Here is a 55,901-nt window from a genome sequence, read left to right on the forward strand (position 1 = left end):
AGGAACTGATCGGCGACGACCGGACGAACGCCGTCGCCGGCTGGGCGATCGTGGTCGCCCTCGCGGGAATCGGGATTGGCGGGCTGGCCACCCGTGAACTCCTGTGGGCGACGTTCGCGCTGGTCCTGGTCGGGCTCGCCATCCTTCCGCCGATCGCCTTCCGATCACCGCTGGTCATGCTCCCCTGGGAGGTGCTGTTGCTCGCCGCGACTCCGGCACTCGGCATCGTGCTGGGGGCCGACCTCCTGACGGGCCACGTCGCCTCCTACCTCTCGGTGGCCGCGGTCGCGCTCGTGCTCACGGTCGAACTCCAGACGTTCACCGCTGTACGGATGACCGCCTCCTTCGCCGTCGTCTTCGTCGTCGTCACGACGATGGCCGCCGCCGCCCTCTGGACGGTGTTCCGCTGGGGCGTCGCCACCGTCTTCGGTATCCCGTTCGAGGCCGACCACGACGCCGTCATGTGGGAGTTCGTCTTCTCCGCGCTCGCCGGACTTGGCGCGGGGGTCGTCTTCGAACTGTACTTCAGGCGCCTCGGCCGCATCGACCCGCTCCCCGAGCTCGAGGACCTCTTGCCGGGGGTGGACGATGATTGATCTCGCCGCGTTCACACTCTCGACCGAGCGCCAGCGACAGCTCTCGTACCTGATGGAACTGTCGCTCGTCGGCATGCTCTTCGTGGGCGTCGACCGCGGCAACGGCGGCATCGTCATCAACACCGCAGTGGCCCTCGCCGTGACCCAGCTCCCACCGATCCTGGAGCGCGACTACGGCATTCCGATGGACCCGCGGCTCACCCTCTGGATTACGACCGCCGTCTTCCTCCACGCCTTCGGCACTGTCGGCCTGCCAGGTGCCACGAGCACGCTCTACAGTCAGGTCTGGTGGTGGGACCACATGACCCACGCGCTCTCGGCGTCGGTTGTCGCCGCCGCGGGCTACGCCACCGTCCGTGCCCTCGACGAACACGCCGAGGGCATCCACTTCCCCGGCCGGTTCATCGCGCTGTTCATCCTGCTGTTCGTCCTCGCGTTCGGCGTCCTCTGGGAGATCCTCGAGTTCGCCATCGCTCTCACCGCCGAGGCCCTGGGGCTGCCACGCGTGCTCACCCAGTACGGCCTCGAGGATACGATGCTCGACTTCGTCTTCAACTCGATCGGGGCGTTGATCGTCGCCATCTGGGGTGGGGCCTACCTCGGGGACGTGAGCGGGGCGATTCGCGAGCGACTCGAGGCCCGGAACGCCGGGGGACTGGAGCACCTCGAGCGAGGGGAAACGGAAGAACAGAAGAAGTGAGCGATGTCGACTCGAGTCGATCAGTCGATTAGTCGCTCTGAATCCGCGGCGCCAGCATGTACGTGACCTGGCCCTGTCCCTCCGCAAACCCGAAGTAACACTTGATGGGGAACTCCTCGCCCAGGTCCAGCGTGACCTCGGTGTCGCTCGGGATCGCCTTGTTCATGTCTTTGAGGTAATCCAGCGAGAACAGCGAGTGCGCCGGCCCGACCTGGAGGTCGATGAGGTCGTCCTGGGTCAACTCGAGGTGGACGTCGTCGGTGTCGCCCTCGGCGTTGACGTAGAAGAACTCCTCGGCGTCGTCGACGCCCAGCGCGATGTGATCGGAGACCATGTCCGCCGCCTTGACCGACCGGTTGACGTCCTTGCCCTCGAGGACGACGCGGGCGGGCAGGTCCAGATCCGGAATGTCCGGCTCCTGGCGGATCGAGTCTGGGTCGATCAGCGCGAGGGTGTACTCCAGGCCGTCGATCTGGATGTGGAGTTTGCGAGTCTCTTCGTCGAGTTCGAGCTGGATCAGCTGGCCGGATTCGGCCATGCCGGCGATGTCCTCGAGTCGGGAGAGGTCGACGCCGATCAGGCCGCCGTCGGCCTCGTACGATTCGAACGCGGCCGCCTCGAGCGAGAGGTCGACCATGCCGACGTTGGCGGGGTCGACGGCCCGGATTGAGAGCCCCTCCTCCTCGAGGTGGATCTTGCACTCGTCGACCAGCACGCTCACCGAGTCGAGCGCGCTGGTGAGCGTTTCCGCGCTCACGATGGCCTTGAACATATGGATCGGGCTACGGACGGTCGGTACAAAAAGGCACCCTTTGGCGCTGACCCCGTTCGCGTCCACCGCCTGGCGTCCATTGCTCGTGGCCGTCGACGGTGTTCCGATAGGCAGCACTTCGAGTCGCACGGCGGATCCCGAGTCGCACGTCGATCGCGTCTCTACGAGTTCGCGTCCTCGAGAAACGAGTCGGTGAACTCTGCGAATCGAGGAGACTCGAGGGGTTGGGGGGGGGGCGATCCCCTGAACTGTCGTCGAACGCCCGGTCGTGATGCACCGTATAGACGGGAAAGTCGTGACGCCTCGTCGAGACGGCAACGGTGAACGTTTATCTGATAGAACTCTCAATACCGAACGCATGGGTGAGCGTGGGTTGACAGCTGAAACTTCCTTTCTCGACTCTACAGACGTCGACACGTCACTGCGACGGTATCGAACGATCCTGGACGCAATCGACGACGGACTGTTTCACCTCGACGCCGAGGGCCACGTCGTCGGCGGCGACGACGACTTCCTCGAGACGATCGGTTGCGACCGTGCCGACATCCGCGACGAGCACGTCTCGACGCTCTTCGACGAGGGCGCGTCGACGCTCGAACGAGAGATCGAACGGCTTCGGACAGCGCCGCCGTCTGGCCCACGGAACGACCTTCTCGAGTGTACCGTCGAGACCGATTCCGGAAACCGGCTGTTGTGTGAAGTGCGAGTCAACCCGATCGTCGAGGACGACACCGTAGAGGGCATCGTCGGAATCGTTCGTGACGTGACCGAACAGCGAGAACGTGAGCGCTTCCTCGACGACGCGAAATCGCAACTCGAGGCCGCGACCGAGGCCGGGGCCGTCGGCACGTGGGAGTGGAACATCCCCGAAGACGAGTTCACCACGAGTTCCTGGTTCGCTGAGAAGTTTGGCGCCGACCCCGACGCCGTCCAGGAGGGAGTCTCCCTCGACGACATCGTTGCAGGGATCCACGAGGACGACCGCGAGCGAGTCGAGAACGCGATCGAAGCGGCCATCGAGGCCCGTGGCGAGTACGAAGAAGAGTACCGCGTCTGGAACGCCGACGGTGAACTCCGGTGGGTCGTCGCTCGCGGACACGTCGATTCCGACGAGGAGGGCAATCCCACGACATTCCCTGGTGCTCTCATCGACATCACCGAGCGTCGAGCGGCCCAGCGTGAACTCCGCGAGAGCGAGGCGAAACTCAGAGTCCTCGCGGAGAACGTCGACGAGGTCGTCTGGATGGCCAGCGCGGACGGCTCCGAGTTCGTCTACATCAACCCAGCCTACGAGGACGTGTGGGGGCGCGATCGGGAGTCGCTGTACAACGACCCGCTGTCGTTCCTCGAGGCAATTCATCCCGACGACCGCGAGCGCGTCCGCGAGGCGTTCGCGGCCCTCCCGGGGGAAGCGTACGACGAGGAGTACCGGGTCGTACAGCCGGACGGCGAGGTGCGATGGGTTCACGCACAGGGCGGCAGCGTCCGCACCGCCGACGACGACCTGAACAGGATCGTCGGCACCGCCAAAGACGTCACCGCCCTCAAAGAACGCGAACGAAAGCTCGAGGAGACGATCGAAAAGCTCGAGCAATCTAACGACCGACTCGAGAGTCTGGCCAGTATGATCGCTCACGAACTTCGAAATCCGGTCGCGATCGGTCAGATATACGCGAACCAGTTGCCGGCCGAGGCGGACTCGGACGCGGTCGAGTACGTAGACGAGGCGTTCGACCGAATCGAAACCATGATCGACGTTCTGCTGGTCTTGACCCACGGACGAACGTCGGTCGGCGACCGGGAGCCGGTCCCGCTCGCGACCGCCGCACGAGACGCCTGGGGCGAGGTGGACGCTCCCGACGCGACGACCCACATCTCACTCGAAGGCGAGATCAGGGGCGACGAGACGTACATCCAACACCTGTTCAGAAACCTCTTCGAAAACGCCGTCCTTCACGGTGGCCCGGACGTCACCGTCCGGGTCGAGCGAACGCCGGAGGGCTTTTTCGTCGCCGACGACGGACCAGGGTTTTCGGTGGACGATCCGGAGACTGCGTTCGAGGCCGGCTTTACGACCGCCGAGGAACACGGCGGAACCGGACTGGGCCTGGCGTTCGTTCGGGAACTGGCCGAGGTGTACGGGTGGACGTGTGCGATCGGCGAGAGCGACGAAGGCGGCGCGCGGATCGACTTTCTGGACGTCGACTTCTCGAGTTCTGAACCTGACCCGTAATTCTGCGTTTCGTGTTCGGATGCCGATTAGCGAGCACTCGTCCGTCGCGCTTCAGACCATCGGCGTCTACGTCGCCGTCGTCGGGGTCTTCGTCCACGTCTCCACTGTAATCCGTCCGCTGGCCTCGATGAGTTGCTCACTACGCAGGGCTGGACCGGCTGGAGACACCGACACCGACACTTTTGTCGATAACCGATCCACATTCGGATAGATGACCGCCGGTACGCACTCGAGCGGTGCCTCGGGCAACGTTTCGGATCCGGACATCGAGGATCTGCTGGACAAACTGGACGAGTTGAAAGACGCCGCTGACGATCCTGGAGAACGTCGGCGAGTCGAGGAGACGATCAGGCTCGTCAATCGAATGCTCGAGAAGCGAGGCGTTTACGAAGCGGATCACGAAGTACACGACGAAGGACATCGCGCAGGCGTTCGTGGGCTCCGTCATCTTCGCGCTCCCACTCCTCGTCGGGGACGGCGTTTTCACCATCGCGTAGTGGTTCCTGACGGCTACCCTCGGCGGCGTTCCCGTGTTCTTCGTCGCCAATCTCGGCTTTCTCCTGGCGATGACCGCGGGATTGCTCTACTACGCTGACTTCAGGCAGGTCGAGGTTCGAAAGCCAATCCTCGGCGTGATCCCGCGACGGTACGCGGGAGTCCTCCTCGTTTCGTTTCTGGCGTCCACTGGGATGCTGTTCATGTGGGGGCAACTCTCCGCGGGGAATCCGACGACGATGGAGCAGGTGAGTCGCGTGACGGTAATCTGGACGGTCGCCGCGTTCGGCGCCGCACTGGGTGACATCCTTCCGGGAGAATCGACGGACGAGGACATCAACGACCGTCTTTGACCGGCAACGATCGCGCGTCACCTCGATCCACCCATCGCTCGCGCAAAAATCTCCACCAAAAAGCCGCGACTCGCTTCGCTCGCCGCAGTACAACAGGGACGATGGCTACGACGGGACGACCGTAATCGGCCGCTTGCGATCGATCGCGTCCTCGAGATCGTCCGCGATCGCACTCCCTCTCGAAACCTGGATTTCGCCCCCGCGGCTCACCGTCGCCGTGAAGAGGTACTCGCCACCGGCTTGCACCTCGACCGTTTCGCCGTGGTTGCCGTCGACGGGGACGATGACGTGTCTCGAGGTGATCTCGGGGGTCACGATCTGGCCGGCTGGCTGTGCGTTGCCGCTGTTTCTGCCCGCGCTGCCGTGGCCACCTCGGCCATTACCTCCACCGCCCGAGCCCGACCCGTGGGGATTCTCGTCGTGCGTTCGTACGTCGATATCGATCCCAAGCCGGTTCTCGACGTCGGTAATTCGCCCGCCACCCTTGCCAATTACCGTCGAGATGTCATCTTCCTCGACGTAGACGACGGCGCGGTTCTGGCTCTTCAACTGGACGTCGACGTAGCCACGGGCGATCGACCGGATCTCGCGTTCGATCTCGGACTTGGCGATGCGGTCGACGCCACTCTCTGCAGTTTCGCCGCCGTCCTCGAGTGGGACCGTGACGACCTGGCGGTTAAAGGTATAAATCTCGTAGGCGGGTTTGCCCGTCTGGAAGTCCGTTACCTGGATCACGGGGCGAGCGAGGTCCTCCTCGGTGAGCCCCGCGGGGACCTTCACCTCCGTCTTGACGTCATAGACGGTCGAGACCTCCCCGGCGTCGATGTAGACGACGGTGTCGACGACCTGCGGGATCATCCCCAGTTCCACCCGACCAACCAGTCGCTGGAGGGCGTCGATCGGACGGGTCGCGTGGACGACCCCGATCATGCCGACGCCGGCGAGGCGCATGTCCGCGAAGACCTCGAAGTCGTCGGTCTTGCGGACCTCGTCGTAGATCGTGTAGTCGGGCCGGACCATCAACAGGGCGTCCGCGGTCTTGTCCATCCGCCCGCCGAGTTCGGTGTACTGGGTAATCTCGGGGCCGACCTGGAGGTCGCGGGGCTTCTCCATCGTCTTGACCGCGTAGTCGTGGTCGTTCAGGTAGCGGGCGATCGACTGGGCGAACGTCGACTTCCCGGCTCCGGGCGATCCGGAGATGAGGACGCCGCGCTGGTGCTCGAGCAGACGCTCCTTCAGTTCGTCGGCGTGTTCGTAGTCCTCGATGTCGGTCTGGACGATCGGTCTGACGGCGGTGATCTCGATACCGTCGGCGAACGGCGGCCGAGCGATGGCGATCCGGTAGTCCCGGAACTGGACGATCTTCATCCCCGGTTCCGAGAGTTCGATGAAGCCGCCGGTAGCCTCGCGGGCGCCGTCGACGACCTCGCGGGCGTATTCGTCCATCGTGTCCTCGTCGAGGGGCTCGTCGGCGATTTCCTGGTAGTGCATGTCGCCGATCTCCCCGCGTTTGGCCTTCGGCCGCGTGTCCGTCTTGAGGTGGACGCTCATCGTCTGGTCGTCGAAGTACTCCTCGATGGCTAGAGTCCCGACTCGCCGCACTTCGGGGGAGAGATAATCCACCTCGAGGCCCTTCGCCTGGGCCACCTCGGCCTGAACGATGTCGCTCGTGACGAAGGTGGCCTCGAGGTCCTCGGCCAGGTCGCGGATGACGGCGTCGATCTCGCCCTCGGCGGCGTGGCCGCGCTCGATGGCGGAGGGCCGCTCGCCGACGTACTCGAGGTCGATGCGGCCCTCGTCGGCGAACTCGGCCAGCCGTTTGAGTTCGCCCAGGCCGTCCCAGCCGCTGTCGAGGCCGTCGTTGGCCTGCGCCTCGAGTTCGGCGACGACGGCTTCCGGTACCGAGACCGTCGCTCCCTCGAACTGCCCGTCTTCGATCGCAGCGGAGACGCGGCCGTCAATGGCCACGCTCGTGTCCGGCACGACGTGCATAACGGTAACTGCTCGACGGAGGCGTATAAGCGTGTCCACCGGCGATACCAGGTGTGCGGCTGCCGGACGCGTGCTGGTTGCCGGACGGGCGAGTACGCGGAAATCGTCCAGTCGCGAACAGTCAGCGAGACAGAACGCGTCTGGAGGGTGGTCGCTCGACCTGTACCTGGCAGATTGTCGATTGGAACAGCTATTTATCACTCGTTGTGATTGCCACGACTGTGGCTACGATCGACCAGCAACCGGCGTCGCCGCTCGTCTTCGACCGGAGCGACGGCTGGCTCACGACCGGCGCGACCGGCCTCCTGTTCGCGTGCTACCTGGGACTGGTCGTCGTCGCAAACGCGACCGACTCGGTACATGCGTGGCACCTCGCCGCCGTCGCGGTCGTCCCCGGGGCAGTCCTCGGCTGTCGACTCGCCGTGGCCTCATCTCGAGCGGCCGTCCGCCGTGGACTCGGTCTCGTCGTCATTCTCGCCGCGGCCGCGGCCGTCCTCGCCGTCGTCTATCGCAGCCGCTCGCCGGGATTCGGATTCGGGTCGATCCGACCGCTCTCGGTCGTCGTCGTCTTCGTCGCCATCGTCTCGTTCTTCCTCCTCGTCACCGACGCGAGGCAGTACTCGGTCGGCGAGTGGGTCGCGGTGGGTTGTTTCGCGGCACTCGCCGCCGTCTCGCTCGCACACACGCTGGCGTTCGTCCCCTCGAGTTCGCAGTCGCGCTGGCCCGTGTGGGCCCTGGTCGTGATGGGGAGCAGCCTCGCCGTGATTCCACGCCTCGTTCCCGAACGGGTGTTCCTCTGGATCCTCGCTCGCCTGGCCGCGGCCGTCGTCCTGCTGGGCCTGTTCACGTACCTCGTCGGCGACTACTCGCTGTGGATCTTCGAGGTTCGCCAGTGGTCCGGCTCCCCGTCGCTCCCGGGAATCGAGACCGACGTCACGATCATGCGATCGATCTTTGTGAACCCGAACTCCCTCGGCGTGGTCACCTTCGCCGGGTTCGTCGCCGCCGCGGTAGAGTTTCATTGGGCGGTCGCCACCAGGCGCCCCCTCGGTGGGGCCGTCACCGCCGCCCTCGCCGGAATCTGCGGCCTCGGGTTGTTTCTGTCGAACGCCCGGGCGTCGATGCTCGCCGCGGCGACCGCCGTCGTGATCTACGCCGGGTACGTCGTCTTCGGTCGACGCGCCGTTCCAGCGGTACTCGTCGCGACCGCCCTCACGATTACCGGATTTCTCCTCGGAATGTACGTCGACGTCATCGGCATCTCCGACTCGAACCGCTTCGACCTCTGGGCCGGGAGCCTGGCGGCGATCCGGGACGGGCCGTTCCTGTTCGGCTACGGCGCTCCGGCGAGCCACGTCATTGAGCCCTACCTCGACGGCGGACTGTCCGCGTCGCCGCACAACTCGTACCTCTCGGTGTTCGTCCGGTTCGGACTGGTCGGCGGCCTCGCGTACCTCGGTCTCGTCGTCGGCAGCGTCGTCGCCGGGGCGATCGAGTACCGCGAGGTCGACGTCGCGATGCTCGCGTTCGCCGCCGGCTGGGCCGTCCACCAGCTATTCGAGTCCTACACTCTGTTCTGGTGGTCGCCCGGTGCGGTGATCGGGTCGCTCGTCATCGGGTACCTCCTGTTCGGGGACTGAGCGCTCGAGCCGGCGGCGGTCAGACCCACGTTCGATCCGGAGGTGATCGGTTCCACGCTCGATCTGGGTGTGGTCAGATCCACGCTCGAGAGCCGAACCCGGTGGACCCAACACCTCCGCCGTCGTACCCGTCGCCATGCACGTTCGCGAATTGACTCGCGACCTCGTCTCGATTCCCAGCCACGAGGACGAGACGGCCGCGGGCGACTACGTCGAGGACTGGCTGCGACGCGAAACCGATGCCGACGTCACGCGAGACGAGGTGGGGAACGTGATCGCCCGACGAGGGGCGGGCGGAGCGTCGTTGGCACTCGTCGGTCACCACGACGTCGTCGACCCGGCCCCCTCACAGCTCGAGGACAACGGCGGGTACGTCGTCGACGAACGAGCGGGGCGCCTCTACGGTCGCGGCGCGGCCGACATGAAGGGGGCCGTCGCGGCGGCGATGATCGCGTTTCGAGACGCCGAGCCTCCCGGAGAACTCGTCTTTTCGAGCTTCGTCGGCGAGGAAGTCGGCGGCGTCGGCGCCCGCCACGCCATCGAACACGGCTTCGTCCCCGACTACGCGGTCGTCGGGGAGGGGTCGACGAACTACTCCGGCCCAGGCGTGACCGACGTTGCCGTGGCCCACCGGGGTCGCCGCGGGAGCACGATCACCGCCCGCGGAACGGCGGCCCACGCCAGCGAACCCGACGCGGGCGAGAACGCCATCTACCGCGCGGCCGACGCCGTCGAGGCGATTCGCGACCTCGAGGCCCCGACGGTCGAAGTCGCGGGCGAACCGCTCGAGGGGCAGGCCACCGTCACCGAAATCAACGGCGGGTCGGGGATCAACGTCGTTCCCGAGTCGTGTACGCTGACGGTCGACGAACGAACCGTCCCGGGCGAGCGGGTCGACCTCGAGTCCGTCGCGGACCTGCCAGGGATCGAGTGGGCGGTCGACCAGGACCTGCCGCCGATGCGCTGTGGGGACGACGGATTCGCCGAACGGGTGCTCGAGGTGGCTCGAGCAGTCCAGTCGGACGCGTCGAACCCGCCGGAACTCGTGACGAAACCCCACGCCACCGACGCCGGCTGGCTCGCCCAGGCCGGCACCGAGTGCGTCGTCTACGGCCCGTCCGAACCCGGCGAGGCGCACACGGCAACCGAGAGCGTCTCAATCCGGGCGCTCGAGCGCTGCCGCGAGACGTACCGACGGCTCGCGTCTACGGGCTGGAAGCGGGACGGGTAAATCGCTGGCCGACGCGACTCCTGATCGGAGAAAAGGTCTCGAGAGCGCCCGCCTACCCGAGGAAGTACCGCGTCCACGGATAGCGCTCGACGAGCGGCTGGCCGCCGACCTCGTACTGCTCAATGTAGGCGTCGAGCCCGAGGATGCGGCCGGCGCCGAAGGCGGCGACCGACAGGAAGACGAGCATGTACGCGAAGTCGCCGTTGATGTAGCCGTGGGAGATGTCCCAGTTGCCCAGGTAGAACATGAGCATCATGAACGCGCCCCAGAAGGCCGCCAGGCGCGTCAGGACGCCGAAGATGAGCCCGAGGCCGATGAAGACCTCGCCCCACGGGACGGCGATGTTCACGAAGTCGACGAACCAGCCGGTTTCGGCCATCGAGACGAACAGGTCCGCGGCGGGCCCCGCCTCTCGACTGCCGAGGTAGCCGCCGGCACTGAAGTCTCCGAGGACCTTGTCGAATCCGCTCTGAAAGAAGGCGAGTCCCATCATCAGTCGCAGCGCGAGGATGAACCAGACGCTGAGGGTGTGAAGCTTTCCGGTCGCCGTGTATCCTGCAACTGTGCTTTGCAGTCGTACTTCTTCTGTTGTCATGGTTGAACAGTCGTCTGCTGAACCATTAAACAGGGGGAGCAATTCCCAGCATGTGGTATTCGTCTCGCAACTCGTTTCGCTCCGTTCGAGGCGTTGCCAGCACCATCTCGAGGCGTTCACCGAAACCACGAGGTTGATAGCCCGCCGCAAGTATTGCAGTGACATGGCGACAGTCTCGGAGACGGAAACGGACGCGTACGACGAACTTCTCACGCGCATCGAGCGCATTTCGAACGTCGGCAACGCCGCCGGAATCCTCCGGTGGGACCAGGAGGTCGTGATGCCCGAGGGCGGTACGCCCGCGCGGGCGAAACAGCTCTCGACGCTCTCGGCGCTCGGCCACGAACTGCTGACCGACGAGCGAACCGGCGAGTTGCTCGAGGCACTCGAGGATACCGAACTCGACGGGGAAGAAGAAGCCGTCGTCCGCGAAATCCGACGGCGGTACGACCGGGCGACGAGCGTTCCCCAGGACCTCGTCGAAGAGATCTCGGAGACGACCGCGAACGCCCACCCGACGTGGGTCGAGGCCAAAGAAGAAGACGACTTCTCGATTTTCGAACCGACGCTCGAGAAACTGGTCGACCTGCAAAAGGAGTACGCGAACCACATCGATCCGGACGCCGATCCTTACGAGGTCCTCTTTGCCGACTACGAACCCTACCTCGACCTCGAAACCGCCGAGCGAGTCCTCGAGCGCTTGCGCGACGAACTCGTGCCGCTGCTTGAGGCCATCGACGACTCCGAGGCCGACGTCGAAACCGACGCGTTCGCGGGGACGTTCGACGACGACGATCAGGAGGCGCTGGCGCGCGACGTCCTGGACTCGCTAGGCTACGACTGGGACCGCGGTCGCCTCGACACCGCGCCGCACCCGTTCTCGACGGGCACTCAGTTCGACGCGCGCGTGACGACTCGCTTCGACGAGAACGACCTGCTGGGCTCGATCACGTCGACCATCCACGAGTTCGGCCACGCCAACTACACCCTCGGGCTCCCCGACGAGGGATACGGCACCCCGCTCGGTGAAGCGCGAGACCTGACCGTCCACGAGTCCCAGTCCCGCCTCTGGGAGAATCACGTCGGTCGTTCCCGTCCATTCTGGGAGCACTTCCTGCCGATCGCCCGCGAGCGCTTCCCCGAACTCGAGGACGTCTCCCCGGAGGCGGCCTACCAGGCGGCCAACCAGGTCTACGACGACAACCTGATCCGGGTCGAGGCGGACGAACTCACCTACCACCTCCACATCGTCGTTCGCTTCGAGATCGAACGCGACCTAATCTCGGGCGACCTCGAGGTGTCGGACGTGCCCGAAGCCTGGAACGACAAGTACGAGGAGTACCTCGGCGTCCGCCCCGAAACCGACGCCGAGGGCTGTCTCCAGGACATCCACTGGAGCCACGGCTCGTTCGGGTACTTCCCGACGTACTCGTTGGGATCGGTGCTCGCCGCGCAACTGTACGCCGCCGCCGAGGACGGCCTCGGAGAGCTCGACGACCGCGTCCACGAGGGCGACTTCGCGGACCTCAACGGCTGGCTTCGCGAGGAGATTCACGCCCACGGCAAGCGCTACACCACGCCGGACCTGGTCGAGGAAGCCACCGGCGAGGCCTACACGGCCGATTACTTCCTCGAGTACGCGAAGCACAAGTACGGCGACCTGTACGATCTCGAGAGCTACTGAGGCTGAGCCACTCTCGAGGCCGGCCGAACGGGCGCCAGTAATCCCGTATTGTGCCCGACGCAAGGCGATTTTTCGTCCCCGTAAGCCGGGGCTACTATACCCCTTTTCCAATAGAAGCGCTTTAGGGGACGTAACTCCTTGTACGTCTGTATGTCCCAGCGACAGGGCGCAGACCTCTCCTACGAGGACGGGGCGCGTGCAGTCGAACTCGCACGCGAATCCGTCGAATCCTACGTACGGCACGGCCAACGAGAACACCCGGGAAGCATGCGCGAGACCTTTTACGAGCGCACCGGCGCGTTCGTCCGGCTTGAATCGACCCGCGGTCGGGGCAGCCTCCGGGGCTGTGCCGGCGGCTATCGCTCGGGTGAACAGCTCGGTCACGTCATCGTCGACGCGGCGATCGAAGCCGCGAGCGGCGATTCCTGTGGCTCGGAGGTGACGCCCTCGGAACTCTCGAACCTGACCGTCTCGGTCTGTACGGTTCGGAACATCCTGCTCACCGACGACCCGCTCGAGGACCTCGAACTCGGAACCCACGGCGTCGCCATCGACGGCGGCGGCAACGCGGGGTGGCTCTACCCGACGATTCCGGTCGAGAACGGCTGGAGCGCCCGCGAGTACCTCGACCGAACGTGTCGCAAGGCCGGACTCCCCCCGACGGCCTGGCAGGACGACGACGTCGTCGTCACCCTCTTCGAGGGACAGGTCTTCCGCGAGCGCTCGAGCGACGGGAGCATCGAGGAACTGTAACGTCTCCCGTCGCGTCGGTCCTGGCTCGATGTGGCCCGCGCTCGGTGCCCAATCGCCGGACAGACGCACGTCGGAGGTGGCGCCTTCGGGAGGCGTCCACCAGGGGAGGGGGACACTACACTTTTTATAGCGAGCGGCGCATCGACGAACAGCATTTGACGCGTCGCCTGGCGCCTCAAGTCGGCAGTGAGTAGGGACGGCTGGCGGGTGAGGTGAGGTGAATTTCGACTGGTGCGAACTCGAGGTAAGGGGGACGGCTCCGCTCGACCCGGACAGCAACTCGACGTTCACGGATGCAAACGAGTCGGACCGGGGACTGCTTGACGGGCAGAAAGACCTCGACCGCTATGGGCTGGTATCGTACGAAGAGTACTGGATCGGCACCGATCCCCTGGACCCGGATACGAGCGGTGACGGGCTCGAGGACGGCTGGCAGGTCTACGTGTCGGGAACCGACCCGCTGGTGAACGACTCGTTCGACGACGGCGTTCTCAACCGCGACCGGGACCTCAGCGGCGACGGGTTAACGCTGCTCGAGGAGCAAGCCCACGGAACGAATCCGCACGTTCCGGATACCGACCGTGACGGATTGACGGATTACGCGGAGATACACGTCCACGGAACCGATCCACTGGTCCGAGACACGAGCGGCGACGGACTCACGGACGGCGAAAAGATTCGCCTCGAGCTCGATCCGCTGGCGAACGACACGGCCCCGGACGGGACGCCCGCGAGCGAGCGGACGTTCACGACGGAGACGACCGACGAGGACAGCGGGGTGACCGTTGCAGCGACTGGTAAGGGTGTCGTTGCCGACGGAATTCGAGTGACGAACGTCAGTGACGGATTGGACGCGGCCGATCCAGTCGCGGGGCCGATGGTTCGGATTACGAACGATACCGCCTTTGAAAGTGCGACGGTCGAACTCCCGATCGAGGAATCGATCGCCGACGCTGAAAATATCACGGTCATCAAGTGGGATCCGTCGACTGACGAGGGATGGAGGCCCGTCGACACGACGGTCGACGAAACGAATCGAACCGCGACAGCAACCGTTGGCTCGTTCTCGTACATAGTGCCAATTTACGGGGGCGGCACCGGGATTGGTAGTTGGCGGGTCACCGAATCGCCGGGCTGGCCGGTCCTCGAAGATTTCCAGACACTCGAGGGGTGGACGGCCGACGGCGACGTCGATCAGGTTAACGGTGTCGCCAAGGTGGGAAGCGGGTACGAGGTCCACGATAGTGACCACAGTTCATCGGAAAACGTCGGTATCCTGTAAATCCCGACGTGTGATAAGTACCCCAACATGGAGAATTGTGTGCCGACCGGTGGGGACGATGACGACGACAGCGACGGTGATAGTGGTGGCAACGATGATGACAGCGACGACGGTGATAGTAGTGGCGACGACGGTGATAGCAGTGGCGATGATAGTGGAAATGGCAGTGATGACGACGACCACGAGCCTGTTCCGACAATTTCGACCCTCGAGCGAACGGTATCGCTGTCCGAGGCGGAAACGATCCACTTCGACACGCGGTTGCGCGGAACCGGAGACGCCGAACTCAGGCTGATCAGTGACGACCGGACGAGAACGGTCTCTGCTCATACGGACTGGCACAACACATCGCTCATCGTCTCTGATTTCGCCGGCCAGGAGGTGACCGTCCAGCTCCGGGCCGAGAACGACGACGAACTCGAGGTCGACTACGTGAGTTTCCTCGAGGATACTGCGGACACCGGTATCCCCGACGAAGTCCAGACGATGCCCCTCAGGATGCGTCATGGTTCACCGGGCGTTTTCTGGTCCCCTCTCGACCTGGATCCGACGGTTGCGGACATGAGCGGCGACGGGCTGACCGACGCCGAGGTCATCGACCTCGAGTGGGATTTCGTCAGGTCCGATCGAGGCGACGGTGCCTGGGACCTCAAAGCCGTGGTCAACGGTGCTACTGCCCATCCCGCTCGTATCGATTCGACCGGCGACGGATTGACCGACCGCCAGCAACTCGAGGGCTGGAAGATCCACGTCGTCGACGAGCACAGCGACGCCGAAGCGATGATGGAGGCGCTCGTCGATCCGGACGGCGACCGCGACTTGGGGCAGTTTTTCACCGAACGGAGGGTGTACTCGAACCCGCTGATCGACGACACCGACGGCGACGGATTGAGCGACGCCGAGGAGTTCGAGCTGGGAACCGATCCCGAGCTTCGGGATACGACCGGTGACGGGATTTCGGATCGAGACGCTCTCGAACTCGACAGGGAGGATCCGACGATGTTCACGGTGACGCCGCCAGCGGTGAGCCTGTCGTCGATCAACGAGGGGATAAATAATGAAAAGTTCGAATTGCCGAAATACTGGGTGACCTATGGGTATGAACTCAGTGATTCCGCTGGCGTGGCGAGTGCTGAACTCAGGCGTGATGGTGCGAGATTTGACAAGAACACGTATCCTGGGAAGAAATCAGAATTCGACACCTCGACGTTCGAGTCGACCCTCGAGATCGCTCTCACTCCGTGGCGAGGCTCGCTGACGACGATCACCGTCGAAGACGTCCACGAGAACATAGGGACCGAGACGCTGTACTACAAACACCCTTACGCGGTCAAATTAGCGACCGAACTCAACTCGCCCGAGGAAGCAGGGGTTCTGACCGGTGTTACGATGGGTGCGGCCGAGTTGCCGGATTTCATCCGCCTGGTTCGGGAGGAGCCGCGAGAGATGGCGACGGCGATGACCGAGTTCATCGAGGAGATGGGACGTGCCTCTGTGGATCCGATGCGGAATCCCTGGGTCGAGATTGCGAAGGATCTGCCACCGAGCATCTATCACGATCAACAGCAGGCGAATCCGTATCCAGCTCCCTCGAGCGATCCACTCGAGTCGTTCTCGACGTGTCTGGGAACGCTCGGCTACTCTGACGGCGACCACCTGGGGCTCAGCGACGAGGAGTTTACCCACTGCCAGTTCGCCAACGGCTGGTATTCGGGGTACAGCGCGTTTCTCGTCATCGAGACGCTCGTCGGCGACAAAGGGTTCTCGAAAGGGGCGACGAGTGCGAGCGACGTGGCCACCCAGCTGCGGCGGGCCTCGGACGACCTCGAGAGCGTGTTGCCGGCGGTCCGGTCGGGGCAGTCGACGCGGACGACCCAGATCAGTCACCGGCTCGTTCCTGACGGAGGGAACCCGCACATCGATACGCCGGCGGTCAGGACCGGATTACAGGAGCGGGGCTTCTCGCCCTACAAACAAAAGACGGGAGTCTCACGACTCGATGAAATCTCCGGACCGCATCTGCAGCAGCTCTCGACGAGCGAGCAGACTGCACTGGCAGCCCGGCTGGCGAACAGTGCCGACGGAGACGCCGCGGTCCGGTTCGTCAACGACCTCGAGCGCGCGAGCGACGTGCGGTATTTCCTCGACGAGGAACTGGCAACGACGAACCGGCTGGTCGACCTCCACGCGAACAAATATCGCACGACGGGTCAGACTCGAGGCGCCGCACTCGAAGTCGTATCAGTAGTCATGGGAACGTCGTGTTTCTCGTCGATTGCCAGGCATCTAGTGCCACCACTCCAACGCCCGGGGACTCCGATCTCGGTCTGTTCGATAGGGAACTCAAAATGGCTGGAACGCATTTTCAGCAAGTATAACGTCGATCTTCCTCAGTTAGCGATAGTTCAATCACGTCGATCCGGACCGCCGAGTGGCTGTAAGCCTTCGCCGCTGAAGAACTCGCTTCTCTACATACGATGGTCGGATCGACCCGAGGATTTACTATCACCCACTCGAACCTTTCGAGACGAAATATGGCAACTGTTGACGAGACTGCCATCGACCCGTCGGACGCCTACGATCGGCTTCTCGAGCGATCCGAGAAGCTGACGAACGTCCGGATGGCGTCGATGGCGCTGGGGTGGGATCAACGGGTGATGATGCCCGAAGGGGGAACGCCGGCGCGAGCGGGGCAACTGTCGACGCTCTCGTCGCTCGCACACGAACTGCTGACCGCTGACGAGGTGGCGACGTGGCTCGAGGCGCTCGAGTCCGATGGGGTGACGCGGGATACGGGTAACGCCGATTCTGCGGACGGCCTCACCGACGAGCAGGCGGCGGTCGTCCGCGAACTCCGCCGGGAGCACGACCGGGCGGTCGACGTCCCGGCCGACCTGATCGAGCGGCTGACGGCCCACCAGGCCGAGACTCAGCAGGTCTGGCAGGAGGCGAAAGCGGCCGACGACTTCGAGCGGTTCGCACCGGCGCTCGAGGAACTGATCGCCCTCCATCGCGAGCGCGCCGCGGCGATCGACCCCGCGGAAAACCCCTATCGAGTGCTCTACGAGGATAGTTTGCCGTACCTGCCGCTCGAGACGGTCGAGCGCATCTTCGACGAGTTGCGCGAGCATCTCGTTCCGCTGATCGACGAGATTCAAGAGCGGGGCCGCGAGTTGCCGACGCCGTTCGCGGGCCACACTTACGACGAGGAGACCCAGATGGCGCTCTCGGAGGCCGTCCTAGACGTGCTGGGCTACGACCGAACCCACGGCCGTCTCGACACGGCTCCTCACCCGTTCATGTCCGGCAACCAGTTCGACGCCCGGATCACGACTCGCTTTCGGGAGGACGACCCGCTCGACGCGCTGACGGCGACGATTCACGAGTTCGGCCACGCGACCTACCAGCTCGGCCTCCCAAAAGACCAGTACGGAACCCCGCTCGGCTCCTCGCTCTCCTCGGGCGTCCACGAGTCCCAGTCTCGCTTCTGGGAGAACCACGTGGGCCGGACGAGAGCGTTCTGGGAGTTGATTCTCCCCACCGTAAAAGAGCACTTCCCCCACCTGGAGGACGTGACCGTCGACGAGGCGTACGCGGCGGTCAACCGGATCTACCCCGACAACCTGATCCGGGTCGAGGCGGACGAACTCACCTACCACCTGCACGTCATCCTCCGGTGTGAGATCGACCGGGCGTTCGTCGAGGGGGACCTCGAGGTCGTCGACGTCCCGCAGGTCTGGAACGACAAGATGGACGACTACCTCGGCGTCCGACCGGAGACCGACGCCGAGGGCTGTCTCCAGGACACCCACTGGTCGTACGGCTTCGCCGGCTTCCAGGGGTACACCATCGGGAGCGTGCTCGCAGCCCAGCTCGACGCCGCGATGCGCGAGGACCTCGAGGTAGACGCGCTCGTCCGGGAGGGGGAGTTCGACCCCCTGCGCGAGTGGATGACCGAGCACGTCCACCGCCACGGCCAGCGCTACCCGACCGAGGAGTTGATCGAGGTGGCGACAGGCGAACCGCTCACCGCCGAGTACTTCCTCGAGTACGTCGACGAGAAGTTCCGGGCGCTGTACGGACTGTAGCGCTGGATCGGCCCGGTTTCGAGCGGGCGCCGCGAGCGACCCTGTGTATGCCGGGCGAGTGCTTCTTTCTCCTGGTACCCTGGCTCGAGTATGCGCCTCTCGATACCGGGGATGCCGGGCATCTACTACGACACCGACGCCGAATCGACCGCGGTCACTCTCGCGCTCACTGCGGCGGGCCGCCGAGCGCCGAAACCGCACGGGTACGCCGTACAGGCGCTCCCGTACCTCTGGGGCTTCGACGTCGACCTCAACGACGTGCCGCCGGACCACCCGCTACAGTATCTCCACCCGGACGGCGCCCGGAGCATCCAGGAGTTCGCGCCAGACGAGAACCTCGAGCGGCTGGCGGGCGACGCCGATCGACTCGGGCGAGTGCTGTGGGCGATCAACGAGGAGACGGAGCGGGGCATCGAGCAGTTGATCGGCAAACGGCGCGAGGAGGAGACTCGAGGGACGACGATCGAGATCGAGTCCGGTGAGTCCGGGGGCCGCGATCGAGACCAGAATCGAGGTCGAGGTCAAGACCAGGGCCAGGATCAGCGTGCGAAACGACCTCGCGCCGACGAGTTCGGAGACGACGTCATCGAACCCGGACCCGACACCGACGCCGACGCTGACGCCGACGTCGATCCCGACACCAGCCACGACCCGGACTCCGACCCTCGAGCGTAGTCACTGTTCGTAGCCACTGCTCGTAATCACTGTTCGGATGACTTCGCCAGAGAGAATCCACGAGTATCGGCTGCCGTCGAACGTTCTGACGAGAAAATCGTCTACACCTACAGCCGCGGCAAGAACGCGTACAACAGCAACCCGAACGCGAGGTGCTGGAGCATCGTTTGCTCGACGGTCGCTCGGACGTAGTCCTCGTCGGCGATGGCGTACTCCTTCGTACGGACCTTCGCGTGCATCGAGAGCACACCCTCGTCCTCCAGCGCGTGGAGGCTCGGATAGACCGTCCCGGGACTGAGTTGGGCACCGAAGAGGTGCGTCAGGTCCGAGAGGAGCTCCTTGCCGTGGGTTTCGCCGTGGAGCGAGATGAGCATGAGGAGAATCTCGTCGAGGTTCTCCTTGATGATGGCGTCGTCGAACTGGACGTCGTCGGTCGGAAGCGCACTCGTGACCTCCGCCATGAGTTCGTCGAGTTCGCGCTCAACGGCACGACTGTCTTCTTTGGTCGTCCCGATCGTGATATCGTACTGTGCTGACTGCCCTGCCGCAGTCGCCGCGCTCGAGAACTGTTCGAGGACGGACTTCGTATTGGGGGGTTGCTCACGCATTTTCGAACACCTGGGGGGTTCACGACCGAACGCACCACCCTTCCCCACGCACGGGAGAACGGTTGGATTGATTCCATTTCCGATCGTGAATTACTCAAGAGGATGAACTACCACGTAATAAAGAACGTGGCCGATTCTTGCCGGTATGAAAACCGATTGTCCGAGATTGAAAGTTGCGTTTTCAGCACTCAGGCTCCGACTGAGGGGGTTTACGGGAGAATCTCAAACTCATATACGAAATAATACATGTCGTCCATCTCGACGGCCGAATCTGGATGGTCGGCGTCGTCGAGAAGATGGTGGTTCGCCGTCAGGAGAGGCTCGTCGCCTCGTCCCGGATGATGCTCACCATCTCACTCGGCTGACTCGAGTCCTTCTCCTCCTCGTCGTCCAGTCGACGCTCGACGCGACGTTCGGCCATCCGCGCGATCATCACGTGTTCCTCGAGGTCGTCGCCGCTGATCTTCGAGATGTACTCGAGGCTCTGAGCGTGGGCGCCAAAGAGCGTCCCCGACAGCGACTCGAGGGGGTACTCGAGGCTTGCGGGTTCGTCGTAGCGACGGTTGTGGATCTCGCCGAGCGAAAGGCCGCGGAGGTAGGAGGTCATCTGCTTGCGGACCAACGGGCTGATCCACCCGAGGGTTTCGTAGTACCGCAGGCAGTTGAGCGCGCCGGTGGTGCCGAAAGTCTCACCGAGGTAGCGAGCCCACTTGATCGTCGCGTCGGCGTGGGCCGAGGACTGTTCGAGCGATTCGAGGTACGGGGTGGGGGTGGGGGATGACATGATGGGGGTGTGGGGTGCCTGGCCGTCTGGCTGCGTGTCTGTTGGGTTCTTCGCCGGAGCAGGCATGAACATTCCCGTCATTTCGAGCGGTGAGTCGAGCGATGAGTCGCGGACAGCGGTGCTCGTTTTCGCGTCTTTGTGAGGGCCTCACACACAGGCCCAACATCTGCAGGGTTCGGAAGGGTTTACCCGTTGCACGCGATTGACTCGCGCATGAAGATTCTGGTCACGGACCCCATCGACGACGCGGGTCTGGACGTACTCCGCGACGCTGGCCACGAGGTCGAGACGGCCTACGAACTCGAGGGCGAGGCGCTCCTCGAGGCGGTTTCGACGGCACACGGGCTGATCGTACGCTCGGGAACGGAGGTCACGCGCGGGGTCCTTGAAGCGGGCGAGAACCTCGTGATCGTCGGGCGGGCGGGTATCGGGGTCGACAACATCGACATCGAGGCGGCCACCGACGAGGGGGTCATCGTCGCCAACGCGCCGGAGGGGAACGTCCGCGCGGCCGCCGAGCACACGGTCGCAATGACGTTCGCCGCCGCTCGCTCGATCCCGCAGGCACACGCCCGCCTGAAGGACGGTGAGTGGGCCAAGAGCGAGTTCCTGGGGACCGAACTCAACGGCAAGACCCTCGGCATCGTCGGCCTCGGTCGGGTCGGCCAGGAGGTCGCGAAGAAACTCGACGCGCTCGGGATGGACCTCGTCGCCTACGACCCGTACATCTCCGAGGAGCGCGCCGACCGCCTCGGCGCCGAACTCGTCGACCTCGAGACCTGCCTCGAGCGCGGCGACTTCCTGACGATACACACCCCGCTGACCCCGGAGACGGAAGGGTTGATCGGCGACGCCGAACTCGAGCGTTTCGGTCACGGCTACCTCGTGAACGTCGGTCGCGGGGGCATCGTCGACGAGGACGCACTCGCGGCGAAGGTCGAGCAGGGAGTGGTGGCGGGTGCGGCGCTCGACGTCTTCCGCGAGGAACCGCTCCCCGCGGACTCGCCGCTGCTGTTCGTCGAGGACGTCATCGTCACGCCCCACCTCGGGGCCTCGACCGAGGCCGCCCAGGAGAACGTCGCGACCTCGACGGCCGAACAGGTCGTCGCCGCCCTCGCGGAGGAGCCAGTCGCGAACGCGCTCAACGCGCCGTCGATCGACGAGAGCGCGTTCCCGCGCCTCGAGCCCTACATCAACATCGCCGAGACGGCAGGCAAGATCGCGGCCCAGGTGCTCGATGCCCGCATCGAGTCCATCGAGGTGCGCTACGAGGGCGACATCGCTGAGGAGGACGTCGAGTTCGTCACCGCCTCGGCGCTGAAGGGCGTTTTCGAACCGCTCGAGTGGCAGGTCAACGCCGTCAACGCCCCCCAGATCGCCGAGGACCGGGGCGTCGACGTGACCGAGTCGAAGAGTCGCCAGAGCGAGGACTTCCAGAGCCTGATCTCGGTGACGGTCTCGAGCGGCGACGACGCGATCACGGTCGACGGTACCCTGTTCGCGGGCAACGACCCGCGGATCGTCCGCATCGACGACTACCGCGTCGACGCCATCCCCCACGGGAAGATGGTCGTCACCCGGAACACGGACGAACCCGGCGTCATCGGCCTCATCGGGACCGTGATGGGTGCCCACGGCGTCAACATTGCGGGGATGTTCAACGCCCGGGAGGCCCACGGCGGGGAGGCGCTGACCGTCTACAACGTCGACGGCGAGGTACCCGACGAGGCGAGGGAGGAACTCGAGGCCGACGAACGGATCATCGGTGTTCGGTACCTCACGCTGAACGGGTAGTCGTTCGCCGGCGATTTCGCTCGTCTTCGGTCATCGTCGCTCGAGCTGTCAGAAATACTCATTTATGCCGCGCTTGGTGGTGTATACAGTGCAACACCAGTCGAGCCATGCCGTGCTCGTCGGCGACCCCGTGATCGGTACCGACGCGCACGATCGACTCCTGGTCGACGCCATCGTCGCGACAGCGGCGGTCTCGGAGTCGATAGCGATCCGTCTCGAGCGGCCGCACTTCGAAGACGACTACGACGACGTGATTTCCCTGCTCGAGGATCGATTCGGCGCACGGTCTGACGGTGACGAGATCGTCTACGAGGGAGCCACCGACCGCGAGATTGGCGACGAACTGACAGCACTGCTCACGATCGACTCCTGGCAGCGAGTGCACGCGCTCAGGTCGATTCGGCTCTCTCGCGACGGTCGGTGCTGTCTCGAGTACGTTCCGGAACACACGTCGCTCACCCTCGACGAGGACGCGAACCCCGCTGTGATTTCGGTCGTTCGCGCGGCACTCGAGCCTCATCCGGCGGGCGTGTTCTCGACGGAATCGCTCGTCGAGTGGGAGCACGGCGAGACGTCGTACCGCATCGCGCCGCCGTCGCTCTGTATCGGGAATACGTACTTCGGCGTGCGAATGCTGGCCAGAATCGAACCCGATCGGGATCAGCGCGTGATCGCGCTCTCCTGGCACGAGCCGTCAGCGGGTGTTCCCGGGCGCGTCCTCGAGAAAACGATCGGTCTCATCGGGGAGCCCCGCCCCCACGAACTCCGGTTCTCGTCGCTGGAGTCGTTCGAGTCGGCGCGGGACGTCCTCGAGCGTATTACCGATATTACGGCTATCGATGGTTCTTCCCGCTAGCTCGTCGGGTTTCCTGGACCGTGTCTTCGGCCACCGCCACAATTATTGCATCCGATAGCTAATTAATTGCATGGACTACAAGGATTTGGTCGTGACCGCGTCCGCCTTTTTGGGCGGCGTTCTCGGGGGCACGGTCGGTGGAATTCTCGGACTCGGTGCGGGTATCGTCGTCGGTGCGGGGGTGAGTGCAGTGTGGGCGTACGAGACCGACCGACGAAATGTACGAGAAACGTAGCAAGAGAGTAGCACTCTATCAATCATGCTCTGGATACCTCCCGAAGAGTCATGGTTTTTGCATACGACACGTCTTCAATGAACCGAAGGCGCGTACTCGCTCTCGTCGGAGCGAGCGCCAGTGTTTCGGGCGGATACGTCGCGTGGAACTGGTATCAAGCGCCGTCCCTGCCGGACGGAATGGACGTCGAAACGCTGTACGTTAGCGGAGACGTGTTCGGCGAGCCAGCACCGCCTGATCGCGATCTCGGCTGGAGAGAAGAGCGATACAGGATTATCCGAGATGAGGATATGGGAACGGACGAGATTTCCTTCGACGATTCTGCGATCGCATTTGCCGAAGAAACCGACTTCGACGCCTCGTCTCTCATACTCGTCCAGACGGGAATGCAAACAGAGCCCGATCTCGCACTCGAGGCGATCTCCCGCACCGACGGCGGACTTCACCTCGACGTAACCGTCAAACACCCGTGGTGGCGGGGCGTGAACGACGATTTGGGAATCCACTCGCTGCTCGTCAGGGTCACTGACGAACGAGACGACGCCCTCGAGTCGGTTTCGGTGGCTATCGAGGGATACATCTAGACCTCTATGGAGATTACGACGTCGGCGACGGGTAGCACACCTACGCGAACTTCTGCACGGTGACCTCGAGCGTATCGAGATCCACGATGGGCGCGTAGCCGGAGTCGGGGTCGATGTTGACGCTCTTCTGGAAATCCGTCTGGGCCTGCCAGCACCCGGAGTTGATCGCGAGCACGTTGTGGTACTTTCCGAACCCGAGTTTGTGGACGTGGCCGGTGTGGAAGATGTCGGGTACCTCGTCGATGATCAGGTGGTCCTTCTCCTCTGGGGCGAGGCGGGTGTGGCCCCCGAACTGAGGCGCGACGTGGCGTTTTTTCAGGAGGTGGTACATCGCCTTGTGTGGGTCGTCGTAGCTCGCTTTCTCCGCAGGAAGCTCGGCGATGACCTCGTCCAGACTGACGCCGTGGTACATCAGGACGGAGACGCCCTCGACGGTGACCATCGCGGGGTTGCTCACGATCTGTGCGTCGTGGGCGGTCATGATCTCGCGCAGGTTCTCGTCGAAGCCGGGCTGGGGCTCGGCCAGGCGAACCGCGTCGTGGTTGCCCGGGATCATCACGATCTCGAGGTCGCCCGGGACCTGCTTGAGGTACTCGCTGAAGCGCTCGTACTGGTCGTAGATGTCGATGATGTCGAGTTCCTCGTCCTGGTTCGGGTAGATCCCGACGCCCTCGACCATGTCGCCGGCGATGAGCAGGTACTCGACGTGCTGGGCGTCTTCGGTGTGGAGCCAGTCGGTAAAGCGGTTCCAGGCGTCGTGCATGAACTCCTGGCTGCCGACGTGGACGTCGCTGATGAGCGCCGCCTGGACGTGGCGGTCGGCCGTCGAGGGCTGGTGGGTGCGGGGGACGTCCGGGAAGTACATCGAGTCGACGAAGGCGATACCCGCGTCGTCCGAGAGCGTTCCCTCCATCGCGAGCACCTCGTCACAGAGCAACTCGTCGACCAGGTCGGCGTAGTCGCGGTCTTTCATCACCAGCCACGGGAAGGTCCCGGTGGCGTCCTCGAGTTCGATCAGCCAGTGGCCGCTGGCCGTCGAGCGAATGTCGTTGACCAGCCCGACCATCCCGACCTCGCCGCCGCCGGGCATCGACTGGATGGCGGTCGCTGGACGGTGGTTGACCCGACCCTGGAGTTTGCCGCCGAGGCGCTCGAGGCGGTCGCGAAAGACTGCCACGAAGTCCTCGTACTCGCCGGTGCCGGTACTTTGGCCGGTCATGTCGTTGGCGACGTCGATCGACTGCCGACTCGGGTCGAGCGGTGTTCTCGGAGCGGAATCCCCCTTCGTTTCGACTGGAGCGCTACCCTCGCCCTGTGGCGATACGTCGGCGGTGGTTCCAGTCGAAATAGGGGGGTCCTGGCGAGCGGACGTCGCCTCGCTCGAGGCAGGCTGGTCGATTGCGCCGTCGAGCACCGTCCTGACGTCCTCGGTCCGAAGGACGAGCGCGTTCTCGGGGGCGGCGTCGATAGCGCGTTCGAGGACGCCGGCGGGATCGTCCGCGGTGGCGATGAGCGTCACCGCCTCGCGGTCGGCGTTGTAGCCGCGGCTGGTGAGTTCGCTGACGATCCGGGCCGGCCCCTCGAGTGGCACGTCCTGCGTATTCGCGAGTGACGATAAAAGGATGGCGGATACGACCGTCCGTTCGAGCGACGACCTGTCGGCGTGGGAACGCGACTCACCCTCGAACAGAAAATTGATTGCCGCGTCCCCCAAACCGGGAGTCGATGAGCGGTGACGGCGGCGACGACGAACGCGAGAACTCGAGTGAGCGCGCCGACCGCACCGGGCCGGAACGCCCGAACGACCGGGCGGACGGCGATCAGTCGAGGGACGATGGTACCGAACGGGCCGACTCGGGTCGACTACCTGCAGAAGACGACTCGAGTGCGGGCCGAGGCGAATCTCCGTCGCCGGGGCAGGCGTCCGGCGATGGTGGCGATAGAGACGGTGTCCATAGCGGTGGTGACAACGTTGGTAGCGGCGGTAGCGGTGGCGGTGCCGATGGCGGCGGCGGTAGCGGCTACGGCGACATTGGTAGCGGTAGTGGTGACGACGACGTCGGTAACGCAGGCGGTGACAGCGATGGCGGTGTCGACGTGTCCGAAGGCCAGTCGACGCTCGCCAGCCAGACGACCCGGGAGCGCGACCGGACACCGCCACCGCCACAACGGGCGCGGCCGGACGACGACCGGGTGACGATCGAAGACGACGGCCCGATCCGCTGGTTCCTCCGGACCAACAACGGCACCGTCGTCGCCGTCCGCGACGTGCTGAGCAGCGTCGCGCTCGTGGCCGTCATCGGCCTGGTGCTCTTTGGCATCAGCGGCATCTGGCCGCCGCTGGTCGCCGTCGAGAGCGGGAGCATGGAACCCAACATGGAACGCGGGGACATGATCTTCGTCGTCGCCGAGGATCGGTTCGCCGGCGACGATCCGGTCGACGGAACTGGAATCGTCACCCGCGAGGCTGGTCTCGAGAACGGCCACGAGAAGTTCGGTGGGGCCGGCGACGTGATCATCTTCCGGCCGAACGGCAACGCACGCGAGACGCCGGTGATCCACCGCGCCCACTTCTGGGTCGAGGCCGACGAGAACTGGGTCGACGGGCAAGCGAATCCGGAGTTCGTCAACGGCGCCAGTTGCGAGCGTGTTCGGGCCTGCCCGGCCCCCCACGACGGGTTCGTCACGAAGGGCGACGCCAACAGCGGCTACGACCAGACGGCGAACGTCGGCGCCGATACGTCGGTCGTCAAGCCCGAGTGGACCACCGGCAAGGGCATGTTCCGTATCCCGTGGCTCGGGCACGTTCGGCTGAGCTTCGAGAAACTCTTCCCGTTCGCGGTGATTCCGGACGTCTCGAGCAGCCTCTCCCTCCTTTCACCGACGCTTCTCGGAATGATCGGCGCAATTGGATTCGCGTATCCGCCTCGTTCGAGGCGGCGCTGACCGTCTCGACGCAGATCGTCCCGACGCTGACCGGCCGATTCGTGCGCCGCCTCGATTCGTGTTTCGTATTGTGTATCACCTTCAGACTCAAACTCGCCCGAACGTCTCGTTCGAGATACGCACCGGCGACGGTGTCGGCCCCGAGAGCGTGAGGTCGGATTCGGTCCGGACGCGGAGCCGTCTCCCGGTTCGCCGCTGTCGGCGTTCGGTTCGGCCCTCGCTTCGGTCCGACTCGCGGCCGAAGGCCGCCTGCCAGGACGACGGCAGCTCGCGAACGCGCTTTTCGACGGTCGTTTCTCCAACGCCGTCGGCTTCCTCGTAGCCCAGTTGCGTTCGTTCGGTCGTGCGTTCCGCCGTGAGTTCCGTCGTGAGCGACCCCTCGGGTTCGCGTTCGACCGTATCGGTCGCCTCGAGTTCGCGGGCGACGCGCCCGAGTTCGTCGAAGAGTTCGCTCGCGATGGTGTCGTCGGCGTCGATGGCGTCGTCGGTCGTGGGGTCGTGAGCACCGTCACCGATGGCGGCGTCGGCGAGCAGGTCGTCTGGCGAGTCGACGTCGAAGGCGTCGAGTACAGCGTCCGGATCGGGCGTGACGTCGTCGAAGACGTCCGAGGCGTCAGAGGCGTCCGGCTCGTCCCTGGGGTAGTCGCTCATAGCTACTCGAGCGCTCTACCCCGCCCCTATTGGTTAGTCTCCTGTTAACCACTGTTTCGACGCGACTGCGGGCGCTCTCCGTTTCGTTTGCCAGTGCCTAACGTGGTGGCGCCCAGGCCGATTTCTCCCCGTCGATTACTCGAGTCCGTCGCCGTCCAGCCGAAACACGGCCCGCGTCTTCTCGTCGGTCCGATCGGTCTCGACCCGGGTTACCGTCGCGTCAACCTCGAACTCGCGGGCCAGTCCCTCGAGGATGCCGTGGGCCATCGCCGGGTGATCGCGGTGTGAGCGGTACGTGACCTGGAGACCCGATTCGGTCGACTCGCATGACACCGTCGGCGGTCGGTTCTCGGCCGACTTCGCTGCGAGTGCGGCGCCAATCTCTTCGAGCGCCTCGAGGAGGTCGACGAGCGACCAGTCGTCTCGCCAGTGCGCGCGGAAGTTCTGGAGCAACGCGGGAGCAAGCGTTCGGCCGAAGTCGCGCTCGACGGCGGCCACCTCGTGACCCGACAACTCGGCGACGGTCTCGAGAATCGTCGCGATCTCCTCGTCGGGGTAGTGCGAGACCGGCAGGTAGAGCCGGGGATCGATCCCCGAGCGCTCGAGGACGACCGCCCAGCTCGCTTCGTCGGTCTTCTCGACGACGTAGGTCTTCAGCGTCTGGTGGACGAGTCCGTGCATCTGAGACGAGTGTGTGTCGCGTAGTCGATGATTCGTCGGTACCCCCGGCGTGTCTCTGGTGAATCTCCAGTGAGTCTCTGGTGAACCTCCGCCGAATCTCCCGTTCGAATCGATGATTCGACCCAACCGTAATATGTCGTTCGACTCATGGGTCTTCGACCGTCCGTTCGCGGCAATTTTCCCGGTGATCCGAGATCAGTCGAGGTAGCCCGCGCTCTCGAGCGCCTCGGCGACGACTGGCGCGACGGAGACGGCACTCGCCGGTCGCTCGAGGGTGTCGGTGCCGTAGACGGCCTCGACCCCGGCGTTCGAGAGCCGCGTGTAGGCGTTCCGGACGAGTAGCGGGTGGACGCAGGTGACGAAGACGCGCCCGACGCCGCGCTCGCCGAGGACGGCGACGGCTTCGCTCATCGTGCCCCCGGTGGCGATGATGTCGTCGACGACGACGACATCTCGATTCGCGACGTCGACGTCGCTCGGGGAGATCTCGACGTCGGTGCCGGAGCGGCGGGTCTTCTCGAAGTAGTCAGTCTCCCCGCGACCGTAGGCATCGCAGACGGTTTCGGCCAGCTCGATCGCCCCAGAGTCGGGGGAGAGAAAGACCGGCTCCTCGAGATCGGCCGGAAGCGGGTCGGCGAGGACGCTCGCGGCGTCGACGGGCGTCGCCGTCGGTTCGAAGAATCCACAGACGGATTTCTCGTGCGGGGTGACGACGAACGTCGCGTCGGCGCCGGTCGAAATCGACCGGGCGACGGCGCGCGCCGAGATCGGCTGGCCGGGCTCGAACGCCCTGTCCTGGCGGCCGTAGCCCATGTACGGGACGACGGTGACGACCTCGGACGCGCCGGCCTCCCGGGCGGCGTCTTGGAGACAGAGCAGTTCGACGTGGGCGTCGCTCGAGGCTGTCGCGGCGACGACGACGACGCGCTCACCCGCCAGGTCCGTCGACTCGCCCTCGAGGCTGACGAACAGTTCGCCGTCGGGGAAGCGGTCGTAGGCGACGCTGGCGAGCGTCGCGTCGCGTTCGCGGGCCAGGGCAGCCGCGAGCGCCTGGGAACTCGAGGCGCTGACGATGGTGGTCATACGCGTGGAAAGCGCGCCCGTGGTAAAACCCGTTTTCGTTCGTCGCTCCCGTCGTCCTCGTCTTCGCTTCTTCCCGCGGTCGTCGACTCGAGTTCCTACTCGTCGCTCTCGTTCCCTTTCTCGGCGTCTTGGGCGGCCTCGATGTCCACGTCGCCCGATCCGCAGGGGCCGCCTTCAGTGACGCCGGCGATGCGAACCGTGCCGTCCCGGCGGACCAGGACGATGAGGTTGAGGCAGTCGGGCTCGCTCCAGTTCGCCGGCGTCACCTGCGTGAAGTCTCCGCCGTCGATGCGGGCGGTCACCCGGAAGTCGCCCCGTTCGTCGGGCCAGTCGGCCTCTAGCGTGGCGCCGCCGGTTTCGTCGTCGAACTCGTGGGTCGACCAGTGGGAGATTTCGCCGTCGTACTCGACGAGGACGTCGACTGTGTGGTCTACGTCGTCGAGGTTCTCGACGGTGATTTCGCCGAGGCGCGTTCCGGTCGGTGCCGGTTCCTCGCCGTCGTCCGGTTCGTCCCCGTTTCCGTTCCCGTCACCTTCGTCGGCCGATCCCAGACAGCCAGCGGTCGCCATTGCACCGGCGATCCCTGATGCCGCGAGCACCCGTCTGCGTGTCAATCCGGTCATATTCGAGCGAATGGGGTGCCCTACTGATAACTCCCCGTCAGACGCTCGTCTGACGCCGTCCGCGGCCACTCAGGCTCGCTCGAGCGGAACGACCATCGCGGCGATGCCGCGGACGCCGATCGCGTGAGGCCGCCAGCGGGACTCGGTTTCAGGTCCCCGACCAGGGTCGGCCACCAGAACGGTTCCGTCCTCGGTAACCGCGTAGACGCCCTCGCCGTAGGCGACGTCTACGAGGTCGGGGTCCGGCGCTTCGAGGCGCTGCCAGCCGTTCTCGCTCTCCGTTTCGGGGTCCGCCCCGCCCGTGCCGTGTTCGTACACTGCGTCGCCCAGCGCGTGGGCGCGAGCGAGCGATCCGGGGTCGCTCAGCGGATCCGCCGCGACCCGATCGAACGGTCCCTCGAGATCGCGCATCCAGCCGTTACCGAGGCGGTAGAGGCCGTCTGCGGTCGCCGCCAGGGGGACGCCGGCGGCGGAGACGTCGCGGACCGCCGAGAGTCCGGCGTGTGCGAGCCGGGTTCCCGAGTGCCGGTAAACGCCTGCGTCCGTCGCGAGGAGGTCGCCGTCTGCGGCCCGGACAGTCGGTTCCTCGGGCGCCTTTGCGTCGGCAAACGCGAGGTCGCGCCAGTCGCCCGCCGCGAAGACCTCGAGGTCCAGACTGCCCGCCCGGCCGTACGCTTCCGCGGCCAGCAGCGTCTCGTCGCGTATTCCGACGGCGTCGGCGGGACCGAAGTCGGTTCGAGCGAACGCGGGCTCCTCGGACTCGCTCGACAGGTCGCAGACAAGGACGTCCTCGTCGGTCGCGACGGCCAGCCAGCCGACGCCCGCCGCGAGGTCGCGGGCGGTACTGCGCTCGAGCAGCGAGAACTCGCCGACGGCGTCCCCTGAAATCAGCACGCGGACGACGCCCATCTCGGCCGCGACGTAGGCCGCCGTCGTTCCCTCGCGAGCGCCGTAGACGCGTTTTTCGTCGATCGAGACCATACCTCGAGTCGGGCGGCGTGGGCCGAAAGGCTTGCTGTCTACTGTCATTCTCCAAGGCTGTCCGAATACTATAAAAATCATAGTGAGGAAGGGGGAGGGGTGGATAGCCGGCGGACTGGGGACAGCCCGTGAACGTGCGGCCGTCTGGAGCACTCGAGCGTGCTCGAAGCCGACCAGACCGCTTCGGAACCACTTTGACCTCGCCCGCTAGAGTTCCCGGCAATGAAGGTATTCGGATCGAGCGGGACCCGCGGCGTCGCCAACGAGGAACTGACGCCGGCGTTCGTGCTCCGGGTCGCCAAAGCGGCGGGGACCGCCTGGGGGGTCGACCGGGTCGCAGTCGCTCGAGACACCCGGTACACGGGCCGGATGATGGCCGACGCGGCCACGAGCGGACTGGCGAGCACGGGGACGGACGTCGACCGCCTCGGAATCGTCCCCACGCCCGGTGCGCAGTTCTACGCCGAGCGCGAGGGAGTGCCGACCATCGTCATCACGGCCTCGCACAACCCGCCCCAGTACAACGGCGTCAAACTCGTGGGGAGCGACGGGGTCGAACTCGCGGTAGCCGACCTCGAGGAGATCGAACAGACCCTGCTCGGGGAGACGTTTTCGGTCGCGTCGTGGGACGAGACGGGCCGCGTCCGTGAGGTCGACGGCGTGCGTGAGGACTACGTCGACGAGTTGCTGGCGAACGTCGACCGCGAGAAGATCGCCGACGCCGGATTGACGGTCGCGCTCGATCCCGGTCACGGCGCCGGCTCGCTCACGAGCCCCGGCTTCTTCCGGGCGCTCGGCTGTCGCGTCGTCACGGTTAACGCCCAGGCCGACGGCCACTTCCCCGGCCGGGACCCGGAGCCGGTCAGCCAGAACCTCACCGATCTCGGTCGACTCGTCCGCGCGACCGACGCGGATCTCGGGATCGCCCACGACGGAGACGCCGACCGCGCCATCTTCTTCGACGAGACCGGCACCTACGTCGAGGGCGACGCCACCCTGGCCGCCCTCGCCGCCGCGGAACTCGAGCCAGACGACGTCACCGTCTCCGCGGTCAACGTCTCCCAGCGGCTGGTCGACGTGGCCAACGACGTCGGCGCCGATCTCGAGTTGACGCCGATCGGCTCGACGAACATCATCACCCGGATCGAGGAACTCGAGTTGAACGACCGCCACGTCCCGATCGCGGGCGAGGGCAACGGCGGGATCTTCTTCCCCGACTTCCGGCTGGCCAGGGACGGCGGCTACACCGCCGCGCGGTTCCTCGAACTCGTCGCCGACCGCCCGGTGAGCGGGATCGTGGCGCCCTACGACGGCTACGCGAACGTTCGCCGGAACGTCGCCTACGAGTCGACCGCCGAGCGCGACGCGATGCTCGACGCGGCGGCCAACCAGGCCCAGTCGTCCGACGCCGAGCTCAACACGCGCGACGGCTACCGGCTGGATTACGGCGACGCCTGGGTGCTCGCCCGGCCCTCGGGGACCGAACCGCTCGTCCGGATCTACGCCGAGGCACGCGAGCGAGAGCGGGCCGAGGCGCTCGTCACCGAGATGCACGAGGCGCTGGTCGAGGCGAAAGAGCGCGCCTGATCGGAATTTTTCCTTCGGACGCTCGAGGTGACGCATTCGTGCACGTTCGAGAACGACGCATTCGTGTACGCTCGAGCCCGAACGAAGCGTATGCGCGAGTTACTCGAGGCCGTAGCCGCGGGGAAGTGTTCGCCCGCCGAGGCCGAGGCCCAGCTCAGCGGATACGTCACGGGCGAAGCGGGCCGCTTCGATGCCGCCAGAGACACCCGTCGAGGGATTCCCGAGGCGATCCTCGCGGAGGGAAAGACACCGGAACAGGTCGCGAGCCTGGCAACGACCGCCCTCGAGACGACGGGCCGGGCGCTCGTGACCCGGCTCGAGGACGCCCACGTCGACGCACTCGAGGAACGCCTGGAGGAAACCGTCCCGGATGCCGCGGTCGACCGCCGGGGAACGACCCTCCTCGCGACCGCGGCGGATCACGACCGACCGGCGCTGGAGGCGACCGTGGCCATCGTCACCGCGGGCACGGTCGACGGGCCGGTCGCCGACGAAGCCGCCCTGGTCTGTGTCGACGCCGGCCTCGCGGTCGACCGGGTCGACGACGTGGGCGTCGCCGCGCTCACGCGACTGATCGACCAGGTCGACCGAGTGCGCGCGGCCGACGTGGCGATCGTCGCGGCCGGCCGCGAGGGGGCGCTCCCGACGGTCGTCGCGGGTCTCGTCGATACCCCCGTGATCGGCGTGCCGGTCTCGAGCGGCTACGGCCACGGCGGCGACGGCGAGGCCGCCCTGGCGGGAATGCTCCAGTCGTGTACCGTCCTCTCGGTCGTGAACGTCGACGCCGGCTTCATCGCCGGCGCGCAGGCGACGCTGATCGCTCGAGCGATCGACGACGCCCGAACCAGCGAGTCGTAAGTCGCAGTAACGAAAGATAATGTCCCTTTCTGTAAAAACTTGACAGCGTTTGGCAAAGGCTATTTATCGATCGGGCACTAATTCGAGATGCCGGCATCGTCCCGGCATACCATGCCAACGTGTACCCACTGCGGCGCGCACGTCTCCGAGCGCTTCGCACGCGTCTTTGCCGACGAAGACGGGAAGATCCACGCGTGTATCAGCTGTTCGGCCAACGCTGGGATCGCGGAAGCGGCGAGAGAGCGCGCCACCAGTTCCTGAGCGGTAAGCCCAGACGAACACCGGCGGACCCCACGCCGTAGCGAGGCTTTTTGATATCGCCCACCTTACTGATCGGCGAGTTCGATGACCGAGCGACACACGGTGTACGTCCTCGAGTGCGCCGACGGCAGCCTCTACACCGGCTACACGACTGACCTCGAGCGACGCGTCGACGAACACAACGCGGGAACGGGGGCGAAGTACACCCGTGGTCGCGGCCCCGTCGAGGTCGTCCACGTCGAACGCTACTCCTCGAGGTCGGCTGCCATGAGCAGGGAGTACGAGATCAAGCAGTTCGCGCGCTCGCGGAAGGAGCGGTTGGTCGGCCTCGAGAGTGAGCAAGTCGAGTAGGATGAGTAGGGTAAGTATATCGAGTAGAGCGAGTAGGGCAAGTAGGGCGAGAACGGCGCCGAAAACCATTTCGTCTTCGACCGGACGACTGGATTCCATCCCGGACGCTCCGGTGTGCGTGTACAGACTTTCTGTCGAAAACCATTAACTCACTTGCGGAGGTACGAACAGTGGTGTTTGGTAGCACCCAGCACGCTGCCGAACGCCGGTTACCGTTCGAACCACACGAGCGAGAGGGGGACCATGGCAACAGAAACACACGCACACGACGACACGAGGAGCGACATTGAGGAGACGCTCGGCATCGTTCCGGGCTTTCTCGATACGCTCCCGGAGGAGGCCCTCGACAACGAGTGGCCCACCATGAAGCGTTTCCTCTTCGGCGAGACGGCACTCGATCCGAAGACGCGCGAACTGGTCGGCCTCGCGGTGGCGGCCGCCATCGGCTGTGAGTACTGCCGACACTTCCACCGGGGGGTGGCACAGCTCCACGGCGCGACCGAGGCAGAACTCGCGGAACTGTCGTTCCTCGCGAGTTACACGCCGCGATACAGCGCGATGATCCAGGCACAGGACTACGATCTCGAGACCTTCTACGGGGAGGCCGAGCAAATCGCCGCCCACGTCCAGGACGGGGCGGCTGGCGACGACTGAGGGAGGCGACTGGCGGCAACGAACACACACATGACGACAGCACACAAACTCGACTGCGAATCGGCGGCAAACGATTGCCGATTCGTCGTCCAGTCCGAAGACGAGAGAGAGGCGATCGAACTGGCGAGAAATCACATGAAGGAGGTCCACGGGAAGGACTATACGGACGAGGAACTGCAGACCGAATACCTGCAATCGGTCTGAGTTCCGTCCGGCGGTTCGATTTTCACTCAGTCGCTGGTACCCGAGCCCGAACTCGACTCTGTACCTGCACCCGAACCCGAACTCGAGTCCGACGCTCTCGGTGTCGTCACCTCGGGTGAGATGAACGCGTACTCGACCAGCAGCCGGCCGAGTTTCTCGACGCGCTCCTCGAGGTCGGGGTCGACGAACGCCCGGCCGTCGATGGCGTTCGGGTCGGCCTCGAACTGACTGGACGCGTTCCGGATGCCGACCTGGTGTGGGAGGACCCAGCCGTGAACGCCCCGGACGGTGATCCGGAGGTGGTCCAGGGTCGACCCGTAGGTTCCGCCGCCGGCGGTCGCTAGCAGGCCGACAGTGGTGTCCTCGTACTCGTCCCAGCCGCAGTAGTCGTGGAAGTTCTTCAGGGCCCCGGAGTACGATCCGTGGTAGACGGGAGTCCCGAGGACGACCGCGTCGGCGTCGCGGACGAGCTGCTTCGCGGCGTCTCCGTCCCCCTGGCCGTCGACGTCGGGGTCGTAGACGGGGAGGTCGTACTCGCGGAGGTCGAGCAGCGTCGTTTCGGCGCCGGCGTCCGCTGCAGCCTCGAGGACGTACTGGAGGGCCGTCCGGGTCGTACTCTCCTCGCGGAGGCTCCCCGAGACGGCGACGACGTGTGGAGCGGCATCCATACGCGCTCTACCGGGTCGCGCGGTAAAACGGACTCGATACAGCCAGTCGTTACTTCTTCCGGCCGCGTCTCGGATCGACCGTGGTTCGACTGCGTTCTGGAATGACCGTAGTTTGACGGTGTCTCAAAACAACCGCGGTTCGGTGCTCGAGGCCGTCAGTCCTGGACTACCCGGACGTCACGCCGTTACCGTCACCTCGTGTGCGTGCGTCGGTTTTTTCGATCAGGGCGACGACGGTTCGCGTATGGATCCGGAGACGGAAACGGACGCGACGGCGGCCGACGACAGGGCAGCGATCTCCTTCGGCACCGACGGCTGGCGAGCCACGCTCGAGGAGTTCACCGCACCGCGTGTGCGGATGGTCGCCCAGGCTATCGCGACGACGCTCCGCGAGGAGGGGAAGACGGCGCCGGTCGTCGTCGGCTACGACGCCCGCGAGACCTCCCGCGGGTTCGCCGAGGAGGTCAGCCGCGTCCTGTGTGCCAACGGTTTCGACGTCCTGTTGAGCGACCGCGACCGGCCGACGCCGCTGTATGCCCACGCGGTCGTCGACCGGAACCTCTCGGCGGCGGTCGTGATCACGGCCTCGCACAACCCGCCGTCGTACAACGGCATCAAGTTCATCCCCGACGACGGCGCCCCGGCGCTCCCCCCGGTCATGGACGCCATCGCGGACTCGCTCGGCGTCCCCGATCCACTGCCCGAGGCGGAACACGGGTCGGTTCGCGAGGTCGACCTCGTCGACGCACACGCCGAGGCCTGTCTCGAGGTCGTTCGCTCAATTGCCGGGGATATCGACCCCGAAGACGCACTCGAGGGACTGCCCATCGCCTACGACGCGATGCACGGCAGCGGCCGGGGGACGACCGACGCCCTCCTGGAACGTGTCGGGGCGAGCGTCGAGCGCCTTCGGTGCTCTCGAGATCCGGAATTCGGCGGTGGCTCGCCCGAACCCGCGGCGGAGAACCTCGAGGAACTGGTCGAGGCGGTCACCGAGGGGGACGCAGCGCTCGGAATCGCCAACGACGGCGACGCCGACCGCGTGGCGGTCGTCACGCCCGATCGCGGTCTCCTCGACGAGAATCTCTTCTTCGCCGCGCTCTACGATTTCCTGCTCGAGTCGAACGACGGACCGGCGATTCGGACGGTGTCGACGACCTTCCTGATCGACCGGATTGCCGAGGCCCACGGTGAGTCGGTCCACGAGGTGCCCGTCGGCTTCAAGTGGGTCGCCGAGGCGATGGCCGATCACGACGCCCTCGTCGGCGGCGAGGAGTCGGGCGGGTTCACCGTCCGCGGCCACGTCCGCGAGAAAGACGGCGTCCTGATGGGCCTGCTCGCGGCCGTCGTGCACGCTGCGGAACCGATCGACGACCGGGTCGACCGCCTGCTCGAGACCCACGGCGACGTCACTCAGAGGAAAGTCAGCGTTGCCTGTCCCGACGACGAGAAGGCCGCTGTTCTGGCGGCGCTCGAGGACGAAATCCCCGACACGGTCGCGGGAACGCCGGTCGCGACCGTCAACACGGCCGACGGGTTCAAACTGACCCTCGAGGACGGCTCCTGGGTGCTCGTCCGCCCGAGCGGGACCGAACCGGTTCTGCGCGTCTACGCCGAAGCCGAGCGCGACGAGCGCGTTCGGGATCTACTCGAGGCAGGTGAGGAACTGCTCGAGCCGCTCGTCTGAAGCGGTGCGCGAATGCTCCCTCTCCCGCGGTAATCGTTCTCTTCCCCCGGTAACCGAACCCTTACGACGCGATTCGGGGCCAAGGTTTTTGCGACCGGTCGTGGCCCGTAGCCCATGGCCGACACGACGACCTACAAGGACGAACTCACGAGAGAGGAAGTGGCCGACCGGCTACAGGAACTCGCCCGCGAAATTCGAAGCGGTGGCGACGCCAACATCTCCGTCGGGAACAAGGTGGTGACGCTCTCGCCGGACGCCCAGGTCACCTACGACCTCGAAGTCGAGGAACGGTCCCCGATGCTCGGCGGCCGCCGCGAAGAGATCGATCTGACGCTGGCCTGGGGCGTAAAGAAGGAAACAGAGTGAGCGTCTCGAGCCCGGGGTTGCTCTCGCCGGGTTGATGATTATCCCTCGAGAACCCGTTTATCCGCTATGACGAAACACGACACCGAGGACGCGGCCTATATGGATCTGACGCCCGATAGCTGGCACCAGCACGACGGCAGCTACGCCATCGACTGCCCGGAGTGTGGGTCGTTGGCGTCGCTCTCGAACGTCATCGAGCACAACCGGTGTAACGGGTTCCTCGCTCGCCACTCCGAGGGCGAATCGGAGGGAACGGACTGTACGGCGAAGCTGTGGTTCGAACTGGGCTACAGCGAGGAACCGCCATCCTCGGACGAGAGCGCGACCGAGTCGACCGCGACCACGACGGCGGAGGACGACGACGTCGAGGACAAGCACGACAGTCCGGCGGGCACCGACGGCACGGTCGACGAGTCCCAGCGCGGGTGAGCGACGAGCCGTCGTCGCTGGATGGGGCCAGGACTCGCCTCGAGTTGGTCGGATCGGTCGCTCCCCTCGAGCCAGCCGGAACGGTCGGTCGTCCCGGGCCAGATAGACCGACCTCTTGTCCCGAGTGACCTCTACCGCACCGTTCGCGCACTGCTCGCGCTCAATTCACGCCGGCTCGCTTCACTCGCCTCGAGCCAACCGCGTCCCGATCTTCTCGGGGAGGCCCGCCTCGGCCACGGCCTGCTGGACGCGCTCGACGTCGTAGGCGACGCGACGCGTTTCTACCTCGAGCGCGTCGAGATCGAGGATGGCGTAGGCTGCCCGGGGGTCGCCGTCTCGCGGTTGGCCGACGCTGCCCGGATTCACAATGATCCCCTCGGCATAGCGTTCGACGTGCTGGACGTGGGTGTGACCGAGCACCAGCACCGACTCGTCCTCGAGCAGCCGCGGCGAGAAGTCCCGCGGGTACGTGTACCGGTCCGGATCCGCGGGGTGGCCGTGGACGATTTTCACCTGGCCATCGAACGCGAGGCGCTCGTCGGGTAACTCGGCGAGCCACTCCCGCTGGTCGTTGGTCAGGCGTTCGCGAGCGAGTTCGACCCCCGCCGCGGCCATCGCGTTGAACCGAAACGTCGTCTCTCGAGCGACCGCCCGGTCGTGGTTCCCCATCACCGTCGGCACCTCGAGGTCCCGTAGCCGGTCGACGCACTCGGCCGGCCAGGGGTTGTAACCCACGACGTCGCCCGCACAGACCAGCGCGTCGACGTCGGGGAGGTCCGCGAGGACGGCCTCGAGCGCGACGAGGTTCCCATGCACGTCAGAGCAGAGTCCGATCTGCATGGCTGGCACTACTGACGTGAGATACATGTATGTGCGGGCGAGCGAACGTTCCGGTCGAAACCGGCCACAACGGTTATGTCGCGGCTGTCAGCGGCCAGAACAGTAATGAGCGGGGCCTGTGATCCTTCGCCTAACGTCGACTCGACGTCGCCACCATGGAACCGAGTATCCCCGAATCGATCGAGGCACCGTCGAACGTGCTCCTCGTTCACGAAACGAACCAGCCAGTAGACGCCTGCCACGACCTCTGTCAGTCGTGTTCGGAGGTCGCCGAGTTGCGCGTCTCGTTCGCCGGGGCCCAGACGGACTGTCGGCCGACGGCCAGCGACGGTCCAGCAAAACTCGGCATCATCTCCGTGGGCGACGTCCTGCGTGCAGCCGAGGCTACCACGGGGCCGGATTACTCCGCCCCGTTCGTCGTCGATGCGATCGACGACCCGACCGATCTGTCGGCCCTCGGCGTCACAATCAGCGAATTCTGCGAGCAGTGGGGCGAGCAGTACCACGTCCGGATCTGCTTTCACTCCCTGGACATGCTCCTGCGCTACGCCCCGCCGAAGCAGGTGTTTCACTTCGCGTACGTCCTTACCAAACGACTCTCGAGCGTCGACGCGATCGCTCACTTCCACCTCGACCCGACGGCACACGAGGACCGCATCGTCGCGACGTTCGGCTCGATTTTCGACGAGGTGGTCGTCGACGAAAGCGTCCAGGACGACCTGCCGGAAGCGACCGACGAGGATGTCGCGGCGTTGCTGTCGAACTGGGACGACGATCACGAGTACGAGACCTGGCCGACGGTCGACCCGGCGGACTTCGACGAAGCGACCGACGACGACGTCGCTCGCGTGCTCGAGAACTGATTTTGCCTATCCGGTTCGTCGCTCGAAGCAACACTCGAGCGGCGACCACGTCGTCTCGAGGCGCCCTAGACGAACGCGACGCCGGTAATCGACAGTAACACGATTAGCAGCGCTCCGGGAACGCCGCCGAGGGCGACGATCACGAGCACGATCGGGGTGATGGTAATCTCGAAGACGAACAGCCACTGCACGGCCAGGAGGACGAGCAACCCGGCGACCGCGTTGGCGAAGAGCGGTCGAACGGTGTCGATGAGTCGAGAGGCGCCGAAGACGAACGCGAGAGCGACGACGAGGATCAGGATCTCGAGACCGGTGACCATGTCGGCTGACACACCACCAGAGGTGAAAAGCGCGTCCATTCACAAACGAAAGCCTTTACGCACCGCGCCCAGAAGTACGGACACGGGACCGTGGGTTAGCCTGGTATACTTCGGGCCTTGGGTGCCCGTGACCCCGGTTCAAATCCGGGCGGTCCCATCCTCTTATAAGGAAATTCGCGGAAAATCCGTCCATAGACGGGGTTTACAAACACCCTCTCAGTAGCCGTCGCCAGGGGTGGTCGCGGTGAGCCTCACCGTCGAACTCGAGCCACCCGTGTGCGAGTTTTGCGGGTGCTACATCCTCGAGGACGACCAGCCGTGCCCTGCCCTCGATGACGGGAGGTGTGCGCCATGACGGGCGTCCCAGCGCCGCTCGCCGACCTCGGGAAGGTGTTCATCCCGATCCCGCCGGGGGAGAAGGGAACCGATCGCGAGCGTACCGAGGAGACGCTCCTCGAGGCCGGTCACAATTACGGCATCGCCGCCCGGGGCGACCTCGCGATCCTCGACGAGGACGAACCCGGCGCCCTGGCCGACCTCGTCGATCGCCTCCCCGAGACGCCGTGGCAGGCGTCGGGCTCGCGCTCAAGCAACCACCGATTCCTGCTGGTGCCCGGCCTCGAAAACGACATCCCACTCGACGACCCCGAGACGGGCGAGAACCTGGGCCACATCAAGGCGGCCCCGCAGTCCTACGTCGTCGGCCCCGGCTCGCGCCACCCGTCGGGCAACTACTACGGCCCGCTGCGCGGCCCCGACGAACTCGCCACCATCGACGAGGATGACCTCCGCGACCTCATCGAACCCTGGATGACCGACGACGACGAGCCCGACCACGGCTACGCCCACGGGACCGGGCGGTGCACCCACGGTGACCGAGATCGGGACGCCGACGTCGGAGTGTACGACGTCCTCTCGCGGCGACGCTACCCCGAAGGCAAGCGACGCGAACACCCGTTCCACGGCTCGAGCACCGGCTCGAACTTCATGGTAAGCGAGGACGGCGAGACCTTCCGCTGCTGGCGCCACGGCGCCACGGGCAACGGCCTCCACCTACTCGGGATGGAACTGGGCGTGATCTCGTGCGGTGACTGGGTGCCCGGCGGGCTCTCGACGGACACCTGGCGCGAGGTGTTCGACACGGCGCGTGAACGCGGCTACGCCGACCAGCTCCCCGCCCCGATCGAGGCCGTCGAACCCGAGGACGTCGAACACCACGCCATCCTCCCGAACGCACTCCGTCACCGCGCGGTCACCGACGGCTGGGACTGGACCTCCGACGGCTACCGTGGCGAGGACGCCCTCACGATCGAGGCCGCCCGCGACCGGACCACCGACGCCATCACTAACGCCATCGAGCAGCGTGACGACGTGCTGATCGAGGCCCAGCCCACGATGGGCAAGACCTACGGCGCGGTCGCCGGCACCGCCCGGGCGGGCGAGCCCACCACAACCCTCACCTGCCGGGGCAACAACGAGCAGTACGAGAAGATCGAGGGCGACGTCTCTGCTCGAGTGTTGAATCCACCAGCGGGTGCGGATCGAGACGAAATTGTAAACAACGATGTGGTGTTGGCCATCGAATTCGGTGAGTTCCGGTACGTGACGACTGGTGACGCCGAATCCACAGCCGAATCTCGAATGCTCGACGAGTGGGGAGACACCCTTGAGGCCGACGTGTATCAGGCCGGCCACCACGGGTCGGCGACCTCTTCGAGCGAGGCGTTCGTGAACGCCATTGATCCCGAGGTTGCAATCATCTCGAGCGCGTACGACTCCCAGTACGGCCACCCGAGTGACGTGGTCCTCGAGCGGTTTGCCGACCGTGGAATTAGCACGTACTGGACGCCCGTCCATGGGGATATTGTCGTTCGAACTGATGGGACGTCGTTCGAAGTCCAGACGAGCGAGTCGTTCTCGACCAATGCAGCGGATATCCGCGAGGCAAAACCCGAGTCTGATGAAAGTGAGACGAGCGCCAGGGCACCGCGCCCAGTTGGCACAGCGATCGATGCCAGTGGATTTGATGAGGCTGTCGCCCCTGCTCTGGGGTAAGACATGACCGAGACCTACACTGGGATCGTGGACCGAATCGAGGATGACGAAACCGCCGTGATCCTGCTCGAGGAAGACAACCAGGTGGTTGACGAGAAAACGGTGGCCGTTGACCGCTTACCAGCGCCCGCTCAGACGAGCGGAAGTGCCCTCACAATCTCTCTCGAGGACGGAAACGTGGTCTCGATAGCCTATCAACCGAACACGACACACGAGCGTCGTGAGTCCGTACGGGCGAAATTGGATCGTCTCTCTTCGCGGTTATCTGACCGCGAGGAATGAGTTTGTGAGGTTGCGAAATAGACATACTGCCATTTTGGATTTGTTAAAACTCTTTGGTTGTGACAGGTTATGGTAGTTGTGCTGAATACAAAGTGCGAATGTCGCACGAGGGCTGGCTCGATTTGCGAAGGTAATGACCGATAAGTATAGGTGGTGGATGTACCATTACACTCGAGGTACAAGCGCTGCACCCGCGAACGACCAGCGGGAGCGAGCGGCTTTTTAGCGTAGATTTTTGGAGGAGCGATGAACGAGCAACGCGAGCGAACCCGACGAGAAAAGGTACGTGTGATTGTGTGGTTCGCGCTCAAATACTGCTGCAAAATAGGTGTCAACAGCACCCAGGTCGTACCGTTCCTACCCGTCGACACCGCCCCCAGTCCCTACTTCGTTCCGTACAGCGAGTATGTGATCGCTCCCAGTCCGAGCAATCGACTCACGTTCTCGAGAAGGCCATCGTTGGTTGGTCGACGTCCTCGAGGGTCACTTCAAGTCGCTCGAGGCGGGCCGCGTAGACGCTGTAGTGGTTGCCGTCCGGTACGAGTTCGGTCTGTTCGCTGAGCAGGTCATACTCCCGGAGTCGCTCGAGGTGACGGTAGATCGTCGGGAGCGACGCGTCACAGCGGTCGCTCAGGGTGCTGGCGGACATTGGTTTGACGCTGGTTTTGGTGAGGATCGCTCGAGCGTACTCGTCGTCGAGGAGAGCCAGTAATTCGGGGGGTTCGGCGCCTTCACTCACGGGTGATGGGTCGTTTCCCCATGAGTATCAGAAGCAGTCCGGTTTTTCTGGCTCGAAACACGCTCGGGCTCGCGGAACGCTACAGTCGAAATTTCAGCTTGGATTACCTTTTATACGGGACTCCGCGAACGATCGATAGAGACGACATGCCTTCCAGGAGACAATTTGTTCGGTTGTTCGGCGTCGGTGGTGCTGCCGCGCTCGCCGGTTGTTCGGCTCGCTCACTGAGCGACGATCGCAACGGGATAGACGACTGGCAGTACGATCCGTCTGACTCTGGGGGGAACGGCAACGCGAGCGCCAACGGCGCTTCGGCCGTTACGACCGAAGCCGACGATAGTATCGGCCTCGCCGCCGGTGGTGCCGCCGACGTAGAAACGTTCAGACGGAACGTCTCCGAGGGCTACCTTCCGGTCCCCGAGAGCATGGCCTACGAGGGCCTGTTTCACGACTACTACTTCGACACCGGGGGTGACGGATCGTGCGACTCGCTGTTCTGTCCGACCCACTCCGCCGCCGTCTCCCCGGACCCGCTCTCCGGGGAAGCCGAACGGTTCCTCTCGGTTGGGCTCGAGTCCGGGCGCTCCCAGTCCGCGTTCGAACGGCCCGCGCTGAACCTGGTGATCGTGCTCGACATCTCGGGGTCGATGCGCTCGAGCTTCGAGGAGTACTACTACGACTCGTACGGCAACCGAAAGCGCGCCGAGGGCGACACGTCACGCCCGAAGATCGACGTCGCCAAAGAGGCGCTGGTCGATCTGACGCGACAGCTCCGGCCCGAGGATCGACTGGGCGTCGTGCTCTTCAATACCGAAGCGCACGTGGCGAAACCACTCCGATCGGTCGATACGACCGACATGGACGCCATCCGCGAACACATCCGGGCGGACGTCGAGGCCGGGGGCGGAACCAGCGTATCGGCGGGAATCGAGTCGAGCGAGCAGCTGCTCGCCGACTACCGGAGTGACGGCGCGGCCGACGATTCCGGCCCGACAGCCGATGAGTATGAGACCCGGTCGATCCTGCTGACCGACGCCCAGATCAACGCGGGAGAGACCGACGCCGACGAACTTCGTGCCGGGCTCGAAGAGAACGCCGAAGCCGGCCACCACATGACGGTGGTTGGCATCGGCGTCGACTTCAACGCGGAGCTGGTCGACCAGCTTACGCGCGTTCGAGGCGCGAACTACTACAGCGTCCACTCCACGGACGAGTTCGAGCGCCGCCTCGGGGAGGAGTTCGAGTACATGGTGACGCCGCTCGTGTACGACCTTTCGCTCGAACTCGAGGCGGATGACTACGAGGTCGCGCGAGTGTACGGAACGACCGGCGCCGACGAAGGGGACGGACCGGTCATGCACGTCCACACGCTGTTTCCCTCCCCGCGGACGGACGGGGCAGCGAAGGGCGGCGTCGTCCTCGTCCAGCTCGAGCGAACCGACGTCGGAACCGACGAAGTGAACGGCGACGACGGGAATGAGGACGCGGCCAATCCTGTTTTGCGGGCGAGCTGGGAGACGCGAACGGGTGAGACCAGGTCGACGACCGAGCGCGTCACGTTTCCGGACGACAGCGCGGAGATGTACGACACCGACGCGGTCCGCAAGGCTATCCTCCTCGCGCGGTACGCCGACCTGCTGAAGAACTGGACGATACACGAGCGAGACGAGACGCTCGTCGCCACGGACGACGGTATCGCCGATCCGCCGGCGCCAGGGCGTCTCGGCAAGTGGGAGCAGCGGTCAACGCCACTCACCGTCTCCGCGCGGTACGCCGCTCGATTGCGGACGTTCCGTGACCACTTCGCAACCGAGGCCGAAGCCATCGGCGACGAGGACCTCGAGCGAGAACTCGAGCTGCTGACCACGATCCTCGAGGCCGACGAACGCGAGTAGCGGCTGGCGTTCACGAGCATTCAAACCCTTGCCATCCCTACTTCGAGTGAATGCACCTCGACGATTATATCGAGGAATTAGAGCCCGACGAGGAGGCCGAGTGCCGGCGCCTCGAGAAGTCCTACGCCATCACTGACCACCTCGAGGACGCCGTCCGCCAGATCGAGTAACGCCGCGAACCGCCCCAGCTGCCTCCACGCGCTCGAGGTCGGACTCCCTCGCGTCGCAGGACTTTCCGTTGAGTACAGTCATCACAGGTATGGGGACGCGACCACGGCGGGAGTCAGGCGACGAGACGGTCACGCTCACCCACGAGGGCGACTGGTACGTTGCAACTGACGAGACGACTGGGATCGCCAGCCAGGGCGAGACGAAAGCAAAGGCCCTCGAGAACCTGGCCGAGGCGCTCGAGCTTTATGGGCGTCCAGTGCCGGAGGACGCTGAGGACCTGGAGCCGTCTTCGGCACTGTGGATCGACTGATTTCACTTTTCTGACTCTGTTGAAATCCTCAGCCGTTGATAGGAATCGGGTGCTGAATACAGAGAATGAGTTCAGCACAACGGCTTCGTTTGTTTCACGCCAAACCCAGTGAACGGCTCGCTCAGTAGAAGTGCGAACTGAGCATACTCGGTACTGCGTGTCGCTTGAAATCAGTCCTTTGAGTCAGGAGCTGACCGTTGGTCGTCCGTCGATTCGGGCTGTAACTGGCGGACGAGATTCAAATGCATCAAGTGAAGGTGCATTCCAATTCCGTACAGGATGGTCCCCAGTCCGACGAACGTAAGCGGCATAAGTATCGACTCGATTGCCTGTGAGGGACTGTCAAGATTTGCGGGAAGGACGGCACCAACGGCTAACAGAAACGCAGTGAGGATGATTATCAATCCTATACGGACCGCGTGGGAGTATTTTCCGACCTGTTGGATTCGTCTTTCAATCTCCTCTCGGGAGGGGGCTGTCTCACGAGCCATAGCGTATGATTTCTAGCATCGTACAGGGTTATTCAAGCCGACAATACGCTGGTGACGAAAAAGGTTTGTGGATGGGCAGAATTGGTTGCGGGTTCTACGTTGACGTCATCTCCCGGCAGGATTCGGCACACTCGCGAAGCACTTCAGCACACACCTGACAGTGTTCTTCATCGTGTTGTTCGCACTCGTCCGCACACTCATCACATGCACTAGCACAGGCTTCTGCAAGTTGCGTGCTGTAGTTCGAGTTCCGTGCCATGAAGCGTGCGTGTAGCGTCGTGAGATCGGCGACATCCCGACAGAGACGAAGGCACTTGGCCATCCCTTCGCCTTCACCAGCACATTCATCAGCGCACCATTCACACGCTTGAGCGGCTTCGAGACAGATGTCGATGCACTCTCCCATCTGGTCGTTCATGTGGTCGATTTGAGTTAGAGCCATCACTCACTCTTCCAGCACTCAACGGCGTAAAACCGGGGCTGGAATAGGCAACCGGTCACTGAACACCCTGTACTGAGCGCTCACCACTTCGGAGATTGAACTAAATCTCGTGCTGTATTCAGCACGGTCGTTGAAACCTATCATCGGTTAAGGATTTCAACAGAGCCAGTGGATAGGAATAGCGCGGAGGAAACAATGATGTGGTAGCTGATTGGCTATGAGGGCGACGTTGGCAACGACTAACCCCCTCCCCCGCGCTGGTAGTGAATTGGTCTCAGTGAACGTAACCGTATTGGCCGTCTCGACCCGCCTTACCCAAACTCACTAATCTCCGTTATCAAGGGTTCCACTGCCATCAACAGAAGGGCTGAGGGTACGAAACGTCCGTTTTCAATCTATCAACCAACTCTTGAGCGTGGCGCGCGTTCCTTGCGCCACAAGGTTACCTTGCCCCTTAACGGCGCTTGCTGTAGGGAGGTCTGACAATTACGGAAGGCGAATGACGCATGTGTCATCCAATTCTACGACTATCGACATTTATTCGGCGGTCGATACATGGACTCGACCTCGATCGAAACTCGAGATGACGGTATCCCGGCCCAGAAGTGAAGATCGGTTCCAATGACCCAGTTCCACCACTCCGAACACCTCCGGAATCAGTGTCGCGCCTATGGCTCGGCGATAACGTATCCCCGAATATTCAAACCGCACGTAGCGGCTACAACACTTCTATTTTCGAGCGATCGACGTGCAGCGGACGTTAGCTACGTGAGTAAAACTGCTTCTCCGTACTGAATTGAGGCCGTAACATCGTGAGCGCACGGGCATGAATACGACGGGCCAACAGCCTTGTCACTTATCGGTGGAGGTCAGCCCGGTCTGATACCCTCCTATGCCAGAGGATACAGACCGTTAGGCATCGAAGCGGACGGAAATCGCACCACCATAACCCGGCCACTCCCCAGGTGGCCGTCCTCTGTCATCGATCTACGTATCGGAATCCTCGAGTCACCGGCTTACTCGTACAGTTTCCCGAGGAGATACACGGTGGCTCCCATCACGAAAATGGCGGGAAGCCATCCAAAAAGGTGATGTAGTATCAAAATGATTTAATGAAGAATTCGCAGAGCAATATAGAAGGCTTTACCCCTGACACCTGAGTAACACACTCCAAATGGATTCGACTTCCGAGACCGATACGGGACCCGACCCGCAGGTCCGCCAACAGGAAGTCGTCGCCGAACTCGGACAACAGGCCCTCCGGACGAACGACCTTGACCAGTTGATGCACGACATCGCGGTCGCCGTCGCCGAGACCCTCGAGGCCGAGTATGCGAAAGTACTCGAGCTGTACCCCGACGGCGATGCTGTCCTGCTTAAGGAGGGTGTCGGCTGGCACGATGGTCTCGTAGGTTCAGCGACCGCCACCACCAATCTGGATTCACAGGCGGGCTATACCTTGCTTTCCGAAGCGCCGGTTATCGTCGACGACCTCCGTACGGATGAGCGCTTTTCCGGCCCTGAGCTGCTGACCGAACACGACGTCGTGAGCGGAATCAGCGTCATTATCGGGACTGTCGACGATCCGTGGGGTGTCTTTGGCGTCCACACGACAAGCCACCGCGAGTTTACCGACAGTGACGTTGCTTTCGTCACGAACATCGCAAACGTCCTCGCCGCGGCGATCGATCGTACTGAGACGGAACGTCGACTGCGTGAGCGCGAACGACGGCTCGGGCGATACAAGGAGTACACCGACGGCATCCTCGCCGCTGTTGACGACGTATTCTACGTCATCGACGAATCCGGCACGTTCCAGCGCTGGAACGAGGCCCTGACCGAAGTGACCGGTTATTCGGACGCAGAGATCGGATCTATGCATTCGGTGGAGTTTTTTAGCCAGGAGGATCACGAGTCGACCGCGGCCGCGATTGACGAAGTGTTCGAAACCGGGCGTACTCGCGTCGAGGCAGGAATCCTGACCAAAGCGGGTGACCGGATCCCGTACGAGTTCGTCGCGACAAGACTCGAGGACCCCGACGGAACGCCGGTGCTGGCCGGGATCGGCCGCGACGTCACGGAGCGAAAGGAACGGACCCGGGAGCTCGCCAAGTACGAGCGCATTGTTGAAACGATCAACGACGGCATCTACGTGGCCGACGACGACTTGCGGTACACGATGGTCAACGACGCGTTCGCCGCGTTGACCGGCTACACTCGCGAGGAACTACGCGGCGCCCACGCCACTCGTCTTATCGACGAGGCGGCTATCGAGGAGGCCGCTGAAATGCGGGCGGCGATGGCCACCGACGAGACAGCCAATCCGACGCTGGAAACGACCGTCGAGACGGCAGACGGCGACCACGTCCCCGTCGAAGTGACGTTTGCGTCATTCACCGCCGACGAGGGGGAGAACCGCGTCGGCGTGGTCCGAGATATCACCGAGCGCAAGGAACGTGAGCGAGCTCTTGCCGAGAGCGAGCGCCGCTACCGGACGCTTGTCAAGAACTTCCCGAACGGGGCGGTCGGTCTCTATGACGAGGACCTTACCTACACCGTCGCCGGCGGCGAGCTAATGAGCGAACTGGAGATTCCACCGGACGAGATCGTCGGCGTCTCGATCTACGAGCGCTACCCCGACGACCTGGTCGAAGAGATCAAACCCCATTTCCGCGCCGTGTTCGACGGCGACTCGCGAACGTTCGAAGTGGAGTACCACGACCGCTACCTGCTGGCGCACACGCTTCCCGTTCGAGACGGCGCCGACGACATCTACGCAGGAATGTTGCTGATCCAGGACATCACCGAACGCACAGAGTACCGTCGGCAACTCGAGGAATCGAACGAGCGCCTCGAGCAGTTCGCCTATGCCGCCTCCCACGACCTCCAGGAACCGCTTCGAATGATCTCGAGTTATCTCTCGTTGCTCGAGCGACGGTATGAAGACGCATTTGACGAAGATGGTGAAGAATTTCTCGCGTTCGCTGTTGACGGGGCTGAGCGGATGCGCGAGATGATCGACGGCCTTCTCGAGTACTCGCGGATCGACACGCAGGGTGAGCCGCTCGAGCCGGTTGCACTGGAAGATGTCCTTGACGATGCAACCGACAACCTGCACGTGAAACTCGAAGAGAGTAATGCCGAACTCACAGTTGCCTCTCTCCCTCGTGTACGGGGTGACGAACGCCAGCTCCAGCAGGTCTTCCAGAACCTCCTGAGCAATGCGGTCGAGTACAGCGGCGATGAGCCTCCGCGAATCCATGTCGACGCCAAAGAGGCTGGTCATGAGTGGATAATCTCCGTTCGCGACGAGGGCATCGGCATCGACTCCGAGGAGACGGACCGTATCTTTGAGGTGTTCCAGCGTCTTCACAGCCACGACGAGCACGCGGGAACGGGGATCGGACTCGCCTTGTGCCAGCGGATCGTCGAGCGTCACGGCGGCGAGATCTGGGTCGACTCCGAGTCCGGCAAGGGGGCGACTTTCCGATTTACGCTGCCGGCGACTGAGTAGGCATATGATGGGCCAGCTATCCGGGTACGGGCTGTGACCTCACGACTGGGTTATCGAACCGTTGACTGGCTGCACTGTCTGGATTTCTACCAAGGGCACGAACAATTGATTGTGTACAACCCATTCTGCTTTGGCAAACCTTTTACGACAAATCGGTATACGAGGGTTTGTGTCAACTGATAGCACACAGGTAACCATGAGCGAGTCTTCATCTAACAAGAGAGTCTTAGCCAGTACGACGTGGGGAGAGGACAGTACAAACACACCAGTCTATGCTGTCGTCTCTGCGGTTGCAGAGGCAACTGGCACGGACCCAATCGACTTGCCGCCACTCCAGACAGCAATCGACCCCGACGCGCTGAACGCCCTGTTTACGTCGTAATCATCCTCAGCACTCGATCAGGTTCAATTTCAATACGCCGGATTCGAAATCGCTGTCTTCGGTGATGGGGTGGTTCGCGTTTACGCTGACTCCGACGCCTAACTTAGTGTCTCGGACACTGTCTCACCCCCTCGAGCCGCTTCCCGGCGGACCAACGACTCTTCTCTCTTCTGGCCTCGACTGGAACGAGCGTGATTAAATTTTGTAGATACCCATCGCCGAGTGCCGTATGCGTGGGTAGCAACAGATGCCTACCGAATCACATACTTTCCCCCTTGAATGTACCCAGCAGACTCTGGACGAGCTGCCGAATCGTTGTCAAGAGATGCATGCAAGATACAGAGGCTGGATGCAGCACAGCAGATCCGTTTGTTTCACAACCTCTGGCCGGAACCAACCGATACATACAGATGCGTACTGTTCGATGTTCTCCAGTACATGACACTCAGATTACGCCGTCACCATAGCTGCTTATGGAACGAGGAGTTGTCTCTCCTCTATGACCGATTCGAGTAGAGACGAGTTCGACCCAACAGCACCAGACCAACGGGAGGTCGGCCGCAAAATGGTTGACGACAGCACGGGACTCGGTTCGGTGATGGCCCACGCCTACCGCGGAGAGATCGACCGAGTGGGGACGTGGCGCCAGCGCCTCGACGAGACGACGACGTGGGCGGTAACGCTGATGGCAGCAATCTTGACGTGGGCGTTTTCGAGTACCGATAACCCACACTATATCGTGCTGATCGGTATCGTTGTCGTCACCGTCTTTCTGGGCATCGAAGCACGGCGGTACCGGGACTACGATGTCTTTCGCTCTCGCACTCGAGTCATCCAGGAGAACCTGTTCGCAAACGCCCTCGATCCGTCCCAGGGCACTGAAAGCCACGACTGGCGAGCGGAACTGAGTAAGGACTATCGCCGGCCGACGCTGAAAGTCTCGTTCTACGAAGCACTCGCAAACCGACTCCGGCGTGTGTACCTTGCTCTGCTCAGTGTCCTATTGGTCGCGTGGGTCTTCAGGATTACAGCGTTCGCGCCGCGCCAGGACTGGCTGACAACCGCTGGAATCGCCCGTATCCCCGGGATTGCTGTGGTTGTCGTTGTGGGCGTGTTCTACGTCGTACTGCTGGGTGTCACCTTCTGGCCCCGTGAACGCCATGCCAAGGGTGAATTCCGTGAAGGGGACCCGGGCGATTGGAAAGAAACAGACCGATAAATACATTGACACCAGTCGGTCACCCGCGAACCACTTAGAGGATTTTAGTCATTGGGGCGAGATGTATAGCTATGGACACACCACAATTGAACGGCAGTACTTTCTGGGAGGGCCGATGGTAGACGTTGCGCTCTCGGCGGCACAACTCGTCTTAGCGCTGATTCTCGTGGTCTTAAACGGCTTTTTTGTCGCTGCAGAGTTCGCCTTCGTTCGAATTCGGGGGACATCGGTCGACCAGCTCGTCGAAGAGGGGCGGCCCGGCTCGGGGACGCTCCAGGAGGTGATGACGAATCTCGACAACTACCTCGCCACGACACAACTCGGCATCACCATCGCCTCGCTCGGATTGGGATGGGTCGGCGAACCCGCAGTGGCGGCGCTCATCGAGCCCATCCTGGAATCGGTTCTCCCGGCGACTCTCATCCATGTCGTCGCGTTCGCAATCGGCTTTAGTATCATCACGTTTCTCCACGTCGTCTTCGGTGAACTCACACCGAAGACGCTCGCAATCGCCCAGACCGAGCGACTCTCGCTGTTCCTCGCCCCGCCAATGAAGGCCTTCTATTACCTACTCTATCCGGGCATTGTCGTCTTCAACGGGGCGGCCAACGCGTTCACGCGGTCGCTCGGTGTGCCGCCCGCTTCCGAAACGGATGAGACACTCGGTGAGCGGGAGCTCCTTCGGGTACTAACACAATCCGGTGAGGGAGGGGGCATTGACCTGGCAGAAGTGACGATGATCGAGCGCGTCTTCGACCTTGACGATATCGTAGTGCGGGAGGTCATGGTCCCACGACCGGACGTGGTGAGCGTTCCGGCGGATGCCACACTATCCGAACTGCATTCGATCGTCTTAGAGGCCGGACACACGCGCTATCCGGTTCTCGAGGCCAACGACGGTAATCAAGTAGTTGGATTCGTCGATGTCAAGGACGTGCTGCGAGCAGAGGTGACCGATGGGGATGCCGAGAGAGTTGGTGACCTCGTCCGCGAGATTCGCATCGTCCCGGAGACGATGGCAATTAGCGATCTCCTGTTACAGTTCAGGGAGGATCGACAGCAGATGGCCGCAGTCATCGACGAGTGGGGAGCATTCGAGGGGATTGCAACGGTTGAAGACGTCGTTGAGGCCCTCGTTGGAGACCTTCGAGACGGGTTTGATCTCGATAAGCGCGAACCGTCGATACGGCGGCGCGACGATGAGGGGTACGACATTGACGGCGGAGTCCAATTGTCGAAAGTGAATGAGGCCCTCGCTGGGGACTTCGAAAGCGAGGCGGTCGAAACGATCGGTGGACTGGTACTCGAACAACTCAACCGCGCACCAGAACCTGGCGACCGCGTCGAGGTCGCCGGTCACGTCGTTGAGGTAACGAGCATCGAGGGGGCCCGAATTTCGACGGTATGGGTCCACGAAAGAGATATCGATGATCCAGCGGTGGACTAAATGGGTATGGACTTGCTCGTTTAGGTCCGTTCGGCTTCGCGCCGCCGTCTAATTGGTGTTTTGTTCTCTACCGGTCTGACTCGTAGTCGTTCATCAATCGGATCAACAATTGATGAGTCTTGGATTCCAGCGATGGAATCAGATCTACGGTTTGACATCCTCTCTGCCCTGAAGGACGAGGATTCCCGAGTCAGGCGAATCGATACGGGAGGTCGATGGTGCCACTGACAGCAGTGTGTCTTGTTCGGACAAAACCGTCTGAGCGTTCGTAGTTTTGGCTAATGAATTGACTGGTTCGCCACGAAATTCGCGTTCGTGAGTTTCGAGCGCCTTCGTGATCTGGCGTTTCGGCGGGTCGAGGATCGACTAAGATTGACTAACTGACTGCGCTCGTTGATACAGCCACACAAACTATCCTCAATGTCCACTGTACGGCCTAAAATATCATCTCTTGCCCGAACGCAAAAGATTGCGACCTCCGAGAATGAGCACGAATAATTCTCAATTCTCGATTGGAAAGACAGGCGTGGGTGGCTTCGCGTGAATGGCAACACGCTCTAAGTCTAAGCTATAGTGCTCACTGTATGGGCGGTACTGATCAATCCATTATTTTAAAATTCTGGCTGCCGCAGGGACAGTCGTCTGTACCGATCGGTCGAATTCTATTGTTTGCACAGACTACTGCTGCGTGGGCTGTTCCGCACTCAGTACAGATCGCGACCACGCGGTTCTCACCACCTGTCTCTCGAGACATAGGAGTACCACCCGACCATGCATGTTCAAGCCCGTTCCTGCATACCCCGAAAGTCCTTTAGAAGGAAATGTCCCTATTTGTTAGACACTATTTCCAGGAGGTGAGTGCGATACCAAGTATCGATCTGGATCAGTCACAATTGGGTTCGAAATTCTTTAATTCGAATTATACACTGATTAGAAGAGTTATGAATACATGCGTATGGAACACTCAGCTCTCCCTGTCAGAAGGAGAACTGTCTGGTCCGGATCGTACTCGGGCTACGATGCGCGCCAGGAACTCGAAAAGAGCCATCAAGAGGTGAGTTAGGCGCGAGTGCGGACGGGGTCTGGTGCGTCGGCTTTCCCGTTCGCGTATGCGTTGTAGGCCGAAAGGGCAGCGACAGCCAGGCCGGAGAGCGTGGTCCCGATTGCAAGTTCGTTGCTCCCCATCTCCATGACGTATGGTGCGATCGCTGTCCAAAGGCCGAGCAAGATAGTCAGCGATGCAACGGCGACACTTGCCAATCGATCCTTCGACAGTCGGTAGAAGTTGTACCCGGCAAGCAGAAAGATACCTGTTCCAACGAGCGTATCGTTCCACGTTGCTGCGTCTGTCGCCTCAAAGATAAACGGCGAGGCGACGAGGTATAACCCGATCAGGGCGACAAGGGCGCTCAACCACTGCATCACGTCCGTGTTCAGTGTCTCTCTGTTCCGGGCTGACCCAGCGTCGGAGTCCGTTCCGGTGTCGGTCGGTGTATTGCTCATGATTTTCCTCGCCGCTCGTACCCCTCATATGCGGAAAACGATGGTGCCTGCACCCGTCGGGAAGGTCGGATGCATCTTTTTCTCGTTTGGTGGTCACCATATCACCTGTACTGAGCGCTCACTACTTCGGAGAAGGGGATGGGGGTGCTATGAGTGGACCAATTTCGGGAAAACAGACGAATCGGAGGAAACCGTCTCCGCTATATACTCCAAAGACGGAGAAAGGCATAATAAGAGTTTGGTTGGAAGTTTTGATCAATATCTGTCCGCTATGCAATGTATCAATTTCATACGCGATTGTTTGAGAAAGTACCACATACAGTAGAGAAACGGATCGATCTTAATCCTACTTTTATAAGGTCACACAAAGAGAGGACAGAGACGATTATCACCACGCCAGAGTATGATCCCGGGATGTTCGATGATCGATTTGCTTCCGGCGGTCCAACGTATGAGGCCGATTCGGCAGTAGAGACTCGATCGACGTTCGAAGATATCGTCGAAAACAATCCGGAGCCAGCTCTCCTGAATCTCAAACAATCCGATACCTGAATCGGACTCGGCTATCCGTCTGATTTGGGACAAAGCATCGGAGCTGGGAAGCGGCCGTGTGTCAACCCACGACCACCACCGGAGTGTTGATCGGATCGGGGCCGATTGAGTCCAAGACGAGCCGAACGACGAAACCGACGATGCCAAGCAGACCGAGTCTCCTGATCAGGAACGGCCGACCAGAAAGACGGTTAGTGTGAGCGTGAACACGAGCACCGGCTCCTCGAGCGGCACCTCGGGAACAGTGATCACAGCCGGAGAAGGACATCCAAACACTGCGACGTCACTATGGACGCGCGACTCGCTCTTGGCTGTTCCGCTCAGGTGGGCTTTTACGGCTTTCCTACGGTGCGCTCTGCGTCTGGGACCTGATGGCCTCACCAACACTCTCGGTCTCAGTAGCACCGGGACGCTTCTATACGGTCGAGCGCCTCTGACTCTCATGAGTATCGGTCCCGAGTCTCGGTGCGGACACCTCCAGGAAGAGCTGACCCGGGAAAACGTCGGCGCCGTGTGTTGCTGGCGGCCGGCCTGGAACCACACAGGGCGCTGTATCTGGCACGCCGACGAGGACGCAAAGCCCCGCGATGCGTTCGAGACGGCTTGGCCTGAACCCGGGGAACGGCTCGACGGAGCAATCCTTCGGGGCGCGTCGCTCGCCGGCGCGGAATTCTCGGCATGTCGATTCATCGGTGCGGACTTCGCCGGGGCCATCGTTCGGGACGCCGACTTCTCCGGCGCGGACCTCCGGCGAGCGACGTTCCGTGACACGGACGCACGGCGCGCCTCTTTCGATCGATCGACGATCGAGGACGCGCAGTTCGTCAATGCCGACCTCCGGGAGGGGAGCTTCCTCGAAGCACGCCTCGACCGCGCGATCTTCTCAAACACGCCGG

Annotated in this window: 55 protein-coding genes and 1 tRNA gene (2 of these 56 running past the window's edge); 37 read left to right on the plus strand and 19 right to left on the minus strand. The window is 63.5% G+C overall.

Annotated elements, in window-relative coordinates; all coding sequences use genetic code 11:
• Both ACFQS4_RS03255 and ACFQS4_RS03260 read left to right on the plus strand, forming a co-directional pair.
• Positions 1-596: the 3' portion of a hypothetical protein gene (locus tag ACFQS4_RS03255; RefSeq protein ID WP_497902270.1), read on the plus strand. The gene continues 19 nt to the left of window position 1, outside the view; 596 of the gene's 615 nt are visible here — the last part of the coding sequence; its start codon lies off the left edge, out of view; the stop codon is at positions 594-596.
• A complete protein-coding gene (locus ACFQS4_RS03260) occupies positions 589-1,296 on the plus strand; it encodes a DUF2238 domain-containing protein (protein WP_497902271.1) in 708 nt (235 codons plus the stop codon). The genes ACFQS4_RS03255 and ACFQS4_RS03260 overlap by 8 nt, the downstream gene beginning before the upstream one ends.
• A 28-nt stretch (positions 1,297-1,324) precedes the next feature.
• On the opposite strand, the gene ACFQS4_RS03265 is transcribed toward ACFQS4_RS03260, so the two are convergent.
• Positions 1,325-2,068, minus strand: coding sequence for a DNA polymerase sliding clamp (locus ACFQS4_RS03265; protein ID WP_497902272.1), 744 nt, complete (start codon positions 2,066-2,068; stop codon positions 1,325-1,327).
• Positions 2,069-2,426: 358 nt separating this feature from the next.
• On the opposite strand from ACFQS4_RS03265, the gene ACFQS4_RS03270 reads away from it, so the two are divergent.
• Entirely contained in the window at positions 2,427-4,301 is a 1,875-nt protein-coding gene (locus ACFQS4_RS03270) for a PAS domain-containing protein (protein WP_497902273.1), read from the plus strand.
• Positions 4,302-4,440: 139 nt separating this feature from the next.
• Here the strand turns inward: ACFQS4_RS03270 and ACFQS4_RS03275 are convergent, their stop codons facing one another.
• Entirely contained in the window at positions 4,441-4,848 is a 408-nt protein-coding gene (locus ACFQS4_RS03275; protein ID WP_497902274.1) for a hypothetical protein, read from the minus strand.
• Here ACFQS4_RS03275 and ACFQS4_RS03280 point away from each other — a divergent pair.
• Complete coding sequence (locus ACFQS4_RS03280; protein WP_497902275.1) at positions 4,832-5,149, plus strand: hypothetical protein; 318 nt, start codon at positions 4,832-4,834, stop codon at positions 5,147-5,149. The two genes, ACFQS4_RS03275 and ACFQS4_RS03280, sit on opposite strands and share 17 nt — an antisense overlap.
• A gap of 105 nt (positions 5,150-5,254) precedes the next feature.
• On the opposite strand, the gene ACFQS4_RS03285 is transcribed toward ACFQS4_RS03280, so the two are convergent.
• Positions 5,255-7,141: a PINc/VapC family ATPase gene (locus ACFQS4_RS03285; RefSeq protein ID WP_497902276.1), complete on the minus strand. Its 1,887-nt coding sequence runs from the start codon at positions 7,139-7,141 to the stop codon at positions 5,255-5,257.
• Positions 7,142-7,362: 221 nt separating this feature from the next.
• On the opposite strand from ACFQS4_RS03285, the gene ACFQS4_RS03290 reads away from it, so the two are divergent.
• The gene (locus ACFQS4_RS03290) at positions 7,363-8,781 is read left to right on the plus strand and encodes an O-antigen ligase family protein (RefSeq protein ID WP_497902277.1); all 1,419 of its coding nucleotides are present in this window, start codon (positions 7,363-7,365) and stop codon (positions 8,779-8,781) included.
• A 136-nt stretch (positions 8,782-8,917) separates the two neighbouring features.
• Entirely contained in the window at positions 8,918-10,012 is a 1,095-nt protein-coding gene (locus tag ACFQS4_RS03295; protein WP_497902278.1) for a M20 family metallopeptidase, read from the plus strand.
• 52 nt (positions 10,013-10,064) lie between these two features.
• On the opposite strand, the gene ACFQS4_RS03300 is transcribed toward ACFQS4_RS03295, so the two are convergent.
• Complete coding sequence (locus tag ACFQS4_RS03300) at positions 10,065-10,607, minus strand: DoxX family protein (protein WP_497902279.1); 543 nt, start codon at positions 10,605-10,607, stop codon at positions 10,065-10,067.
• A gap of 163 nt (positions 10,608-10,770) precedes the next feature.
• Between ACFQS4_RS03300 and ACFQS4_RS03305 the strand changes: the two genes are divergently transcribed.
• The 6 genes from ACFQS4_RS03305 (at position 10,771) to ACFQS4_RS03330 (ending at position 19,089) form a co-directional block, all read left to right on the plus strand.
• The gene (locus ACFQS4_RS03305) at positions 10,771-12,291 is read left to right on the plus strand and encodes a carboxypeptidase M32 (protein ID WP_497902280.1); all 1,521 of its coding nucleotides are present in this window, start codon (positions 10,771-10,773) and stop codon (positions 12,289-12,291) included.
• 150 nt (positions 12,292-12,441) lie between these two features.
• A complete protein-coding gene (locus tag ACFQS4_RS03310) occupies positions 12,442-13,044 on the plus strand; it encodes a TIGR00296 family protein (protein ID WP_253431914.1) in 603 nt (200 codons plus the stop codon).
• 217 nt (positions 13,045-13,261) lie between these two features.
• Positions 13,262-14,326, plus strand: coding sequence for a hypothetical protein (locus ACFQS4_RS03315; RefSeq protein WP_497902281.1), 1,065 nt, complete (start codon positions 13,262-13,264; stop codon positions 14,324-14,326).
• Positions 14,327-14,365: 39 nt separating this feature from the next.
• Positions 14,366-16,936, plus strand: a complete 2,571-nt coding sequence (locus tag ACFQS4_RS03320; RefSeq protein WP_497902282.1) for a hypothetical protein — start codon at positions 14,366-14,368, stop codon at positions 16,934-16,936.
• On the plus strand, positions 16,861-18,414 hold the full coding sequence (locus ACFQS4_RS03325) for a carboxypeptidase M32 (RefSeq protein ID WP_497902283.1): 1,554 nt from the start codon (positions 16,861-16,863) through the stop codon (positions 18,412-18,414). Before ACFQS4_RS03320 ends, ACFQS4_RS03325 begins: the two co-directional genes overlap by 76 nt.
• A 90-nt stretch (positions 18,415-18,504) precedes the next feature.
• On the plus strand, positions 18,505-19,089 hold the full coding sequence (locus ACFQS4_RS03330; RefSeq protein ID WP_497902284.1) for a hypothetical protein: 585 nt from the start codon (positions 18,505-18,507) through the stop codon (positions 19,087-19,089).
• 107 nt (positions 19,090-19,196) lie between these two features.
• Here the strand turns inward: ACFQS4_RS03330 and ACFQS4_RS03335 are convergent, their stop codons facing one another.
• Together ACFQS4_RS03335 and ACFQS4_RS03340 are read right to left on the minus strand one after the other, a co-directional pair.
• Positions 19,197-19,697 carry a helix-turn-helix transcriptional regulator gene (locus tag ACFQS4_RS03335; RefSeq protein WP_497902285.1) on the minus strand — a complete coding sequence of 167 codons (501 nt, stop codon included), beginning with the start codon at positions 19,695-19,697 and terminating at the stop codon, positions 19,197-19,199.
• A gap of 310 nt (positions 19,698-20,007) precedes the next feature.
• Positions 20,008-20,481: a FlaD/FlaE family flagellar protein gene (locus ACFQS4_RS03340; protein WP_497902286.1), complete on the minus strand. Its 474-nt coding sequence runs from the start codon at positions 20,479-20,481 to the stop codon at positions 20,008-20,010.
• 213 nt (positions 20,482-20,694) lie between these two features.
• Between ACFQS4_RS03340 and serA the strand changes: the two genes are divergently transcribed.
• From serA to ACFQS4_RS03360, 4 genes are all read left to right on the plus strand, one after another.
• Positions 20,695-22,275 (plus strand): phosphoglycerate dehydrogenase, encoded by a 1,581-nt coding sequence (serA, locus tag ACFQS4_RS03345; protein WP_497902287.1) that lies wholly within the window; start codon positions 20,695-20,697, stop codon positions 22,273-22,275.
• A gap of 88 nt (positions 22,276-22,363) precedes the next feature.
• The gene (locus tag ACFQS4_RS03350) at positions 22,364-23,131 is read left to right on the plus strand and encodes a hypothetical protein (protein ID WP_497902288.1); all 768 of its coding nucleotides are present in this window, start codon (positions 22,364-22,366) and stop codon (positions 23,129-23,131) included.
• A 70-nt stretch (positions 23,132-23,201) separates the two neighbouring features.
• On the plus strand, positions 23,202-23,366 hold the full coding sequence (locus ACFQS4_RS03355; RefSeq protein WP_497902289.1) for a hypothetical protein: 165 nt from the start codon (positions 23,202-23,204) through the stop codon (positions 23,364-23,366).
• A gap of 77 nt (positions 23,367-23,443) precedes the next feature.
• A complete protein-coding gene (locus tag ACFQS4_RS03360; protein WP_497902290.1) occupies positions 23,444-23,950 on the plus strand; it encodes a hypothetical protein in 507 nt (168 codons plus the stop codon).
• Between the two features lie 40 nt (positions 23,951-23,990).
• Here ACFQS4_RS03360 and ACFQS4_RS03365 read toward each other — a convergent pair whose 3' ends face one another.
• Positions 23,991-25,541, minus strand: a complete 1,551-nt coding sequence (locus tag ACFQS4_RS03365) for a DNA-directed DNA polymerase II small subunit (protein ID WP_497902291.1) — start codon at positions 25,539-25,541, stop codon at positions 23,991-23,993.
• Between the two features lie 134 nt (positions 25,542-25,675).
• Between ACFQS4_RS03365 and ACFQS4_RS03370 the strand changes: the two genes are divergently transcribed.
• The gene (locus tag ACFQS4_RS03370; protein ID WP_497902292.1) at positions 25,676-26,896 is read left to right on the plus strand and encodes a S24/S26 family peptidase; all 1,221 of its coding nucleotides are present in this window, start codon (positions 25,676-25,678) and stop codon (positions 26,894-26,896) included.
• 87 nt (positions 26,897-26,983) lie between these two features.
• On the opposite strand, the gene ACFQS4_RS03375 is transcribed toward ACFQS4_RS03370, so the two are convergent.
• The 5 genes from ACFQS4_RS03375 to ACFQS4_RS03395 all read right to left on the minus strand — a co-directional run bounded on the left by ACFQS4_RS03375 (position 26,984) and on the right by ACFQS4_RS03395 (position 30,915).
• Positions 26,984-27,547: a hypothetical protein gene (locus tag ACFQS4_RS03375; protein WP_497902293.1), complete on the minus strand. Its 564-nt coding sequence runs from the start codon at positions 27,545-27,547 to the stop codon at positions 26,984-26,986.
• A gap of 135 nt (positions 27,548-27,682) precedes the next feature.
• Complete coding sequence (locus tag ACFQS4_RS03380) at positions 27,683-28,228, minus strand: heme NO-binding domain-containing protein (RefSeq protein WP_497902294.1); 546 nt, start codon at positions 28,226-28,228, stop codon at positions 27,683-27,685.
• 195 nt (positions 28,229-28,423) lie between these two features.
• Entirely contained in the window at positions 28,424-29,311 is an 888-nt protein-coding gene (locus ACFQS4_RS03385) for a ribose-phosphate diphosphokinase (RefSeq protein WP_497902295.1), read from the minus strand.
• 95 nt (positions 29,312-29,406) lie between these two features.
• Positions 29,407-29,934, minus strand: a complete 528-nt coding sequence (locus ACFQS4_RS03390; protein WP_497902296.1) for a hypothetical protein — start codon at positions 29,932-29,934, stop codon at positions 29,407-29,409.
• Positions 29,935-30,003: 69 nt separating this feature from the next.
• Entirely contained in the window at positions 30,004-30,915 is a 912-nt protein-coding gene (locus ACFQS4_RS03395; RefSeq protein WP_497902297.1) for an HVO_0234 family beta-propeller protein, read from the minus strand.
• A 222-nt stretch (positions 30,916-31,137) separates the two neighbouring features.
• Between ACFQS4_RS03395 and glmM the strand changes: the two genes are divergently transcribed.
• From glmM to ACFQS4_RS03425, 6 genes are all read left to right on the plus strand, one after another.
• The gene (gene glmM, locus ACFQS4_RS03400) at positions 31,138-32,502 is read left to right on the plus strand and encodes a phosphoglucosamine mutase (RefSeq protein ID WP_497902298.1); all 1,365 of its coding nucleotides are present in this window, start codon (positions 31,138-31,140) and stop codon (positions 32,500-32,502) included.
• Positions 32,503-32,592: 90 nt separating this feature from the next.
• On the plus strand, positions 32,593-33,360 hold the full coding sequence (larB, locus tag ACFQS4_RS03405) for a nickel pincer cofactor biosynthesis protein LarB (protein WP_497902299.1): 768 nt from the start codon (positions 32,593-32,595) through the stop codon (positions 33,358-33,360).
• A gap of 111 nt (positions 33,361-33,471) precedes the next feature.
• Complete coding sequence (locus ACFQS4_RS03410) at positions 33,472-33,621, plus strand: DUF7563 family protein (protein ID WP_253431981.1); 150 nt, start codon at positions 33,472-33,474, stop codon at positions 33,619-33,621.
• Positions 33,622-33,705: 84 nt separating this feature from the next.
• Entirely contained in the window at positions 33,706-33,972 is a 267-nt protein-coding gene (locus ACFQS4_RS03415) for a GIY-YIG nuclease family protein (RefSeq protein ID WP_497902300.1), read from the plus strand.
• Positions 33,973-34,215: 243 nt separating this feature from the next.
• Complete coding sequence (locus tag ACFQS4_RS03420; protein ID WP_497902301.1) at positions 34,216-34,626, plus strand: carboxymuconolactone decarboxylase family protein; 411 nt, start codon at positions 34,216-34,218, stop codon at positions 34,624-34,626.
• A gap of 30 nt (positions 34,627-34,656) precedes the next feature.
• Entirely contained in the window at positions 34,657-34,830 is a 174-nt protein-coding gene (locus ACFQS4_RS03425; protein ID WP_497902302.1) for a DUF1059 domain-containing protein, read from the plus strand.
• A 26-nt stretch (positions 34,831-34,856) separates the two neighbouring features.
• On the opposite strand, the gene ACFQS4_RS03430 is transcribed toward ACFQS4_RS03425, so the two are convergent.
• Entirely contained in the window at positions 34,857-35,498 is a 642-nt protein-coding gene (locus ACFQS4_RS03430; protein ID WP_497902303.1) for an NADPH-dependent FMN reductase, read from the minus strand.
• Between the two features lie 244 nt (positions 35,499-35,742).
• Here ACFQS4_RS03430 and ACFQS4_RS03435 point away from each other — a divergent pair, with 244 nt between their 5' ends.
• The 3 genes from ACFQS4_RS03435 to ACFQS4_RS03445 all read left to right on the plus strand — a co-directional run bounded on the left by ACFQS4_RS03435 (position 35,743) and on the right by ACFQS4_RS03445 (position 37,980).
• The gene (locus tag ACFQS4_RS03435; protein ID WP_497902304.1) at positions 35,743-37,185 is read left to right on the plus strand and encodes a phosphoglucomutase/phosphomannomutase family protein; all 1,443 of its coding nucleotides are present in this window, start codon (positions 35,743-35,745) and stop codon (positions 37,183-37,185) included.
• Positions 37,186-37,299: 114 nt separating this feature from the next.
• On the plus strand, positions 37,300-37,551 hold the full coding sequence (locus ACFQS4_RS03440; protein ID WP_497902305.1) for an amphi-Trp domain-containing protein: 252 nt from the start codon (positions 37,300-37,302) through the stop codon (positions 37,549-37,551).
• Positions 37,552-37,617: 66 nt separating this feature from the next.
• The gene (locus ACFQS4_RS03445; protein WP_497902306.1) at positions 37,618-37,980 is read left to right on the plus strand and encodes a hypothetical protein; all 363 of its coding nucleotides are present in this window, start codon (positions 37,618-37,620) and stop codon (positions 37,978-37,980) included.
• 180 nt (positions 37,981-38,160) lie between these two features.
• Here the strand turns inward: ACFQS4_RS03445 and ACFQS4_RS03450 are convergent, their stop codons facing one another.
• Entirely contained in the window at positions 38,161-38,820 is a 660-nt protein-coding gene (locus ACFQS4_RS03450) for a metallophosphoesterase family protein (protein ID WP_497902307.1), read from the minus strand.
• A gap of 155 nt (positions 38,821-38,975) precedes the next feature.
• Here ACFQS4_RS03450 and ACFQS4_RS03455 point away from each other — a divergent pair, with 155 nt between their 5' ends.
• Complete coding sequence (locus tag ACFQS4_RS03455) at positions 38,976-39,683, plus strand: DUF7504 family protein (protein WP_497902308.1); 708 nt, start codon at positions 38,976-38,978, stop codon at positions 39,681-39,683.
• A 65-nt stretch (positions 39,684-39,748) separates the two neighbouring features.
• On the opposite strand, the gene ACFQS4_RS03460 is transcribed toward ACFQS4_RS03455, so the two are convergent.
• Positions 39,749-40,003 (minus strand): pro-sigmaK processing inhibitor BofA family protein, encoded by a 255-nt coding sequence (locus ACFQS4_RS03460; RefSeq protein ID WP_253432005.1) that lies wholly within the window; start codon positions 40,001-40,003, stop codon positions 39,749-39,751.
• 84 nt (positions 40,004-40,087) lie between these two features.
• On the opposite strand from ACFQS4_RS03460, the gene ACFQS4_RS03465 reads away from it, so the two are divergent.
• The 3 genes from ACFQS4_RS03465 (at position 40,088) to ACFQS4_RS03475 (ending at position 42,340) form a co-directional block, all read left to right on the plus strand.
• A tRNA-Pro gene (locus ACFQS4_RS03465) sits at positions 40,088-40,160 on the plus strand.
• Positions 40,161-40,354: 194 nt separating this feature from the next.
• The gene (locus ACFQS4_RS03470; RefSeq protein WP_497902309.1) at positions 40,355-42,058 is read left to right on the plus strand and encodes a bifunctional DNA primase/polymerase; all 1,704 of its coding nucleotides are present in this window, start codon (positions 40,355-40,357) and stop codon (positions 42,056-42,058) included.
• A gap of 3 nt (positions 42,059-42,061) precedes the next feature.
• Complete coding sequence (locus ACFQS4_RS03475) at positions 42,062-42,340, plus strand: DUF3006 domain-containing protein (RefSeq protein ID WP_497902310.1); 279 nt, start codon at positions 42,062-42,064, stop codon at positions 42,338-42,340.
• Between the two features lie 436 nt (positions 42,341-42,776).
• Here the strand turns inward: ACFQS4_RS03475 and ACFQS4_RS03480 are convergent, their stop codons facing one another.
• Positions 42,777-43,079, minus strand: coding sequence for a helix-turn-helix domain-containing protein (locus tag ACFQS4_RS03480; RefSeq protein WP_497902311.1), 303 nt, complete (start codon positions 43,077-43,079; stop codon positions 42,777-42,779).
• A gap of 146 nt (positions 43,080-43,225) precedes the next feature.
• Between ACFQS4_RS03480 and ACFQS4_RS03485 the strand changes: the two genes are divergently transcribed.
• On the plus strand, positions 43,226-44,974 hold the full coding sequence (locus ACFQS4_RS03485) for a vWA domain-containing protein (protein ID WP_497902312.1): 1,749 nt from the start codon (positions 43,226-43,228) through the stop codon (positions 44,972-44,974).
• Positions 44,975-45,233: 259 nt separating this feature from the next.
• The gene (locus tag ACFQS4_RS03490; protein ID WP_497902313.1) at positions 45,234-45,455 is read left to right on the plus strand and encodes a type II toxin-antitoxin system HicB family antitoxin; all 222 of its coding nucleotides are present in this window, start codon (positions 45,234-45,236) and stop codon (positions 45,453-45,455) included.
• 170 nt (positions 45,456-45,625) lie between these two features.
• Here the strand turns inward: ACFQS4_RS03490 and ACFQS4_RS03495 are convergent, their stop codons facing one another.
• Positions 45,626-45,946, minus strand: coding sequence for a hypothetical protein (locus tag ACFQS4_RS03495; RefSeq protein ID WP_497902314.1), 321 nt, complete (start codon positions 45,944-45,946; stop codon positions 45,626-45,628).
• Between the two features lie 94 nt (positions 45,947-46,040).
• Complete coding sequence (locus ACFQS4_RS03500; RefSeq protein WP_497902315.1) at positions 46,041-46,388, minus strand: four-helix bundle copper-binding protein; 348 nt, start codon at positions 46,386-46,388, stop codon at positions 46,041-46,043.
• Between the two features lie 1,174 nt (positions 46,389-47,562).
• On the opposite strand from ACFQS4_RS03500, the gene ACFQS4_RS03505 reads away from it, so the two are divergent.
• The 4 genes from ACFQS4_RS03505 (at position 47,563) to ACFQS4_RS03520 (ending at position 52,950) form a co-directional block, all read left to right on the plus strand.
• Entirely contained in the window at positions 47,563-49,902 is a 2,340-nt protein-coding gene (locus ACFQS4_RS03505; RefSeq protein WP_497902316.1) for a PAS domain S-box protein, read from the plus strand.
• A 196-nt stretch (positions 49,903-50,098) separates the two neighbouring features.
• A complete protein-coding gene (locus ACFQS4_RS03510; RefSeq protein WP_497902317.1) occupies positions 50,099-50,284 on the plus strand; it encodes a HalOD1 output domain-containing protein in 186 nt (61 codons plus the stop codon).
• 499 nt (positions 50,285-50,783) lie between these two features.
• Positions 50,784-51,503 (plus strand): DUF2270 domain-containing protein, encoded by a 720-nt coding sequence (locus tag ACFQS4_RS03515; RefSeq protein ID WP_497902318.1) that lies wholly within the window; start codon positions 50,784-50,786, stop codon positions 51,501-51,503.
• Between the two features lie 115 nt (positions 51,504-51,618).
• Positions 51,619-52,950 (plus strand): hemolysin family protein, encoded by a 1,332-nt coding sequence (locus ACFQS4_RS03520; protein ID WP_497902319.1) that lies wholly within the window; start codon positions 51,619-51,621, stop codon positions 52,948-52,950.
• Positions 52,951-54,009: 1,059 nt separating this feature from the next.
• Here the strand turns inward: ACFQS4_RS03520 and ACFQS4_RS03525 are convergent.
• Complete coding sequence (locus ACFQS4_RS03525) at positions 54,010-54,453, minus strand: SPW repeat domain-containing protein (RefSeq protein ID WP_497902320.1); 444 nt, start codon at positions 54,451-54,453, stop codon at positions 54,010-54,012.
• A gap of 994 nt (positions 54,454-55,447) precedes the next feature.
• Here ACFQS4_RS03525 and ACFQS4_RS03530 point away from each other — a divergent pair.
• Positions 55,448-55,901, plus strand: partial view of a pentapeptide repeat-containing protein gene (locus ACFQS4_RS03530; RefSeq protein WP_500192136.1) — the beginning only. It continues 596 nt past the right edge of the window; 454 of the gene's 1,050 nt are visible here — the first part of the coding sequence; it begins with the start codon at positions 55,448-55,450; the stop codon falls past the right edge of the window.

The sequence above is a fragment of the Saliphagus sp. GCM10025317 genome (assembly GCF_042663665.1).
GTDB lineage: Archaea > Halobacteriota > Halobacteria > Halobacteriales > Natrialbaceae > Natronosalvus.

Coding starts and splice junctions, on each gene's coding strand:
- glmM (WP_497902298.1), top strand. CDS start 31,138: ATGAAGGTATTCGGATCGAGCGGGACCCGCGGCGTCGCCAACGAGGAA.
- ACFQS4_RS03285 (WP_497902276.1), bottom strand. CDS start 7,141: ATGCACGTCGTGCCGGACACGAGCGTGGCCATTGACGGCCGCGTCTCC.
- ACFQS4_RS03425 (WP_497902302.1), top strand. CDS start 34,657: ATGACGACAGCACACAAACTCGACTGCGAATCGGCGGCAAACGATTGC.
- ACFQS4_RS03505 (WP_497902316.1), top strand. CDS start 47,563: ATGGATTCGACTTCCGAGACCGATACGGGACCCGACCCGCAGGTCCGC.
- ACFQS4_RS03305 (WP_497902280.1), top strand. CDS start 10,771: ATGGCGACAGTCTCGGAGACGGAAACGGACGCGTACGACGAACTTCTC.
- ACFQS4_RS03385 (WP_497902295.1), bottom strand. CDS start 29,311: ATGACCACCATCGTCAGCGCCTCGAGTTCCCAGGCGCTCGCGGCTGCC.
- ACFQS4_RS03390 (WP_497902296.1), bottom strand. CDS start 29,934: ATGACCGGATTGACACGCAGACGGGTGCTCGCGGCATCAGGGATCGCC.
- ACFQS4_RS03470 (WP_497902309.1), top strand. CDS start 40,355: ATGACGGGCGTCCCAGCGCCGCTCGCCGACCTCGGGAAGGTGTTCATC.
- ACFQS4_RS03335 (WP_497902285.1), bottom strand. CDS start 19,697: ATGCGTGAGCAACCCCCCAATACGAAGTCCGTCCTCGAACAGTTCTCG.
- ACFQS4_RS03450 (WP_497902307.1), bottom strand. CDS start 38,820: ATGCAGATCGGACTCTGCTCTGACGTGCATGGGAACCTCGTCGCGCTC.
- ACFQS4_RS03295 (WP_497902278.1), top strand. CDS start 8,918: ATGCACGTTCGCGAATTGACTCGCGACCTCGTCTCGATTCCCAGCCAC.
- ACFQS4_RS03460 (WP_253432005.1), bottom strand. CDS start 40,003: ATGGTCACCGGTCTCGAGATCCTGATCCTCGTCGTCGCTCTCGCGTTC.
- ACFQS4_RS03435 (WP_497902304.1), top strand. CDS start 35,743: ATGGATCCGGAGACGGAAACGGACGCGACGGCGGCCGACGACAGGGCA.
- ACFQS4_RS03525 (WP_497902320.1), bottom strand. CDS start 54,453: ATGAGCAATACACCGACCGACACCGGAACGGACTCCGACGCTGGGTCA.
- ACFQS4_RS03415 (WP_497902300.1), top strand. CDS start 33,706: ATGACCGAGCGACACACGGTGTACGTCCTCGAGTGCGCCGACGGCAGC.
- ACFQS4_RS03455 (WP_497902308.1), top strand. CDS start 38,976: ATGGAACCGAGTATCCCCGAATCGATCGAGGCACCGTCGAACGTGCTC.
- ACFQS4_RS03495 (WP_497902314.1), bottom strand. CDS start 45,946: ATGGCTCGTGAGACAGCCCCCTCCCGAGAGGAGATTGAAAGACGAATC.
- ACFQS4_RS03375 (WP_497902293.1), bottom strand. CDS start 27,547: ATGAGCGACTACCCCAGGGACGAGCCGGACGCCTCTGACGCCTCGGAC.
- ACFQS4_RS03430 (WP_497902303.1), bottom strand. CDS start 35,498: ATGGATGCCGCTCCACACGTCGTCGCCGTCTCGGGGAGCCTCCGCGAG.
- ACFQS4_RS03520 (WP_497902319.1), top strand. CDS start 51,619: ATGGTAGACGTTGCGCTCTCGGCGGCACAACTCGTCTTAGCGCTGATT.
- serA (WP_497902287.1), top strand. CDS start 20,695: ATGAAGATTCTGGTCACGGACCCCATCGACGACGCGGGTCTGGACGTA.
- larB (WP_497902299.1), top strand. CDS start 32,593: ATGCGCGAGTTACTCGAGGCCGTAGCCGCGGGGAAGTGTTCGCCCGCC.
- ACFQS4_RS03340 (WP_497902286.1), bottom strand. CDS start 20,481: ATGTCATCCCCCACCCCCACCCCGTACCTCGAATCGCTCGAACAGTCC.
- ACFQS4_RS03420 (WP_497902301.1), top strand. CDS start 34,216: ATGGCAACAGAAACACACGCACACGACGACACGAGGAGCGACATTGAG.
- ACFQS4_RS03330 (WP_497902284.1), top strand. CDS start 18,505: ATGCGCCTCTCGATACCGGGGATGCCGGGCATCTACTACGACACCGAC.
- ACFQS4_RS03510 (WP_497902317.1), top strand. CDS start 50,099: ATGAGCGAGTCTTCATCTAACAAGAGAGTCTTAGCCAGTACGACGTGG.
- ACFQS4_RS03300 (WP_497902279.1), bottom strand. CDS start 10,607: ATGACAACAGAAGAAGTACGACTGCAAAGCACAGTTGCAGGATACACG.
- ACFQS4_RS03410 (WP_253431981.1), top strand. CDS start 33,472: ATGCCAACGTGTACCCACTGCGGCGCGCACGTCTCCGAGCGCTTCGCA.
- ACFQS4_RS03265 (WP_497902272.1), bottom strand. CDS start 2,068: ATGTTCAAGGCCATCGTGAGCGCGGAAACGCTCACCAGCGCGCTCGAC.
- ACFQS4_RS03445 (WP_497902306.1), top strand. CDS start 37,618: ATGACGAAACACGACACCGAGGACGCGGCCTATATGGATCTGACGCCC.
- ACFQS4_RS03380 (WP_497902294.1), bottom strand. CDS start 28,228: ATGCACGGACTCGTCCACCAGACGCTGAAGACCTACGTCGTCGAGAAG.
- ACFQS4_RS03475 (WP_497902310.1), top strand. CDS start 42,062: ATGACCGAGACCTACACTGGGATCGTGGACCGAATCGAGGATGACGAA.
- ACFQS4_RS03260 (WP_497902271.1), top strand. CDS start 589: ATGATTGATCTCGCCGCGTTCACACTCTCGACCGAGCGCCAGCGACAG.
- ACFQS4_RS03500 (WP_497902315.1), bottom strand. CDS start 46,388: ATGGCTCTAACTCAAATCGACCACATGAACGACCAGATGGGAGAGTGC.
- ACFQS4_RS03440 (WP_497902305.1), top strand. CDS start 37,300: ATGGCCGACACGACGACCTACAAGGACGAACTCACGAGAGAGGAAGTG.
- ACFQS4_RS03310 (WP_253431914.1), top strand. CDS start 12,442: ATGTCCCAGCGACAGGGCGCAGACCTCTCCTACGAGGACGGGGCGCGT.
- ACFQS4_RS03395 (WP_497902297.1), bottom strand. CDS start 30,915: ATGGTCTCGATCGACGAAAAACGCGTCTACGGCGCTCGCGAGGGAACG.
- ACFQS4_RS03485 (WP_497902312.1), top strand. CDS start 43,226: ATGCCTTCCAGGAGACAATTTGTTCGGTTGTTCGGCGTCGGTGGTGCT.
- ACFQS4_RS03370 (WP_497902292.1), top strand. CDS start 25,676: ATGAGCGGTGACGGCGGCGACGACGAACGCGAGAACTCGAGTGAGCGC.
- ACFQS4_RS03270 (WP_497902273.1), top strand. CDS start 2,427: ATGGGTGAGCGTGGGTTGACAGCTGAAACTTCCTTTCTCGACTCTACA.
- ACFQS4_RS03355 (WP_497902289.1), top strand. CDS start 23,202: ATGGACTACAAGGATTTGGTCGTGACCGCGTCCGCCTTTTTGGGCGGC.
- ACFQS4_RS03515 (WP_497902318.1), top strand. CDS start 50,784: ATGACCGATTCGAGTAGAGACGAGTTCGACCCAACAGCACCAGACCAA.
- ACFQS4_RS03490 (WP_497902313.1), top strand. CDS start 45,234: ATGGGGACGCGACCACGGCGGGAGTCAGGCGACGAGACGGTCACGCTC.
- ACFQS4_RS03360 (WP_497902290.1), top strand. CDS start 23,444: ATGAACCGAAGGCGCGTACTCGCTCTCGTCGGAGCGAGCGCCAGTGTT.
- ACFQS4_RS03325 (WP_497902283.1), top strand. CDS start 16,861: ATGGCAACTGTTGACGAGACTGCCATCGACCCGTCGGACGCCTACGAT.